This is a genomic window from Planktothrix sp. PCC 11201 (genome assembly GCF_900009135.1).
Lineage (GTDB): Bacteria > Cyanobacteriota > Cyanobacteriia > Cyanobacteriales > Microcoleaceae > Planktothrix.
On the sequence record NZ_LT797693.1, the window covers coordinates 221443 to 278297 of the forward strand.

At 42.8% G+C, this 56855-nt stretch carries 63 protein-coding genes; 20 read left to right on the forward strand and 43 right to left on the reverse strand.

The genetic code is table 11. The features are described 5' to 3' along the window. Positions 1-174: 174 nt before the first annotated feature. From PL11201_RS05775 to PL11201_RS05795, 4 genes are all read left to right on the forward strand, one after another. Positions 175-1194, forward strand: a complete 1020-nt coding sequence (locus PL11201_RS05775; RefSeq protein ID WP_079677642.1) for a DnaJ C-terminal domain-containing protein — start codon at positions 175-177, stop codon at positions 1192-1194. A gap of 528 nt (positions 1195-1722) precedes the next feature. Then, the gene (locus PL11201_RS05785) at positions 1723-2895 is read left to right on the forward strand and encodes an RNA-guided endonuclease InsQ/TnpB family protein (protein ID WP_079677643.1); all 1173 of its coding nucleotides are present in this window, start codon (positions 1723-1725) and stop codon (positions 2893-2895) included. A gap of 36 nt (positions 2896-2931) precedes the next feature. Beyond that, on the forward strand, positions 2932-4680 hold the full coding sequence (gene crtO, locus PL11201_RS05790; RefSeq protein ID WP_339394351.1) for a beta-carotene ketolase CrtO: 1749 nt from the start codon (positions 2932-2934) through the stop codon (positions 4678-4680). A 113-nt stretch (positions 4681-4793) separates the two neighbouring features. After that, positions 4794-5336 carry a pentapeptide repeat-containing protein gene (locus PL11201_RS05795; protein ID WP_079677645.1) on the forward strand — a complete coding sequence of 181 codons (543 nt, stop codon included), beginning with the start codon at positions 4794-4796 and terminating at the stop codon, positions 5334-5336. 24 nt (positions 5337-5360) lie between these two features. On the opposite strand, the gene PL11201_RS05800 is transcribed toward PL11201_RS05795, so the two are convergent. Continuing rightward, entirely contained in the window at positions 5361-6209 is an 849-nt protein-coding gene (locus PL11201_RS05800) for a hypothetical protein (protein WP_079677646.1), read from the reverse strand. Between the two features lie 139 nt (positions 6210-6348). Between PL11201_RS05800 and PL11201_RS05805 the strand changes: the two genes are divergently transcribed. Continuing rightward, a complete protein-coding gene (locus tag PL11201_RS05805) occupies positions 6349-8505 on the forward strand; it encodes an O-linked N-acetylglucosamine transferase, SPINDLY family protein (protein ID WP_234996621.1) in 2157 nt (718 codons plus the stop codon). Positions 8506-8622: 117 nt separating this feature from the next. Here the strand turns inward: PL11201_RS05805 and PL11201_RS05810 are convergent, their stop codons facing one another. Next, on the reverse strand, positions 8623-10296 hold the full coding sequence (locus tag PL11201_RS05810) for an L-lactate permease (protein ID WP_079677648.1): 1674 nt from the start codon (positions 10294-10296) through the stop codon (positions 8623-8625). 102 nt (positions 10297-10398) lie between these two features. On the opposite strand from PL11201_RS05810, the gene dprA reads away from it, so the two are divergent. Further along, positions 10399-11529 carry a DNA-processing protein DprA gene (dprA, locus tag PL11201_RS05815; protein ID WP_079677649.1) on the forward strand — a complete coding sequence of 377 codons (1131 nt, stop codon included), beginning with the start codon at positions 10399-10401 and terminating at the stop codon, positions 11527-11529. Between the two features lie 173 nt (positions 11530-11702). Here the strand turns inward: dprA and PL11201_RS05820 are convergent, their stop codons facing one another. The 35 genes from PL11201_RS05820 to rplC form a co-directional block, all read right to left on the reverse strand. After that, positions 11703-12350 carry a Uma2 family endonuclease gene (locus PL11201_RS05820; protein WP_079677650.1) on the reverse strand — a complete coding sequence of 216 codons (648 nt, stop codon included), beginning with the start codon at positions 12348-12350 and terminating at the stop codon, positions 11703-11705. 79 nt (positions 12351-12429) lie between these two features. Then, the gene (locus PL11201_RS05825; protein ID WP_079677651.1) at positions 12430-14130 is read right to left on the reverse strand and encodes an ABC-F family ATP-binding cassette domain-containing protein; all 1701 of its coding nucleotides are present in this window, start codon (positions 14128-14130) and stop codon (positions 12430-12432) included. Positions 14131-14276: 146 nt separating this feature from the next. Next, complete coding sequence (locus PL11201_RS05830; protein ID WP_079677652.1) at positions 14277-14678, reverse strand: response regulator; 402 nt, start codon at positions 14676-14678, stop codon at positions 14277-14279. 127 nt (positions 14679-14805) lie between these two features. Then, the gene (gene prfA / locus PL11201_RS05835) at positions 14806-15915 is read right to left on the reverse strand and encodes a peptide chain release factor 1 (RefSeq protein ID WP_079677653.1); all 1110 of its coding nucleotides are present in this window, start codon (positions 15913-15915) and stop codon (positions 14806-14808) included. 201 nt (positions 15916-16116) lie between these two features. Continuing rightward, on the reverse strand, positions 16117-16344 hold the full coding sequence (gene rpmE / locus PL11201_RS05840) for a 50S ribosomal protein L31 (protein ID WP_079677654.1): 228 nt from the start codon (positions 16342-16344) through the stop codon (positions 16117-16119). A 47-nt stretch (positions 16345-16391) separates the two neighbouring features. Further along, complete coding sequence (locus tag PL11201_RS05845; RefSeq protein ID WP_339394352.1) at positions 16392-16634, reverse strand: hypothetical protein; 243 nt, start codon at positions 16632-16634, stop codon at positions 16392-16394. A gap of 47 nt (positions 16635-16681) precedes the next feature. Then, positions 16682-17095 (reverse strand): 30S ribosomal protein S9, encoded by a 414-nt coding sequence (gene rpsI, locus PL11201_RS05850; RefSeq protein ID WP_079677655.1) that lies wholly within the window; start codon positions 17093-17095, stop codon positions 16682-16684. Beyond that, positions 17095-17553 (reverse strand): 50S ribosomal protein L13, encoded by a 459-nt coding sequence (gene rplM / locus PL11201_RS05855; RefSeq protein WP_079677656.1) that lies wholly within the window; start codon positions 17551-17553, stop codon positions 17095-17097. The genes rpsI and rplM overlap by 1 nt, the downstream gene beginning before the upstream one ends. Positions 17554-17627: 74 nt before the next feature. Continuing rightward, on the reverse strand, positions 17628-18431 hold the full coding sequence (gene truA, locus PL11201_RS05860; protein ID WP_200816709.1) for a tRNA pseudouridine(38-40) synthase TruA: 804 nt from the start codon (positions 18429-18431) through the stop codon (positions 17628-17630). A gap of 188 nt (positions 18432-18619) precedes the next feature. Further along, on the reverse strand, positions 18620-18970 hold the full coding sequence (gene rplQ, locus PL11201_RS05865; protein ID WP_079677658.1) for a 50S ribosomal protein L17: 351 nt from the start codon (positions 18968-18970) through the stop codon (positions 18620-18622). Positions 18971-19132: 162 nt separating this feature from the next. Next, positions 19133-20092 carry a DNA-directed RNA polymerase subunit alpha gene (locus tag PL11201_RS05870; RefSeq protein ID WP_200816717.1) on the reverse strand — a complete coding sequence of 320 codons (960 nt, stop codon included), beginning with the start codon at positions 20090-20092 and terminating at the stop codon, positions 19133-19135. Between the two features lie 135 nt (positions 20093-20227). Continuing rightward, positions 20228-20620 (reverse strand): 30S ribosomal protein S11, encoded by a 393-nt coding sequence (gene rpsK / locus PL11201_RS05875; RefSeq protein ID WP_026786884.1) that lies wholly within the window; start codon positions 20618-20620, stop codon positions 20228-20230. A gap of 92 nt (positions 20621-20712) precedes the next feature. Next, the gene (rpsM, locus tag PL11201_RS05880) at positions 20713-21093 is read right to left on the reverse strand and encodes a 30S ribosomal protein S13 (RefSeq protein WP_079677660.1); all 381 of its coding nucleotides are present in this window, start codon (positions 21091-21093) and stop codon (positions 20713-20715) included. 314 nt (positions 21094-21407) lie between these two features. Then, positions 21408-21521 carry a 50S ribosomal protein L36 gene (gene rpmJ, locus PL11201_RS05885; protein WP_071782548.1) on the reverse strand — a complete coding sequence of 38 codons (114 nt, stop codon included), beginning with the start codon at positions 21519-21521 and terminating at the stop codon, positions 21408-21410. A gap of 103 nt (positions 21522-21624) precedes the next feature. Beyond that, the gene (infA, locus tag PL11201_RS05890) at positions 21625-21849 is read right to left on the reverse strand and encodes a translation initiation factor IF-1 (protein WP_008191178.1); all 225 of its coding nucleotides are present in this window, start codon (positions 21847-21849) and stop codon (positions 21625-21627) included. Between the two features lie 314 nt (positions 21850-22163). After that, positions 22164-22736: an adenylate kinase gene (locus tag PL11201_RS05900; RefSeq protein ID WP_079677662.1), complete on the reverse strand. Its 573-nt coding sequence runs from the start codon at positions 22734-22736 to the stop codon at positions 22164-22166. Next, positions 22733-24040 (reverse strand): preprotein translocase subunit SecY, encoded by a 1308-nt coding sequence (gene secY / locus PL11201_RS05905; RefSeq protein WP_079677663.1) that lies wholly within the window; start codon positions 24038-24040, stop codon positions 22733-22735. Before secY ends, PL11201_RS05900 begins: the two co-directional genes overlap by 4 nt. A gap of 89 nt (positions 24041-24129) precedes the next feature. Continuing rightward, positions 24130-24600: a 50S ribosomal protein L15 gene (gene rplO, locus PL11201_RS05910; protein WP_079677664.1), complete on the reverse strand. Its 471-nt coding sequence runs from the start codon at positions 24598-24600 to the stop codon at positions 24130-24132. Positions 24601-24639: 39 nt separating this feature from the next. Continuing rightward, positions 24640-25182 (reverse strand): 30S ribosomal protein S5, encoded by a 543-nt coding sequence (rpsE, locus tag PL11201_RS05915; RefSeq protein WP_079677665.1) that lies wholly within the window; start codon positions 25180-25182, stop codon positions 24640-24642. A gap of 156 nt (positions 25183-25338) precedes the next feature. After that, positions 25339-25701 carry a 50S ribosomal protein L18 gene (gene rplR, locus PL11201_RS05920; RefSeq protein WP_079677666.1) on the reverse strand — a complete coding sequence of 121 codons (363 nt, stop codon included), beginning with the start codon at positions 25699-25701 and terminating at the stop codon, positions 25339-25341. Between the two features lie 3 nt (positions 25702-25704). Next, the gene (gene rplF, locus PL11201_RS05925) at positions 25705-26253 is read right to left on the reverse strand and encodes a 50S ribosomal protein L6 (protein ID WP_079677667.1); all 549 of its coding nucleotides are present in this window, start codon (positions 26251-26253) and stop codon (positions 25705-25707) included. A gap of 144 nt (positions 26254-26397) precedes the next feature. Further along, positions 26398-26799 carry a 30S ribosomal protein S8 gene (rpsH, locus tag PL11201_RS05930; protein ID WP_079677668.1) on the reverse strand — a complete coding sequence of 134 codons (402 nt, stop codon included), beginning with the start codon at positions 26797-26799 and terminating at the stop codon, positions 26398-26400. An 18-nt stretch (positions 26800-26817) separates the two neighbouring features. Continuing rightward, a complete protein-coding gene (rplE, locus tag PL11201_RS05935) occupies positions 26818-27369 on the reverse strand; it encodes a 50S ribosomal protein L5 (protein WP_079677669.1) in 552 nt (183 codons plus the stop codon). Between the two features lie 92 nt (positions 27370-27461). Continuing rightward, entirely contained in the window at positions 27462-27815 is a 354-nt protein-coding gene (gene rplX, locus PL11201_RS05940) for a 50S ribosomal protein L24 (RefSeq protein WP_079677670.1), read from the reverse strand. Further along, complete coding sequence (gene rplN, locus PL11201_RS05945; protein ID WP_026786895.1) at positions 27815-28183, reverse strand: 50S ribosomal protein L14; 369 nt, start codon at positions 28181-28183, stop codon at positions 27815-27817. The genes rplX and rplN overlap by 1 nt, the downstream gene beginning before the upstream one ends. Positions 28184-28221: 38 nt before the next feature. Next, entirely contained in the window at positions 28222-28479 is a 258-nt protein-coding gene (gene rpsQ, locus PL11201_RS05950; protein WP_079677671.1) for a 30S ribosomal protein S17, read from the reverse strand. Between the two features lie 118 nt (positions 28480-28597). Continuing rightward, a complete protein-coding gene (rpmC, locus tag PL11201_RS05955; protein ID WP_079677672.1) occupies positions 28598-28825 on the reverse strand; it encodes a 50S ribosomal protein L29 in 228 nt (75 codons plus the stop codon). Between the two features lie 58 nt (positions 28826-28883). After that, positions 28884-29309: a 50S ribosomal protein L16 gene (rplP, locus tag PL11201_RS05960; protein WP_026786898.1), complete on the reverse strand. Its 426-nt coding sequence runs from the start codon at positions 29307-29309 to the stop codon at positions 28884-28886. A gap of 75 nt (positions 29310-29384) precedes the next feature. Next, positions 29385-30113 (reverse strand): 30S ribosomal protein S3, encoded by a 729-nt coding sequence (gene rpsC / locus PL11201_RS05965; RefSeq protein ID WP_079677673.1) that lies wholly within the window; start codon positions 30111-30113, stop codon positions 29385-29387. A gap of 65 nt (positions 30114-30178) precedes the next feature. Then, on the reverse strand, positions 30179-30535 hold the full coding sequence (gene rplV / locus PL11201_RS05970; protein WP_026786900.1) for a 50S ribosomal protein L22: 357 nt from the start codon (positions 30533-30535) through the stop codon (positions 30179-30181). Between the two features lie 135 nt (positions 30536-30670). After that, complete coding sequence (gene rpsS, locus PL11201_RS05975) at positions 30671-30949, reverse strand: 30S ribosomal protein S19 (protein ID WP_026786901.1); 279 nt, start codon at positions 30947-30949, stop codon at positions 30671-30673. A gap of 80 nt (positions 30950-31029) precedes the next feature. After that, entirely contained in the window at positions 31030-31893 is an 864-nt protein-coding gene (gene rplB, locus PL11201_RS05980; protein WP_079677674.1) for a 50S ribosomal protein L2, read from the reverse strand. Positions 31894-32014: 121 nt separating this feature from the next. Then, on the reverse strand, positions 32015-32320 hold the full coding sequence (locus PL11201_RS05985; RefSeq protein WP_026786903.1) for a 50S ribosomal protein L23: 306 nt from the start codon (positions 32318-32320) through the stop codon (positions 32015-32017). Continuing rightward, positions 32310-32948 (reverse strand): 50S ribosomal protein L4, encoded by a 639-nt coding sequence (gene rplD / locus PL11201_RS05990; protein ID WP_079677675.1) that lies wholly within the window; start codon positions 32946-32948, stop codon positions 32310-32312. The genes PL11201_RS05985 and rplD overlap by 11 nt, the downstream gene beginning before the upstream one ends. Positions 32949-32962: 14 nt before the next feature. After that, on the reverse strand, positions 32963-33652 hold the full coding sequence (gene rplC / locus PL11201_RS05995) for a 50S ribosomal protein L3 (protein WP_079677676.1): 690 nt from the start codon (positions 33650-33652) through the stop codon (positions 32963-32965). Positions 33653-34268: 616 nt separating this feature from the next. Between rplC and PL11201_RS06000 the strand changes: the two genes are divergently transcribed. From PL11201_RS06000 to PL11201_RS06035, 8 genes are all read left to right on the forward strand, one after another. Then, positions 34269-34745, forward strand: a complete 477-nt coding sequence (locus PL11201_RS06000) for an NAD(P)H-quinone oxidoreductase subunit N (protein ID WP_079677677.1) — start codon at positions 34269-34271, stop codon at positions 34743-34745. A gap of 298 nt (positions 34746-35043) precedes the next feature. Beyond that, the gene (ldpA, locus tag PL11201_RS06005) at positions 35044-36309 is read left to right on the forward strand and encodes a circadian clock protein LdpA (RefSeq protein WP_079677678.1); all 1266 of its coding nucleotides are present in this window, start codon (positions 35044-35046) and stop codon (positions 36307-36309) included. 119 nt (positions 36310-36428) lie between these two features. Then, positions 36429-38168, forward strand: a complete 1740-nt coding sequence (locus tag PL11201_RS06010) for a R3H domain-containing nucleic acid-binding protein (protein ID WP_079677679.1) — start codon at positions 36429-36431, stop codon at positions 38166-38168. Between the two features lie 187 nt (positions 38169-38355). Next, complete coding sequence (locus PL11201_RS06015) at positions 38356-39912, forward strand: CheR family methyltransferase (RefSeq protein WP_079677680.1); 1557 nt, start codon at positions 38356-38358, stop codon at positions 39910-39912. A gap of 60 nt (positions 39913-39972) precedes the next feature. Beyond that, positions 39973-41055, forward strand: coding sequence for a chemotaxis protein CheW (locus PL11201_RS06020; RefSeq protein WP_079677681.1), 1083 nt, complete (start codon positions 39973-39975; stop codon positions 41053-41055). 62 nt (positions 41056-41117) lie between these two features. Beyond that, positions 41118-42563, forward strand: coding sequence for a methyl-accepting chemotaxis protein (locus tag PL11201_RS06025; RefSeq protein WP_079677977.1), 1446 nt, complete (start codon positions 41118-41120; stop codon positions 42561-42563). Between the two features lie 68 nt (positions 42564-42631). Further along, a complete protein-coding gene (locus tag PL11201_RS06030; protein ID WP_234996622.1) occupies positions 42632-43990 on the forward strand; it encodes a methyl-accepting chemotaxis protein in 1359 nt (452 codons plus the stop codon). 42 nt (positions 43991-44032) lie between these two features. Then, the gene (locus PL11201_RS06035) at positions 44033-46450 is read left to right on the forward strand and encodes a hybrid sensor histidine kinase/response regulator (RefSeq protein ID WP_079677978.1); all 2418 of its coding nucleotides are present in this window, start codon (positions 44033-44035) and stop codon (positions 46448-46450) included. Positions 46451-46507: 57 nt separating this feature from the next. Here PL11201_RS06035 and PL11201_RS06040 read toward each other — a convergent pair whose 3' ends face one another. From PL11201_RS06040 to PL11201_RS06055, 4 genes are all read right to left on the reverse strand, one after another. Continuing rightward, complete coding sequence (locus PL11201_RS06040; protein ID WP_144017677.1) at positions 46508-46771, reverse strand: hypothetical protein; 264 nt, start codon at positions 46769-46771, stop codon at positions 46508-46510. A gap of 111 nt (positions 46772-46882) precedes the next feature. Continuing rightward, the gene (locus PL11201_RS06045; RefSeq protein ID WP_079677684.1) at positions 46883-47311 is read right to left on the reverse strand and encodes an NUDIX hydrolase; all 429 of its coding nucleotides are present in this window, start codon (positions 47309-47311) and stop codon (positions 46883-46885) included. Positions 47312-47360: 49 nt separating this feature from the next. Next, positions 47361-47813: a DUF3531 family protein gene (locus tag PL11201_RS06050; protein WP_079677685.1), complete on the reverse strand. Its 453-nt coding sequence runs from the start codon at positions 47811-47813 to the stop codon at positions 47361-47363. 9 nt (positions 47814-47822) lie between these two features. Next, positions 47823-48851, reverse strand: a complete 1029-nt coding sequence (locus tag PL11201_RS06055) for a Sll0314/Alr1548 family TPR repeat-containing protein (RefSeq protein WP_234996623.1) — start codon at positions 48849-48851, stop codon at positions 47823-47825. Between the two features lie 213 nt (positions 48852-49064). On the opposite strand from PL11201_RS06055, the gene PL11201_RS06060 reads away from it, so the two are divergent. The 3 genes from PL11201_RS06060 to PL11201_RS06070 all read left to right on the forward strand — a co-directional run bounded on the left by PL11201_RS06060 (position 49065) and on the right by PL11201_RS06070 (position 51379). Beyond that, positions 49065-49748: an ABC transporter ATP-binding protein gene (locus tag PL11201_RS06060; RefSeq protein ID WP_079677687.1), complete on the forward strand. Its 684-nt coding sequence runs from the start codon at positions 49065-49067 to the stop codon at positions 49746-49748. A 13-nt stretch (positions 49749-49761) separates the two neighbouring features. Then, positions 49762-50511, forward strand: coding sequence for a 16S rRNA (guanine(527)-N(7))-methyltransferase RsmG (rsmG, locus tag PL11201_RS06065; RefSeq protein ID WP_079677688.1), 750 nt, complete (start codon positions 49762-49764; stop codon positions 50509-50511). Between the two features lie 319 nt (positions 50512-50830). Further along, positions 50831-51379, forward strand: coding sequence for a hypothetical protein (locus PL11201_RS06070; protein ID WP_079677689.1), 549 nt, complete (start codon positions 50831-50833; stop codon positions 51377-51379). 94 nt (positions 51380-51473) lie between these two features. Here the strand turns inward: PL11201_RS06070 and PL11201_RS06075 are convergent, their stop codons facing one another. Both PL11201_RS06075 and thrC read right to left on the reverse strand, forming a co-directional pair. Continuing rightward, on the reverse strand, positions 51474-51749 hold the full coding sequence (locus PL11201_RS06075; protein ID WP_079677690.1) for a MoaD/ThiS family protein: 276 nt from the start codon (positions 51747-51749) through the stop codon (positions 51474-51476). Between the two features lie 64 nt (positions 51750-51813). Continuing rightward, positions 51814-53118 (reverse strand): threonine synthase, encoded by a 1305-nt coding sequence (thrC, locus tag PL11201_RS06080; protein ID WP_079677691.1) that lies wholly within the window; start codon positions 53116-53118, stop codon positions 51814-51816. A gap of 361 nt (positions 53119-53479) precedes the next feature. Here thrC and murC point away from each other — a divergent pair, with 361 nt between their 5' ends. The 3 genes from murC to PL11201_RS06095 all read left to right on the forward strand — a co-directional run bounded on the left by murC (position 53480) and on the right by PL11201_RS06095 (position 56562). After that, complete coding sequence (murC, locus tag PL11201_RS06085; protein WP_079677692.1) at positions 53480-55075, forward strand: UDP-N-acetylmuramate--L-alanine ligase; 1596 nt, start codon at positions 53480-53482, stop codon at positions 55073-55075. A 51-nt stretch (positions 55076-55126) separates the two neighbouring features. After that, positions 55127-56089, forward strand: coding sequence for a UDP-N-acetylmuramate dehydrogenase (murB, locus tag PL11201_RS06090; protein WP_079677693.1), 963 nt, complete (start codon positions 55127-55129; stop codon positions 56087-56089). 125 nt (positions 56090-56214) lie between these two features. Continuing rightward, positions 56215-56562 (forward strand): YbaB/EbfC family nucleoid-associated protein, encoded by a 348-nt coding sequence (locus tag PL11201_RS06095; RefSeq protein ID WP_079677694.1) that lies wholly within the window; start codon positions 56215-56217, stop codon positions 56560-56562. Positions 56563-56855 lie beyond the last annotated feature (293 nt).

Genomic DNA, 56855 nt, shown 5'->3' on the forward strand with positions numbered 1-56855 from the left:
CCTACTTCCCCTGCTCCCCCTGCCTCCCCTGCTCCCCAGGTTCGGAAATTGCGATCGCAAAATCAGCAACAACCGAACGTAATCCTGTTAATAACTTTGATACCCTATAGGTTAGGGAGCATACTATCCAACAACGAGTAGCCTAGGGATCACTGTATTGAGGAGAGGGGAAGAATGTCTGCGACTGACTATAAAGACTACTACACGACTTTAGGACTCAATAAAACCGCGACGGCCGATGATATCAAAAAAGCCTATCGGAAACTAGCCCGCAAATATCACCCCGACATGAATCCGGGGAATAAACAAGCTGAGGCGAGTTTCAAGGATGTCAACGAAGCCTACGAGGTGTTATCCGACGCCGATAAACGCCGCAAATATGATCAGTTTGGTCAATATTGGAATCAAGCCGGGGCCACAGGTTGGCCAGGTGGTGCGGGTGCGGGTCAAGACGTTAGCGGATTTGATTTTAGTCAATTTAACAGTTTTGATGATTTTATTAATAGTCTTTTAGGTCGTGCCGCCACGGGTACAGGAGCTAGACCCGGAAGTAGTAGCAGTCGTAGTTATTCCTATCGGACTCAAACGGGAAACCCTTCGGGATTTGGGGGGAGTCCCTACGGTAATGATTTTGCCTCGGGATTTAACCCTCGCAATCCTCCGTCAGTTGCGGATACGGAAGCAATTATTACCCTAACTCTGGCTGAAGCCTTTCATGGGGTGCAGAAACGCTATTCCACCGGGGAGGTAACGATTCCGGCGGGAGTCAAGCCAGGAAGCCGGATTCGGGTTCGAGGCCAAGGTCAACTTGACCCCTACAGTCAACAACGGGGGGATTTATACCTGAAAGTGGAAATTCAACCCCATAGCTTTTTTCAATTTGACGGGGATAATCTAGTTTGTGAAGTCCCGGTTACGCCCGATGAAATGGTTTTAGGCACATCAATTGAAATTCCGACGCCCGATGGGATGGTCACAATGAATATTCCCGCCGGAATTCGTTCGGGACAGTCGCTACGATTACGGGGCAAAGGATGGCCAAAACCAAAAGGGGGCGGTCGCACGGATCAATTAGTTAAAATTATTGTGGTGCCACCCAAAGAAATGAGTCCCAGTGAACGGGAATATTATGAGAAAATTCGTGCCAGTCGCACGTTTAATCCCCGCAATAGTTTAAAAGACATTAAGCTCTGAAGGGGAATAGGCCATAGGGAGTAAATTTTTTGATTTTTATTGACATAAATACAAAAAATGCTTACTTTTGTATCTTGACAAAACACACAAAATGTGCATATTAAGCTCTGAAAGCCTCAAAGTCAGCAATTTTACTGATCAAACTTGTTAACTTTATAGATTTTCAAACTTTAGTAATATTGCCATAATAGGCGCACAGTAGCAGAGAGATGTATCCTGTAGCTCTGAGATTATATAAATCCTCTTTAGTAATTCAGGGGAACCGAATATAGACTCAATCTGGTGGCATCGCTCTTTGAAGATGTGGTAGCGGGTTCGTAAGTAGGGGTTAAAGTCAAACAAGGTCGGAATTCCCGTTTTTGTGAAATCCGATTCACCCCTACACTTTTTTTTCAGATAGCAGGGAATAGGAATCATCAGAAAATTGGGTTTGAAACCCCGTCATGCCGCGATAGCGGAGGACGGCTTTTAAATTTAATTTAAACACAATCTCCCCATTTTCACCAACTATGTGCTGGAATGTGAGATATGGAAAAAGCACACAGTTACCGATTTTACCCTACACCTGAACAAGAGTCGCTATTGCGACGCACGTTAGGCTGTGTAAGATTAGTTTACAATAAGGCACTCCATGAACGAACTCAAGCATGGTATGAAAAGCAAGAAAGAATAGGTTATAGTCAAACGTCTTCAATGTTAACTAATTGGAAAAAACAGGAAGATTTAGACTTTTTAAATCAGGTAAGTTGTGTCCCTTTACAACAAGGATTAAGACACTTACAAACAGCCTTTACTAACTTTTTTGCTGGTCGTACTCAATATCCTAATTTTAAGAAAAAACATCAAGGAGGTAGTGCGGAATTTACTAAGTCTGCTTTTAAGTTTAAAAACGGACAAATCTACTTAGCGAAATCCTTAGAACCCTTAGCGATTGGATGGTCAAGACAAATTCCAAAAGATTGTGAACCGAGTACCGTAACCGTCAGATTACATCCTTCGGGACGTTGGCATATTTCAATAAGATTTGATGACCCAACCATTAAGCCTTTACCTGTAACAGATAAAGCCATAGGAATTGACTTAGGAATTAGTAGGCTTGTAATTACGAGTGACGGGCAAAAAATAGCCAATCCTCAACATTTTAAAAAACATTATCAGAGATTACGTCAGGCACAAAAAAGTCTGTCTCGAAAACAGAAAGGGTCAAAGAATCGGGAAAAAGCGAGAATTAAAGTAGCTAGAATTCACGCAAAAATTACCGATACCAGAAAAGACCATTTACACAAGCTAACGACTCAATTAGTCCGTGAAAACCAAACGATTGTGGTTGAGAACTTAGCGGTCAAGAATATGGTCAAAAATCCCAAATTGGCACAGGCAATAGCCGATGTTAGTTGGGGAGAAATCACCCGACAATTAGCCTATAAATGCCGTTGGTATGGGAGAAACTACATCGAAATAGATAGGTGGTTTCCTAGTTCAAAACGGTGTAGTAGTTGTGGGCATATTGTGGAAAAAATGCCGTTAAATATTCGAGAATGGGACTGTCCCAACTGTGGGACTCACCATGACCGAGATCTTAACGCCAGTAAAAATATTTTGGCGGCCGGGCTGGCCGTGTCAGTCTGTGGAGCGAGTGTAAGACCTGAACAGAGTAAATCTGTGAAGGCAACTGCTAAGAAGCAGAAACCTAAATTGTGAAGTTTAGGAATCACCGTCCGTTTTACGGCGGTGAGGATGTCAAATAGAAAGTTCCAATCTGTTGATACACTCAACAAAGTGATCAATAATTGGTTTTTTATGTCTACTTATGATGTGATTATCATTGGTGCAGGCCATAATGGGTTAGTTTGTGCAGCCTATCTTCTCAAAGCCGGATATAGTGTTTTACTATTAGAAAAACGTTCCGTTCCCGGGGGTGCGGCCACAACGGAAGAAGTCATGGCAGAAGACGCTCCAGGATTTAAGTTTAACCTCTGTGCCATTGATCATGAATTTATCCATCTTGGCCCGGTGGTACAGGAATTAGAATTAACCAAATATGGCTTAGAGTATTTATATTGTGACCCGGTGGTGTTTTGTCCGCACCCCGATGGACGGTATTTTTTAGCCCATCGCTCTGTGGAAAAAACCTGTGCGGAAATTGCCCGATATAGCGAAAGAGATGCTCAAAAATATCAGGAATTTGTGGAATATTGGCAAAGGTTAATGAGTGCGGTTAGTCCTTTATTTAATGCCCCTCCGACGGCAATTATTGAGATTGCTAAAAACTTTGATCGAGATTCTTTGATGGATTTATTAGCCGTATTAGGAGGAACGGATAAAATCTTAGATTTTGTCAGAACTATGTTAATTAGTCCAGAGGATTTAATTAATGAATGGTTTGATACGGAAATTGTCAAAGCACCTTTGGCGAGATTAGCCTCTGAAATCGGTGCTCCTCCCTCTCAAAAAGGCATTTCTGTGGGGGCGAGTATGTTAGCCATGCGTCATGACCCTGGGATGTCTCGCCCTCGGGGTGGCACAGGGGCCTTAACTCAAGCGTTGGTCAATTTAGTTAAACATTTGGGAGGAGTTATCCTAACAGAAACTCCGGTAGAAAAAATATTAATTGATGACGGTCGTGCTGTTGGGGTTAGGGTGTCAGACCATCAAGAATATCGGGCTAAACGGGGTGTGATTTCTAATATTGATGCTCGACGTTTATTTTTACAATGTGTTGACCCGACGGATATTGATGCGGCTGATCCGAATTTAAGAGAAAGATTAGAACGGAAAATTATTAATAATAATGAAACTATTCTTAAAATTGATTGTGCTTTATCCGAACCCCTCCGATTTGAGGGTTATAATCATCAAGATAGCTATTTAATGGGCTCGGTTTTAATTGCTGATTCGGTGAATCATGTGGAAAAAGCCCATAATTTATGTACTGTGGGGGAAATTCCCGATCAAGATCCGTCGGTTTATTTAGTTGTGCCCACGGTTTTAGATCCCTCCATGGCTCCTGAAGGAAAACACACCTTATGGATTGAATTTTTTGCCCCCTATCAAATAGCAGGAGCCGAAGGAACGGGGTTAAATGGAACCGGATGGACGGATGAGTTAAAATATAAGGTAGCGGATCGGGTGCTCGATAAAATTGCTGAATACGCTCCAAATATCAAGCATTCAGTTTTAGCCCGTCGGGTAGAAAGTCCGGCAGAATTAGGAGAACGTTTAGGATCTTATAAAGGTAATTGCTATCATATTGATATGACCTTAGATCAAATGATTTTTTTCCGTCCCCTGCCCGAATTAGCTAATTATACAACCCCCATTCAAGGTTTATTTTTAACGGGTGCAGGGACTCATCCAGGCGGTTCAATTTCCGGGATGCCCGGTCGCAATTGCGCTCGGGTATTTCTCCAGGCTCAAAAACCTCTAAATCAGGTTTTAAAGCAGACTCAAAATACTCTCAAGTCTGTCTGGAGTCGATTAAGGTAAGGCCGTATTGGAAGAATTGAGGAGATCAACAAGATGGCTAGATTAATCTTTTTGATTGTTCCAATTCCCTGCTATAACAGAGGTACAGTTAGCAATTTATCACCCCAAATGTTATGAAGCCACCTGAAACCAGTGCTAATTCTATATTAATGAGTCCCCGGGAATTATTAGACCGTTATGCGGCTGGAAAACGAGGTTTTATTGGTGTGAATTTGCAAGGGGCTGATTTAAGGGGGGCTGTATTAAAAGGGATTTTACTGTGGCAAGCTAATCTCAAATCCGCGAATTTAAGTGGGGCAGATTTAACTAATGCTCATTTATTTGCTAACTTAATTCAAACGAATTTAAGTGGTGCTGATTTATCAGGTACTAAACTCATTTATGCGGATTTAAGGAAAGCAGATTTAACCTGTGCTAAGTTATTTAAAACCAATTTGAAAGGGGCGGATTTAAGGGGGGCGGATTTAAGGGGGGCTAAGTTAATTTATACTGATTTGGATGGTGCTAATTTAAAAGGTGCTAATTTAAAAGGGGTAATTTTATTTGCTGTTAATTTGAATCAAGCGAATTTGGTGGGAACTGATTTGAGCGAAACTACCCTGATTAAAAGTGATACTAAGTCGGCTATTTTATCAGAATCAGAGGAAAATAATTAAATTAAAACTTTAGGTAAAAAATTCTTATAATATTTTTAAACTAAAAATAGTTTCTAATGTTAATTGGAGATTGGTTTTAAGTTGGTTTTGTGAATAGCGATCGCTTAAATAATCCAGATGTTTATGTTCTCCGGTAGAAACTATCAATAAGCGTTTTTCTGCCTGTGCTTTTGTAAAAGCAGTTGGAATATTTCCTCGATTTAGTAATATTATTTTAGCTAATTTTGCCCAATAATCTTGATTTCCTAATAGATGAAAAAACTGATCAACATCATTTAACCCGGGAGATAATCCAAACACACCTCCGTAGGAAATAATCATCAATTTACAACGGGGAAGATATTGTTTTAAATAGGGTAGGGAGGCTAAAGCCATTCCTGTCCCGGTACTTCCAGATAAAAATATTAATTGACTATGGGTTGATTTGGGTAAACCGATGCGGTTTAATAGACAGTGAGCAATATCTTTTCCATAGTAATTTGTGAATCCTAAAATTAAAACGGTTTGCCAAAAGTTATGCAAAGACATCACCCAGAAAGGTAGGGTTTTGAGATATAAAATATTCCAAAGTTTAAAGATTATTAAGGTTTTATTAGAAAAATGTTTCCAGGGGAAAGGTTCTGCAATAATAGTATCAATAGCATAGACTTGGCTAATTTTATTAATCAATTCGATTTGCTCTGGATCTAAACTTTCTTGAGTATAGTTACTAATTCCAGTAATGAAAACTAACGCCGTTTCCCAGGGTTGGGTTGCGGTTGGGATGGTGGGGGATTGTTGCTGCCAAGTATACCACCATAACAGGGTTTCTAAGGCTGTGAATAATAGAATTAGGGCGATCGCAGTTAATACAATTGTGATGATTAATAACATGGGCAATAGAGAATAGATAAAATCTTCAATCAACAGGCTAAAATCATAAACTATTGATCCCGTTAGCCGTTAAAATTATAGGTGATACCTTCATCGCACCGTCCTAATGTCCGTGAATCCGAATCAATCCTCTGATCCGTTGACCGCAATACAGCCTGATAGTCCCCAAGGGTGGATACAATTGGCGGAAACCTATTATGCTCAGAAATTTTATGAACAAGCGATCGCAGCCTGTCAAAAAGCGATCGCGATCGAGCCGAATGAGTCACTAACCTATGTGACCATGGGGAATATTTATCAAGCCCAGGGTCAAATTCCAGAGGCGATTCGATCCTATCAACAAGCATTACAAATTAACCCTAATTTAGCCCAAGCTCATGTTAATTTGGGGAGTATGTTTTATCGACAAGGACAACTGGAATTAGCGATTAATAGTTATCGTCAGGCGGTCGATTTACAGCCGGATTTAGCCGCCGTCCATTGGAACTTAGCTCAAGTTTTAAAACATTTAGGACAGGACGAGGAGGCTCAACTTTCAGAGCAACGCGCCTTAGTCTTAAATCCTGAATTGGGAGGGGCTGATCTTCTATTTAATCAAGGGAATCAATTGGCGTTTCAGGGAAAAATTGAAGAAGCGATCGCCCTTTGGCAAAAAGCCGTTGAGTTGAGGCCAGATTTTGCTGAAGCCTATGGTCAAATGGGGATGGTTTTACGACATCAGGGGAAATATAAAGAGGCAATTCCTTTATTACAAAAAGCCCTGGAAATTAAACCTAATTTGCCCTTAGCTCATCAACATTTATGTGGCATTTATCGTGATAGTAGTAATTTAGCTGCCGCCCGTCAAGCGGTGGATCGGTATGTAGAATGTTGTCGTGAAATTGACCCGATTATGGCGGCAATTTATAGCATTAGCACCTATCAAGTCTCGGGGTTAAATCATATCGCTAAGGATAGGTTTTTGAAATTGGAATCCCAACTGTATTCTAAATTAGATCGAACGACTGTAGTAGAAATTAAATCGCTCTATTCTAATTTACTTTTTAGTATGCCTTATTTAAGGGATGATTTGGATAAAAATATTAAGCTCCATCATCGAATTACTAAAAAATATATTGAGAAAATTCTCAAACCCAAATATCAAAATATTTCTGATGCTATTCCAGCTACATTTCCCCATTCTCCGTTAAGAATTGGAATTTTATCCAGCCATTTTAATCGTCATTCGGTGGGTTGGTGTAGTTTGGATGTGTTGCGGGAGTTATCGAATTTACCAGTTAAACTCTATCTTTATTGTACGGATCGTCTCCAGGTGGATGATCGGACTCCGTTATTTGAAGCGATCGCCAATAAATTTTTCATCCCTAAATACTATCCGAATGGATTACCAACACCTGAAGAAATTATTCAAGAAATTACTAATGATCAAATTGATATTATTTTGGATTTAGATGCTTTGAGTTTACCAATTCATGGGGATATTTTTTATCAGAAACCCGCTCCTATTTGTATCTCTTGGTTGGGATTTGATGCGTTGCAAATCTCTAATCAAACTTATTTTTTAGGGGATGAATTTACCCATCCCAAAGGGACGGAAAAATATTACACCGAACAATTGTTAAAAATGCCGCATTCCTTTATGGCAGTTTCTGGGTTTAACCGAGTTGAAACTGATCCAATTAAATTTCGACAAACCCATCGAATTAGTTCGGATCAAATTGTTTATTTATGTGTGGCGTCGGGTCGGAAATTTAATTTTGAATTAGCTAAAGCTCAAGTCGAAATTCTCAAACAAGTTCCCGATAGTATTTTAATTTATAAGGGTTTGGCGGATCAAGAAGTGGTAATTTCCACCTATCGTCAAGTTTGTGATCAGTTGGGAGTGGGGAAACATCGGATTAAATTCTTGCCGCGTTTTCCCAAGGAAGAAGAACACCGTCAAGTTTATGCTATTGCGGATGTTTTCTTGGACTCCTATCCCTATAATGGCGGGACTCATAGTTTAGAAGCGCTTTGGTTTAATGTTCCTGTGGTGACTCGAAAAGGGGAACAATTTTTATCAAGGATGGGTTATTCTTTTTTACAAGGATTATCAATTGAAGAAGGCATTGCTGAGTCTTGGAAGGACTATATTAACTGGGGGGTGCGTTTCGGTCAGGATCGGGTTTTGAGAACATTAGTTCAAGAAAAGTTAATTCAATCTAAGCAATCTGAATCTTTGGCTGCTCTTTGGAATCCTCAACAATTTGCTCAGAATTTGTATGATGTTTTACAACAATTAATTGTTCAAAATTGATTGTACAAAAGGACTCGCGGTGATTATTAATCCCCAAAAATATCTATATTCCCCTGTAGGGGGACGGCGCGCCTTGCCCCTACGATGAATTGGATGTCAAATATAACACTGATCTATTTAAAACCCCAGAATAAACACAGCAACCAGACCAATCAATCCCGCAAATATTAAATAAAAAGTCACGGGTAGGAGTAACTGACGTAACAAAATCCCCTCGCGCCCAATCAATCCCACCGTAGCCACCGCAGCCACAATATTAGAGACAGCCAGCATATTACCCGCCGCCGCCCCCACACATTGTAGGGCTAGAATCACCGATGTCGAGAGGCCACTCTGTTCTGCCACCCCGAACTGAAACAAAGAAAACATCATGTTGCTGACGGTGGTACTTCCGGCGACAAAAGAACCGATCATCCCAATCACTGGGGCAAAGAATGGCCAGACTTGACCGACTAGCTGGGAAATCCCATCGGCTAAAGTTAGGGGCATACTGGCCAGTCCCGAACTATTCACACCGGAGTTAATAAATACTTTCGCCATCGGTACGGAAGCCCCAATCGCTAAAGCCGTTCCCAGTAACTTTTGTAGGGCTTGGGCGATCGCTCTTTGTATCTGCTCCCCCTTCATTTGATGTAAGAAGTAGGTGATGATCACCACCACAATAAATAGAGTGGCGGGAAGAAACAGGGGTTGAACCGAAATACTAATCTCCGTCCCCAAAATATTAGAAAATGGGATTTGGACAGATTGCAACCACCGACGCAAGGGCAGGACTCGCAACCGGGACAGCACCAGCAAAATCCCTAAAAGCAGGTATGGTGTCCAGGCTTGCAGGGCTTTCATCGGAACCGTGGTCTGGGAAATTTCTGGCGTGGACGTTCCCAGCCAAGCTGGTGACCACTGATCGCGTTCGGGAAAATCCCAGAGGGTTTTCGGCTTGAGAAATCCTTTCTTAGCAGCAGGAATCACGATCAACATTCCCACCAAACCGCCCATCAGGGAGGGAAATTCTGGCCCGATGAAGATGGCGGTCAGGGCATAGGGAATGGCAAAGGCGAGTCCGGCAAATAGGGCGAACCCCGCCGCAGGTAAGGCGTCTTTCCAGGATTTGGCATCTCCAAAATAGGCCGTCACCACCCCAATTAACAGCAGGGGCATGAAAACCCCAATCACTCCTTGAATCAGTCCGATCTGGGCTGCAATAATGCCGATATAATCGGAGAAATCTAACCCTAAACGGGCAATTTCCTGCTCTACGGCGGTGCTCCCTTCTAATCCATTGTTAATTCCGATTAAAACTGGTGTTCCGATGGCACCAAAGGCCGATGGTGTACTTTGAATAATCAGTGCAGCCATAACCGCGGCCATGGCGGGAAATCCAATCGCTACCAACAGGGGTACACAAATCACGGCGGGTGTTCCAAAACCGGAAGCTCCCTCGATAAAACTACCAAATAACCAGGCAATCAGAATTACTTGAATTCGGCGATCGCGGGAAATCCCTAATAATCCTTGGCGGATTTTGCTAATCGCCCCGGACTCTTGCAAGGTATTGAGTAATAGAATTGCACCAAATACAATGTAGAGAATTTCCAGGGTAACGATTAGTCCTTCCACCGTTGATGCTGCAACATGAACCAAGGGAACTTTCCAGATCACCATTGCCAGGGCGGCTGTTACAACATAAGCTACGGGCATCGCTTGAGTGGCGGGACGATTGGCAACAACTAATAGAAAAAAAGCGGTTAAAATTGGGGCAAAGGCGAGTAATGAGTAGAGAAATAATTCCATAGAATGACTAATATTTGTTTCACTAATTTAGGTTAAATATCTTGTAGCATTATTAGGTAAGAGAATCAAGCTATTGATCAAGAATAGAGGAGTCTATTTTTTGTGAAAGAACGAACATACTGGTTAGCATGGTCACAGATTAATGGGTTAGGTTCTATATTAATTCAGCGTCTTAAACAGCATTTTCAAGAATTAGAAATTGCCTGGAAAGCAACGGTTAATGAGTTAATAGAAGTTGAAGGTTTTGGCAAGCCAAAAGCCGAGAAAATTGTTCAACAGCGATCGCAAATTAATCCCCAAGAATTATTAGAACAACATACCGCTAAAAACCCCTGTTTTTGGACTCCTGCCGATGCCGAATATCCCCGATTATTATTAGAAATTCCCACCTTTCCTGCGGTTTTATATTATCGGGGAAGGGTTGAAACCCAGGAAAATCAGGGGATTACTCCGACGGTGGCGATCGTGGGAACCCGCACTCCCACGGAATATGGGTGTCGTTGGACTCGTCAAATTAGTACGACCCTAACCCGTCGAGGATTTACGATTGTTTCGGGGATGGCGGCGGGAATTGATACCCAAGCTCACCGCAGTTGTTTGGAGGTCGGAGGACGAACCATTGCAGCGTTAGGAACTGGGGTAGATATTGCCTATCCCAAGGAAAACCGTCAACTTTGTGAAGCGGTGATTAATCAAGGATTATTAGTCAGTGAATATCCCTCGGGAACTAAACCGAATCCCAGTCATTTTCCCCAACGAAATCGGATTATTGCGGGGTTAAGTCGAGCCGTTTTTGTGATGGAAGCTCCCCAAAAATCCGGGGCATTAATTACGGCTCATGTTGCTAATGAATTCTGTCGAGATGTTTATGTTTTACCCGGTCGTTTGGATGATCAAAATTCTCAGGGGTGTTTGAAATTAATTAATGGTGGGGCGAGTTTAATTCCGGTTGATTTAGACGAGTTACTGGAACAATTAGGAGCAATACCACCTTTAGATGAACCCCAACAATTATCTTTATTTGAAATTCCGGTTCAACCCTCAAAATCTATACCCGATTTAGACCCTGAATTATCTAAAGTATTGCAGGCTATTTCATCGGAACCTATGGCTTTTGATCAAATTATTGTTAATCTGAATTTAGATGCTGGCAATGTATCAGCAGCATTATTACAATTAGAATTATTAGAATTAGTGGAACAATTACCAGGGATGCGATATCGAAGATTATAGCGCTACGCATTACAGTTAGGATACTTCTAAATCCAGCAAACCTATTCCCTATTCCCTATTCCCTATTCCCTATTCCCTATTCCCTATTCCCTATTCCCTATTCCCTATTCCCTATTCCCTGTTCCCTATTCCCTGTTCCCTACCTATCTGTAACACTAATTTCAGGTAGTTTTTTACAACTGATGACTGATGACTGTTTCCGTTCTTAATTCTCGTAACATTTTGCTAGTTCCTGCATCAATTGCTTTTTGAACTAATTGGGGAATAAGTTCCGTGAGGGATAATTCAGGAAAGGTAGGACTATTAACAGTTTCAGTGTAACCTTGAGCAGAAAGTAAGTAAATTTTTAACTGTTGATTTCGATAAATCCAAACTTCAGGAACTCCGATGGCTTCGTAGACATCTAAAGTCGTTTTAGAGGTAACATCCGCTTCTATTGCTAAGTCTGGCGGTGGATACTGTTTTAAATCTAAGTTGGTACAACCTTGCACCCGTTGGGCATTTTCGATATAAAAGCAGGTATCAGGTTCTATTCCGCCAATGGGTGGACGTTTGAGGGTCGTTGAACCAAAATCCTCCCAGTCCCGCCCTTGAATATCAAGAATCGTTTTAAGGATATCGGCAATAATCCGATGGGGACGTTCATGTAGTGCCAAAGGGGACATAATTTCTAGGGTTCCCTGGTAGTAGGTAACGCGACTGTTGCGTTTTTCTCCTAAGTCAATCAAAATCTGCTCGAAATCTTGCCAGGACAGGTTAGAAATAGTAATCTGGCTACCCGGAGTGAGTTTAATAGCTTGAATAGGAAAAGTTACACTCATGTTTTTGCCTTGTGTTAATTCCTGGGCTGTTTGCTTAATATTAATCCTCGGAACCTATCCCACATCTTAGGTGAGGATATTATTTTCGTTTATTATTTGCTTTTTTCTTGGCATCCTTAGCCGCCTTTTTAGCAGCTTTCTCCGCTTCCAATTTGGCTAACTGTGCCTGTTCTTTCTCCTCCGCTAGTTTATCGAGATAATAGTGATAATCCCCTAAATAAACCCGAAACTCTCCGTCGCGAATTTCGACAATTTTATTAGCAACTTTAGAAATAAAATACCGATCATGGGAAACAATTAAAACTGTTCCATCGTAATGTTGGATTGCTTCCTCTAACATTTCTTTAGCGGGAATATCTAAATGGTTGGTGGGTTCATCTAAAATTAAACAGTTCACCGGTTGGAGTAATAATTTTGCTAAGGCTAACCGGGCTTTTTCCCCTCCACTTAACGCATTAACCTGTTTTAAAACCGTATCTCCACTAAATAAAAACCGTCCCAACAAAGTCCGAACTTCTTCATTTTTCCATTCGGGAACTTCATCATGGATGGTATCCATAACGGTTTTTTCTAAATCTAAGGCTTCCGCTTGATTCTGTTCAAAATATCCGGGAATAACGTTATGTTCTCCTAAACCAACCTTGCCTTCGGTGGCTTCTTCTAAACCCATAATTAAACGCAGGAGGGTAGATTTTCCGCAACCATTCGGCCCTAAAAAGGCAATGCGATCGCCCCGTTCCACTAATAAATCCGTCCCTAAAAACAAAACTTTGTTATCATAAAAATGGGTTAAATCTTGAATATTGACGACTTCTCGACCACTTCTCACCGCAGCCGGAAATCGAAATTTTAGGGTCGGAGAAGAAGAACTGGGGGCTTCAATTCGTTCTATTTTATCCAGTTGTTTCTCTCGGCTTTTAGCTTGGGTACTGCGGGTGGCACTAGCTCGAAATCGTTCTACAAAAGCCTGTTGTTTTTCTAACTCTTTTTGCTGACGGTCATAGGCACTTAATTGAGCTAATGCAGCTTCTTCTTTTTGTTGTAAATAAGCCGAATAATTCCCTAAATAGGTTTTAGAAACTCCTTGTTCTGTTTCCACAATTTGGGTACAGAGACGATCCAAAAACTCTCGGTCGTGGGAAACAATAACCATTGGCGTTGTTAAGCCTTTAAGATAAACTTCTAACCATTCAATGGTTTCTAAATCCAAATGGTTTGTCGGTTCATCTAATAATAATAAATCCGGTTCTTGGAGTAAAATTTTACCTAAACTCATACGCATTTGCCAACCGCCACTAAAGGCACTGACTAAGCGATCGCCATCTTCCGACTCAAACCCCATTTCCGGTAAGATTTTCTCAATTTGAGATTCTAAGGTATACCCCCCAATCGCTTCAAAGTCTCGATGTAAACGATCTAATTTTTTGATTAATTGATCTAACTCCTCTGGGGTAGCGGTTTGCATTTCATGTTGTACCTGGGTCAAGGATTCTTGAATTTGATTAGCGGCTTCAAATACTGTCCAAAACTCCTCCCGCACCGTATGGGTGGGGTTGACTTCAAATTCTTGGGTTAAATAGGCAATTTTCAAACTTGCTGGACGAATAATTTCCCCCGAAGTCGGTTCCATTTCTCCCGCAATAATTTTTAATTGCGTTGATTTTCCCGCCCCATTTACCCCGACCAAACCAACGCGATCGCCCGGTTTAACCTCCCAATTCACATCTTTAAGAACTAAACCTGTAGAATAAATTTTACTGATATGCTCAAGCCGTAACATTGCCAATCTCCTTGACTATAATAAGATGAATATTGTCTTAATAAATTGAAGTAAACTTAAATATTTTTAACCTTATTAACTCTATTTTTTAAGGCTAAATTTTAAGTCAAAAACTTTTTTAACCTCTGAAGTATTAGCTTTAATTTTTACCTCCCTTTACTGTTTTTATAGGTTTCTACCGCCTTCTGAATAATTTGTTTAAAATCTTCAGTATCCCAAGGCTTGGTAATACACTTGAAAATATCAGCCGCCGCCATGGTTACAGAATCGACATCTAAAGCATCTTCAGAATAACCCGTGAGCAGAATCCTAATGGTATCAGGAAAAAGCTGGGTGACTCGGCTAAAAAACTCAATCCCGGTCATTTCGGGCATACTTTGGTCAGAAATGATTACCGCCATTTCTCCTTCCTGATCAAGAATATCCATCGCCCCCGAAGGACTATCGGCTCTAAATACCTGAAATTCCCGCCGGAATGTCCGATAGAGCAGATCGAGATTATCTCGCTCATCATCAACCACCATGAGTTTCAGTTTGCTTCCAGGCATACTTTTATCTCTGATAAAAACTTATTTATAAAAAAGGCGAGACTCCAAAGAGTTCTCGCACTTTCCGCATCCAGGGCTTACTCAATTAGTGAATATAATCACAACATCAAAGCCAAAACTCTTTCAATTACACGGAAACTGGACTGGATGTGGAATTTGCTAATTCGGCTAATCTTTCCTCTTGATCCTTAACAATACAGGCACTGAGTACACTTTCCAAACTTCCTTCCAAAATCGTAGCTAGAGTGAAGTTTTCACCTAAGCGGTGATCCGTAACTCGACTATCTTTATAGTTATAAGTCCGAATTTTTTCAGAACGTGACCCGGTTCCCACCTGGGAACGTCGCATGGAAGTTACGGCCTCCTGTTGTTCCCGCAGTTTGGCTTCGTACAACTTGGCGCGTAAAATCTGCATTGCCCGTTCTCGGTTTTTTAGTTGACTCCGTTCTTCCGTACAGAAAATCCGAATCCCCGAAGGTTTATGGAACAGGTCAACGGCCGTTTCCACCTTGTTGACATTTTGGCCACCTGCCCCCCCGGAACGAGCCGTGGTCATCTCAATATCCTTGGGGTCAATAGCTATTTCCACTTCATCAACTTCAGGCATGATCGCCACCGTTGCAGTAGAAGTATGAACCCGACCGCCCGCTTCCGTTACCGGAACCCTCTGAACTCGATGAACTCCCGCCTCAAACTTGAGTTTGCTGTAAACACTGTCCCCTTGAATTTCTAAAATAGCCTCCTTAAAGCCCCCCATATCGGCGACGGACTCACTGACCATACTCACCCGCCAGCCCTGACTTTCGGCATATCGGGTGTACATTCGGACTAAATCTCCCGCCCAAATACTGGCTTCTTCCCCTCCAGTTCCCGCCCGAATTTCCAACATGATATTTTTATCATCGTTAGGGTCACGGGGCAGTAACAGGACTTTCAGAAGAATTTCCAGCCGACTAATTTTAGCTTCCAACTCCGCCACTTCCAAAGAAGCCATTTCCCGCATTTCCAGGTCATCCCCGGCTTCTTTCATGACCTGACGAGAGCCGAGAAGTTCTTCTTGAGCCGTTTTCCAGTCCTGATAAGCTAAAACAATTTCTTCCATCGAGGAACGAGCCATAGCCACCCGTTGAAATTCATCGGGGTCAGTGGCCACATCAGGGTCAGCTAAACGGAGGGTTAACTCATTAAAGGTTTGTTCAATCGATTTGAGTTTATCGACAAGATAAGCATCAGCCATAATCTCAGTTGTCCTTTGTCAGTTGTCAGTTGTCAGAAATTCAAGATTTATTTAGCCGCCCAGGTTATCTAAATCTGATTGAGAGCCTAGATGGGATGAATTCAACTTGAAATCAGCCCTGTTTGCTCTAATGATTTAAAGCAGTCAGTTGAAGGAGCGTTAACGCTACAGACAACTAACGACGGACAAACGACAACCTTGCTATTTCTGGGATTGCTTATCTTCGGTCATACCATATTTCCGCAGGAAGCGCTCAACTCGTCCCTCTGTGTCTAGGATTTTTTGATTCCCGGTGTAGAAAGGATGATTTCCTGACCACACATCAACATTAAGTCGAGGCTGGGTAGAACCAACGGTGGTGACTAATACACCGTTACAATAGACTTCGGCTTCTGGATACCATTCAGGGTGAATACCAGGTTTAGGCATGGTTTTGACGTTTTAATTTTTACGAGTTGTTAACTAACAATTGTGAACTACCCACACTGACTTGAAGTACCAAGTACAGTGTCGGCTTCTGTACTCACAGGAGAATGCCTCAAGACAGACTTGCGTCCCCCTTTTGGTCTAACATCCCCTCCTACAGCAGAAACGGCTGCACCATCCGTCTTTAGCATTCTAATGCCTTCTATTCTAATATTAATAGCTACGTTTCCATCTCGGTCGTGATCAGTACCACAACATCTCACTGACTTGATAGAAACAATCTCTGTTCCCACCACTAACCTGGGTAAAGGTAGAGCGGTGGACTTCCCGGCGGTGTAAGTTAACGTTTGGAGTATTGAGGAGCTTTACGCGCTTTGCGTAAACCATATTTTTTCCGCTCCGTAGCCCGGGGGTCACGGGTTAAGTACCCTTCGGTTTTCAGAGGTTTGCGGTTATCTGGGTTAAGTTCACACAGGGCACGAGCCACTCCTAAACGGATGGACTCGGCTTGACCAGTTAAACCACCACCACTGGCATTGACCAAAATATCATAGTCATTTTCCAAGCCCAGGGTTTCTAAGGGAGACTTGGCCGCGACTAAATAGCCCTGGTTGTATTGTAGGTACAAATCCCCATCTTTACCATTAATGGTTAATTTACCAGTACCCGGAACTAGGCGAACTCTTGCTACGGAAGACTTCCGACGGCCAGTTCCCCAGTAAACGGCGCGTGTTGCATTATCAGTTGCTTGCATTAATTACCTCCTGTTGGAATAGTATTGATGGTTAAGGTTTCAGGTTTTTGAGCCTGATGGGGATGATCAGGCCCCGCATAAACTTTGAGTTTAGTGAACAGGTTGCGTCCTAAAGCATTTTTGGGTAACATCCCCTTAATCGCCTGCTCAATAATTCGTTCTGGGATGCGGGCCTGTAATTTTTCAAAGGTTTCGGTCTTCATCCCACCCGGTCTACCGGAGTGACGACGATATAGTTTTTGACTGCGTTTTTTACCGGTGACCTCAATTTTTTCCGCATTTACAATAATTACAAAGTCACCCGTGTCCATGTGGGGGGTGTAAATGGGTTTATTTTTGCCCCGAATAATTCGGGCAACTTCAGTGGCTAAACGCCCCAAACGTTGGTCAGCCGCATCGATAACATACCATTTGGGTTCTAGGGAAGCTTCTGAAGGCAGGAAGGTTTTTGTGCTCATTCTTGATTGTCCTTAAATTTAAGAATAAATGGGGTGTTAGCCTTTGAGGGATTAAACTTTACTCCGCCAGTGCATCAACCAACGACAAGTTTAGGAAAGGTATCAAACCAAATGTCAGGCGGAAAGGGAAACTCTGGATAACCGACTCGCAATAAGCAAAGTCCCTGGGCGGGTGCTGCATATTTAACAACTTCTCGGCGTTCTTGAGTCCAGATGTCCCGAAATTCCTCTAGGGAGCGTTCCCCGTTTCCCACCTGTACCAGTAACCCGACTAACAATCTCATCATCCCGTATAGAAATCCACTGGCTTGTACTTCGATATGGATGAAGGAATTTTGGCGTTGACAACTGACAAACTGTACATCTACCCAAGCATGGGGGCGAGAGGTTCCACTCCGTTGAAACGCCGATAAGTGGTGATATCCCACTAACTGTTCTAGGGCGGCTTGGACTAACTGTTCATCCAAAGGATGATGATAGTAATGCCAACTGAAAGGCCGGACAAATAGGTTGGGTCGAGCATCTGTATAGAGGGTGTACCGATATCGACGCCATTTGGCTGAAAACCTAGCGTGCCAGGAGCTAGGAACAGAGGCAGATGCCCGAATCAACACATCCTCCGATAAACGGTTATTGAGAATGGTCGCCCAACGATAGTCAGGAATATAGCTAGGGGCATTAAAATGAGCCACTTGTGCCGCCGCATGAACTCCCGTATCGGTGCGACCCGCTGCGTGGAGTGTCACTGGAGCCTGAGTTACCGTTGCGATCGCGGTTTCAATTTCCTGCTGCACTGTCCGTTGATTCGGTTGTCGCTGCCAACCTTGAAAGTGAGTTCCCTGATACTGAATCACTAAGGCAATACGCTGTTGATCCATCACATAAATCAGTTATCAGTAAACAGTTATCAGTTGTAGGGGCGGGTTCATCGAGATTTAGGTAACTAACAAAGATATAAAAGAACCCGCCCCTACCAGTTATCAGTTAAGGAGTTATCAGGTAAGGAATTTAATTATTAACTCCTGCACTGATAACTGTTTACTATTAACTGTTAACTGATAACTGTTTACACCAATTCAATAATTGCCATTTCGGCATTATCTCCCCGACGGCTCACGGTTCTAACAATCCGGGTGTAACCCCCATTGCGAGAGCCATACCGTGATGGAGCCGCATCAAATAACGAGTGAACCAGTTGTTTGTCATAGATATACCCCATGGCTTGGCGACGGGCTGCCAAGGAGCCGTCTTTAGCCAGGGTAATCATTTTTTCTGCTTCCGATTGTACCGCTTTGGCTCTAACTTTAGTGGTGGTGATTCGGCCATGGCGAATCAGTTCTGTAGCCAGCGATCGCAGCAATGCTTTTCGCTGATCAGCAGGTTTGCCCAATTGGGGAACACGACAACGATGACGCATAATTACCTTCTGGTAGAAAATGATTGAGTGGTTTTATCAGTTATCAGTTAAAAGTAATCAGTTAAAAGTAATCAGTGCAAGAGTTAATGAGCTATCTTTAACTCTTTACCTGACGACTGGTACAGAAGACGTGCCATGGGGCGTCTCTACACTGATAACTGATCACTGATTACTGACGACTGATTTAGATGCCCTTTCTTGAGGCAGTGTAATTCCTAGGCGTTTTTGTAACGCCTCGATAACCTCCTCCGCAGACTTCTGACCGAAGTTTTTAATTTCTAATAGGTCTTCCTGAGTATAATCTCGTAAGTCTGCGACCGAGTTAATTTGAGCGCGTTTGAGACAGTTATAAGCCCGAACAGATAACTGTAGTTCTTCAATCGGGATTTGACTGGTTGGATCAACATCATTATTTTGGTCACTTTTGATTGATTCCAAGGTGATGTCTTTCAACGGAGTGAACAAGTCCACCAGAATGGTCGCGGATTGACTGATGGCTTCTTGGGGCGTTAAACTCCCATTTGTCCAAATCTCCATGATCAGGCGGTCTTTTTCTAAAGTTCCGCCGACCCGTGCATCCTCAACGGTGTAATTCACTTTCCGTACTGGCATGAACACGGCATCAATTTGGAGAAAATCCAAAGCAATTGCCTCGTCCCGATTGCGTTCAACGGCGCGATACCCAGTCCCCTTATCAACTTGGACTTCCATTTCCAAGGTTGATCCTGGGGATAGGGTAGCGATATATTGGTTTTTGTCTACGACCTCAACTTCTGAAGGCAGCTTAAAATGACCCGCCGTTACCGTCGCTGGACCTTGAACTTCTAAGCGACCAATTTGTTTTTGGTGGGTATAGCTTTTGAGTACAACTTCTTTCAGGTTCAGCAAAATCTCTAAAACATCTTCCCTAACCCCTCGAATCGTTGCAAACTCATGATTAACATTGGCAAACCTTGCTGATGTAATCGCCGTTCCTTCTAAGTTCGAGAGTAAAACCCGTCTTAGAGCATTACCAACCGTTGTCCCTTGACCCCGTTCTAACGGTTCTAAGACGAATTTTCCGTACTGACTCCGGTCTGTATCAGTGTTCGATTCAATACACTCAATCTTAAACTGCGCCACCGATGGACCTCCCTTCTCCATTGAACCCCAAAATGAATTGACAGTATAAGGCAAAGAATGAAACTAAACTTGAGTATTCATTCTTCCTCGACAAGACACTAACTTCCACGTCTGTAACGCTATCAAAAGCTTTAATTAAACGCGACGTCGTTTGGGAGGACGGCAACCATTATGGGGAATTGGAGTAATGTCTCGAATCAAGGTGATTTCTAAACCAGCCCCTTGCAAGGCTCGAATCGCAGTTTCTCTACCTGCACCTGGCCCGCTGACCATCACTTCAACCTGACGCATTCCTTGATCATTAGCTCGGCGTCCGGCGTTTTCTGCGGCGGTTTGAGCAGCAAAAGGAGTTCCTTTTTTCGCCCCTTTAAACCCCGTAGACCCCGCAGAAGCCCAGGAAATGACTTCCCCATTCGGATCGGTAATCGTTACAATCGTATTGTTGAAGGTGGATTGAATGTAGGCCAACCCATTCGGGACATTACGTTTTTGCTTTTTAGGCCCTGTTTTTTTCGTTTGTCGCGCCATAGTAATCTCGTTTACGATTTTCTTTGCGGTGAGTTGAGGAGATCTGCTTGGGTTTAACCAGCAGTTCTTGTAAGTTGAAACGCCTGGCTTAATTATTTCTTAGCTGCCGCTTTTTTCTTACCAGCAACGGTACGGCGAACACCCCGACGGGTTCTAGCGTTCGTCCGGGTGCGTTGACCCCGCACAGGTAAACCTAAACGATGGCGACGACCCCGATAGGTGCCGATATCCATGAGGCGCTTAATGTTCATCGCCTCCACCCGTCGCAGATCTCCCTCTACCTGATACAGTTGGATGGCTGCCCGTAGGGCTGCCACATCAGCATCATTTAGATCTTTAATCCGGGTATCAGGATTAACACCCGAGTCTTTAAGAATTTGTTGAGACCGCGAAAGTCCAATTCCATAAATGTAAGTCAGACCAATTTCAACACGCTTATCTCGTGGAAGGTCTACTCCGGCTATCCGTGCCACAATGAACGTCTCCCTTTAAAATGTAACTAACGACAATGCCTAAATCATGCAGTAAAATGATAGGCAATTAATGGATTCCCAATTTGCTGAATGGCCCGAGGCTACGCACGCAGGTTGAAGCTACTGTACTGATTTCAACTGCACATTCTTTCCTTTGATCTGGGAAGGAATGGGATTGTAGCTACTTTTGAGACTTAACAAGGGTTGAAGCTTGTTCAGGTAAGGGCTTGAATCACAGAATTTTAATTGGTAAGCGTCTGTTTTTCTAGTTTCAGCAAGACTCATAATCCGTCCCTAGTGGACGACCTAGGGTGTTAACCTTGGCGCTGCTTATGCTTGGGATTAGAACAAATCACCATTACCCGTCCGCGACGGCGGATAACACGACACTTTTCACAAATTTTGCGGACTGATGCTCGAACTTTCATGCCAATTAGAGCGACGCTACAACAAATTTATTATTATATCACTGAAAGCTGATTTTTATCTATTCTAACCCTTAACCTTTGGGATAAGGGGTAAGATTTCCGTCTATTTTTTGCGTAAACGATAGGTGATTCTGCCTTTGGTCAAGTCATAGGGGGTTAATTCCACTTTGACTCGATCTCCAGGTAAAATTTTAATGTAATTCCTGCGGATTTTTCCCGAGATGTGGGCCAAGACATTAAATCCATTATCTAGGTCTACGCGAAACATAGCATTGGGAAGGGATTCAGTGACTGTCCCTTCCATTTCAATCAGATCCTGTTTAGCCAAGTTGTTTTTACCTCAATTCAACAATCCGTCCCGTCGATCAACAAATGACCGAGATTTGCTCATCTGATGACATTCAGAAATCCGAGTTTAAACGTATTTCTTAACATATTTTATCAAAAATCGGAGCGTAATCTCTGTTTTTTGTCAATCTCTTAGCTTTAATTTTCATTAAAACCCAAGGTAAAACCATAGGTGAGGGGCGGACAATTGACTGTATTTGCAGTAATAACTTCAGCCCAATCACTTTCAACTTAGCACTTGTAGCTTTGTTGATTCCTAAAAGGGGTTGCAACTTGACCGACCCAGAATTTTTACTAAGCAGAAACAACCTGTTTCAACTCTTGAGTAATCTCATCCATGGAACGGTTGCCATTGATAGATTGGAGTTGATTGCGATCAAGATAGTAATTAATTAAGGGAGCCGTTTGTTCCCGATACACTTGTAAACGGTGACGAATAACTTCCTCGTGGTCATCCTTCCGTCCTCTGGCTAACAATCGTTCTACCAGAATCTGATCAGGAACATCCAGGTTAATCACCTTCAGATCTCCGATGCTGTTTTTAGCTTCCCTGTCAACCTTCAGAATAAGGGCTGCGACAAAATCAGCCTGAGAAATATTCCTCGGAAACCCATCCAAAATCCAACCGTTCTGAGCATCGGACTCCTCAAGACGATGTTCCACCATATCCAAAATCAATTGATCGGGGACTAATTCACCTTGAGCCATATAGTCCTTAGCTTTTTGACCCAGATCAGTTTCTTCACCGACATGGGTGCGTAAAATTTCACCCGTCGAGATGTGAGGAACCCCAAAACTCGCAGCTATAATGGCTGCTTGAGTCCCTTTGCCTGCCCCTGGGGGCCCGAGAAAAATCAAACGCACTATCGTTTCACCATCCCTTCATATCGTTGAGAAATCACATAGGTTTGCACCTGTTTCGCCGTATCAATGGCTACACCCACCAAAATCAGCAGAGATGTGGCACCAAAGCCCCGAAAAGTGGGAACCCGTGTGGCCCCCTCAACGATCGTGGGGATAATGGCAACCAAACCTAAAAAGATAGCTCCCAAAAACGTCAATCGATTTAAAACTCGCTCAATATACTCACTGGTGGTGCGACCCGGACGAATCCCCGGAACACTCGCCCCCATTTTCTTCAGGTTCTGTGCCATATCTACAGGATTCATAATTAATGAAGCGTAGAAATAGCTAAAGAACACAATCAGTACCAAATAGAAAGCTGCATACAGCCAGGGAGTCGATCCACTAGGAGTTAGGGCCGTTGCTATTTGAATCAGAACTGGATTGTTAGTAAATTGAGACAGAGAAGCGGGCAAAACTAAAACCGCCGAGGCAAAAATAATTGGCATCACACCCCCTTGATTTAATCGCAGAGGCAAATAGCTGGTTTTTTCTCGGTATAATTTTCTGCCAACTTGCCGACGGGCGGAAACAATCGGAATTCGACGAGTTCCCTCCTGAACAAAAACAATCCCAACGATCATCGCCAGGAAAACAATCAACAGAAGAATCACCCGACCGACAATTGCTTGATCTCCACTTTGGGCTAATTCTAGGGTCTGACCCAAAGAAGTGGGTAAAACCGCTACGATACCCAGAAAAATCAGTAAAGAAGCACCGTTACCAATCCCGCGTTCAGTAATTAGTTCCGAGAGCCACATCACAAACATTGATCCGGCGACAAGTGCCAGAACCACTTGAACTTGGAATAGGGGGCCAGGGTTATTGGCAAAGGGATTAATCCAAATCGAGATCCCCACGCTTTGTAACACTGCCCACCCTAAAGCCACATAGCGAGTAATTTGGGAAATCTTCCGGCGTCCGGCTTCTCCCTCATTTTTTTGTAGGTCTTCCAGACTGGGTAAAGCCGCCGTCATCAACTGCATGATGATGGAGGCATTAATATAGGGCAAAATCCCCAGGGCAAAAATTCCCAGAGCCGAAAGGCCACCTCCAGAAAATAAATCGAGGAATCCAATCACCGGGTTATTTTGAATTGCCGCTCGGAAACTGGCCGTATCAATACCGGGAATCGGTAGAAACACGCCCACACGCACCAGGAGCAGTAAGCCAATGGTGACTAGAATTCGACCTCTTAGACCAGCAGCTTGAGCCATCTGCAAGAAAGTTTCCTGTGCAGTTGGCGCTTTGTCTCGACTAACGACCATGAAGGACTACCTCAATCAGTTATCAGTAATCAGTTATCAGTCATCAGTTAAGAGTTAAGAGTTAAGAGTTAATAGCCAACAACTATTAACTATTCCACCGATAACTGTTTACTGTTGACTAATAACTGACAAGTCCCGCCTGCGGCTTCAATTTTGGTACGAGCACCTTGAGTAAATGCAGCCGCTTCTATGCTAAGGGCGACATTGAGTTCCCCATGCCCTAAAATTTTTAGAGGGCCACGACTTGCGGTTAGGAGTCCCGCTTCTAGTAGGTAAGCTAGAGTAACCTCTGTATTGGCAGACAGGGATGACAATTCACCTACATTAATCGTAGTGTAATGTTTCCGATTAACTTGAGGAAATCCCTTAAGTTTGGGAAGGCGTCGATACAGAGGGTTTTGACCGCCTTCAAAACCAGGGCGGGTGCTGTGACCGGAACGGGAATTTTGCCCCCGCATCCCTTTACCACAGCTTGCACCTTGACCAGCAGAGATCCCACGACCTAGGCGACGTCCGCGTTTGCGAGAGCCTGGTTTGGGTATAGCATCGTTGAGTCTCATGATTGCTTATACTTGAACAGTTTCAGATGGACAACGGAATTAAGCATAAAGATGCTCAATGGGAACTCCCCGCTCTTTAGCTACATCCGCGAGGGTGCGTAATGATTGCAAAGCGTCAATGGTGGCTCTGGCGTTATTCAGAGGATTACTAGAACCGAGTTGTTTAGCCAAGATATTCCGAACGCCAGCGAGTTCTAAAACGGTACGGACGGCTCCACCGGCAATTACCCCCGTCCCAGGAGAGGCTGGACGCATCATCACTTGAGCACCTCCCCCTGCCCCGTTGATCGGATGGGGAATAGAGTTGGATTTGGTTAAAGGAACCTCGATCACGTTTTTGCGGCCATCGGCAACGCCTTTTTTAACGGCTCCAATCACATCGGCGGCTTTACCCACACCTACGCCAACTTGACCCTTTTCATTCCCGACGATGACTACAGCCCGAAAGCTGAGTTTTTTACCGCCCTTCACCACCTTAGTGACACGACGGATTTGTACAACCCGTTCTTGCCACTCGACTTCTTTTTCTTTGGTGCGGCTACCTTTTTTGTTGTTGCGCCGCTGTTGCTGCTGCTCTGCCATAGTTTGAATATCCTGAACAACGTTGATTTCAGTAGGGGCAAGGTCTCCTAGCCCGATCAGTCATCAGTAATCAGTAATCATTTAGGTTGTTGTCGTCATTCATGGTTGATTAACAATAACTTCTATTTTATTTGATTGACTGTTTACTGTTTACTATTAGAAGTCTAATCCAGCTTCTCGGGCTGCATCAGCTAGAGCTTTAACGCGACCGTGATATATATATCCACCCCGATCAAATACCACCTTCTTAATGCCTTTAGCCACAGCCCGTTCAGCAATTAATTGCCCGATTTTGACAGAAGCATCACAGGTTGCCCCGGATGAATCTGCGGATTTAAAATCAGGTTCTACGGTAGAGGCTGCGACTAAGGTGTGATGTTTTGTATCATCAATCACCTGCACATAAATGTGATGGTTGGAGCGAAACACTGCTAATCTAGGCCGTTCAGCGGTTCCAAAGACCTTGACCCGAACTCTCCGATGACGACGATCCCGGGATTCTTGACGAGTTAGTTTCATAGTTTATTTTTTCCCACCCTTACCAGTTTTACCAGCTTTACGTCTGACCACTTCGCCTTGATAACGAATGCCTTTGCCTTTATAGGGTTCAGGGGGACGCACGGCACGAACCTTGGCGGCCATATTGCCGACAATTTCCTTGTCAATCCCGCTAATAATCACATTAGTGTTATTTTCAACAGCAACGCGAATACCTTCCGGGGGAATCATTTCCACGGGTTTGCTATAACCGACGTTTAACACCAGGTTTGTACCTTGCACCGCTGCCCGATAACCGACCCCTTGGATTTCTAAACGGCGTTCAAAGCCATTAGAAACCCCTTCAACCATATTAGATACCAGGGTTCGACAGAGGCCATGGCGTTGACGAGCCGTGCGAGACTCGGAGGCTCGTTTGACGTTAACGATTCCTCCGTCCTGTTCGACCACAACTTCAGGGGGAAGCACACGGGAGAGTTCACCCTTGGGGCCTTTAACTATAACCTGTTGACCATTAATGGTTAGGGTGACGGCGGGGGGTACAGAAATTGGACGTTTACCAATCCTAGACATAGTTATTTATTTCAATTCTCGAATAGAAAAGGGTTGGATTAGTTCTAATCGCGCTCGTTTGACTGTTCACCGAGACACCGAGACAAAATATATGGCTTTGAAACCAGTAAACCCGAAGTCTGACAAGCGAGATGCGCGAACTTTTTACCAGATGTAGCAAAGCACTTCACCACCAACACCTTGGCGTCGGGCTTCTCGGTCAGTCATGACCCCACAAGACGTAGAAATAATTGCTACACCGATGCCACCTAAGACGCGAGGGAGTTCTTTGCGGTTGCGATACACTCGCAAACCCGGTCGGCTGACTCGCTGTAATTTCTGGATGGTTGGAGCTTTGGTTTTGGAGTTGTACTTGAGGGAGACCACCAAGTATTTTTTAATGCCTTCGCCTGTTTCCTCAAAGTCTGCAATAAAGCCCTCTTGTTTGAGAACTTGGGCTATACTACGAGTCATTCTTGTAGAAGGAATTTGTGTAGTTTGATGCCGCGCCATGCAAGAATTGCGAATGCGCGTCAACATATCCGCAATGGTATCGTTTGCCGCCATAGTTTCCTCGTTACTTTACTACACACCGCTTTCCCGAAAAGGCATTCCCATTTCTTTGAGCAAGGCTCGCCCTTCTTCATCGGTTTTTGCCGTGGTGACAATTGAAATATCTAAGCCTCGAATTTGATCAATACTGTCATAGCTGATTTCAGGAAAGATCAGTTGTTCTCGGACACCCAAACTGTAGTTACCCCGACCATCAAAACTTTTTCCACTCACACCCCGAAAGTCACGAATCCGAGGCAGGGATAAATTTATCAGTCGGTCTAAGAAGGCATACATCCGTTCTGCACGCAGGGTCACCATCACACCAACGGGCATTCCTTTGCGAACTTTGAATCCAGCAATGGCTTTTGTGGCTCTTGTGACCACGGGTTTTTGTCCGGTAATCACCGCCAATTCATTCAGGGAGGACTCTAATGCTTTAGCATTTTGAGAGGCTTCACCTAAACCCCGATTGATTGTGACTTTAACAATCTTAGGAACCTGATGGATGTTCTCATATTGGAACTGCTCCATCATTTTTGGGACGATTTTGTCCAAGTAGACAGTCTTGAGTTTAGCTACCATAGTGAGTTGCTCTTTATAAATCCTGGGCTTTGTCAGGATGGTTGACAATTGAGGGTTGACCGTTAACGTTTAACAGTTAGCGGACAATGGGTTTAATCGATAATTTCACCCGTTTTTTTCAGCATTCTCACCTTACGTCCGTCTTCGGTAAAGGTGTAACACACCCGACTGGCAACGTTTTCTTTGGTGGAATACAGCATCACATTAGAACTGTGAACTGGGGCTTCAAAAGTCGTAATCTGACCGGATTCTCCCTCTTGACGAGGTTTAACGTGCTTGGTTCTCACGTTAACATCCTTAACAACGACTTTACTGGCTTTGGGAAGAACCCGAATAATCTCTCCGACTTTTCCTTTATCGCTACCCGTAATCACCTGCACGGTATCGCCTTTTTTTACGTGCATTTTATAGCGTGCGGGCTGATTAGATGTGGTTTTTTTGGACATTACAGAACCTCCGGTGCAAGGGAAACAATTTTCGTGAAATTCTTATCCCGTAGTTCCCGAGCTACAGGGCCGAATACACGAGTGCCTCTGGGATTACCGTCTGCGTTGATAATCACAGCCGCATTGTCATCAAACCGAATGCTCATGCCACTATCTCGACGTAAACTATGACGAGTACGGACGATTACAGCCCGAACTACATCGGATCTTTTCACCGCCATATTGGGAATAGCATCTTTGACCACCGCAATGATCACATCGCCGATTCCGCCATAGCGACAGTTACCCCCTTTTAAAACGCGAATACACATTAGTTTCCGCGCACCGCTATTGTCAGCAACATTGAGAATTGTTTGGACTTGAATCATGATCTCCCGTTTTTCTTTCTCAAGTAATACCCAAATCCCTACAGATTGGTTTTGTCATTACCGCCTAGAATTTCGACCACATTCCAGCGCTTTGTTTTGCTTAAAGGGCGAGTTTCAGAAATACGAACTCTATCCCCTTCTTGACATTGGTTGTTTTCGTCGTGGGCTTTATATCGTTTCGTTTTGACAACAATTTTGCCGTATTTAGGATGGGGAGAACGGTTTTCTACCGTTACAACCACCGTTTTATCCATTTTGTTACTCACGACCAAGCCAACTTTTTCTTTTACTGCCATAGTGCAAATCTCTCCAAAATCAGTTATCAGTCACCAGTCATCAATCATCAGTTATCAGTTTTTGGTTTTTGGTTTTTAGTTATCAGTTCTGTTCCCAGAGTTGATAACGATTAACTTTTCACTGATCACTAATTACTGATAACTGATTACTGATTTGGCGTTCCCGTTCCACCGTTTTTAATTGGGCTAAACGATGGCGCGTATGCTTGAACTCGTGGGGTTTTTCTAAACGCCCGGTTGCTTTGAGTAATCGCAGGTTAGCCAATTGTTTTTTGATGTCTAAGATTTGCTCAGACAGTTCTTCATCATTTAACTGTCTTGCTTCTTCGATTTTAGGAAAAGACATAACAGAGTCGGTGTGTGATTGACAGTTAGCCGTTAACGGTTAATGGTTAACAGCACCTTTATTGAGCTTCTTCGTCCACGGGGCGGGCAATAAATTTGGTTTTGATCGGTAATTTAAATGCCGCTAACCGCATTGCTTCTCGGGCAATTTCTTCGGTAACTCCGGCAATTTCAAATAATACGCGACCGGGTTTAACCACAGCCACCCAATACTCAGGAGCACCTTTACCAGAACCCATCCGGGTTTCTGCGGCTCTCATGGTCACGGGTTTATCAGGGAAAATCCGAATCCAAATTTTTCCACCCCGACGAATATAGCGAGTCATGGCTCGACGGGCTGCTTCGATTTGGCGAGAGGTAATCCAACAGGGTTCTAAAGCTTGCAGTGCGAAATCACCGAAATTTAGATCATTACCGCGGGTCGCTTGACCTCTCATGCGGCCACGCTGTTGTTTGCGGAATTTTGTTCTTCTTGGACTTAACATGATCGAATCCGATAATCAGTAATAACGTATCCGCATTATCAGTTATCAGTAAATAGATAACAGACAACAATCCTTTTATCCTTCGTTAGAACGGTCGTCATATTTTTGACGACGAGGTTGCCGATTCCGACGGGGTTGATTGGTCGGAGAATTCGCTAATTCCTCTTGTCCTGGGATAATTTCGCCCTTAAAGACCCAAACTTTAACGCCGAGAATGCCGTAAATAGTCAACGCTGTGCAGTAAGCGTAGTCAATATCAGCCCGTAGGGTATGTAAAGGTACTCTCCCTTCGCGAGTCCATTCAGTTCGAGCGATTTCTGCTCCGTTCAACCGACCGCTGACTTGAATTTTGATTCCTTCAATTCCGGCTTTCTGTGCCCGGGTAATGGCTTGACGCACGACTCGACGGAAGGAAACCCGTTTTTCCAGTTGTTGGGCGATATACTCGGCAATTAAGGTAGCATCCGCATCAACCTTGGCAACTTCCACCACGTTGATCCGAATTTGGCGATTATTGCCGAGTTTTTTCTGGAGACCCAGACGCAGGGTTTCAATTCCTGCTCCCCCACGACCCACCACCACACCCGGTCTGGCGGTATGAATTTCTAAGTCAACTTGATCGGCTTTGCGTTCAATTCGGATTTTAGAAATTCCGGCATTACTCAATTCCTTGCGAACATACTCCCGAATCGTATGGTCTTCTTGTAACAGTTCAGGATACTGTTTGGAATCCGCAAACCAACGAGATCGATGTTCTTGGGTAATTCCTAACCGGAACCCAATAGGATTAATTTTTTGTCCCATGTTTCAATTCTTTTTTAGAAAAGAGTTAGAATGTCCCACTCGCACTTGCTGCTGATTGCAATTCCCTACTCCGTGGCTGGAGCGACGGCAACCACAATATGACAAGTCGGCTTTCTAATTTGGTAGGCACGACCCTGGGCGCGAGGTCTAAACCGTTTAATGGTTGGCCCTTGATCCGCGTAAGCCTGGGAAATCACTAAACTGGCTGGATCTAAACCAGAATTGTGTTCTGCGTTGGCAACCGCAGAGCGTAAAACTTTGAGAATTGGCTCACAAGACCGATAAGGCATGAATTCCAAAATAATCAAAGCTTCCCGGTAGGATCGTCCTCGAATCTGATCCAAGACTCGTCTGACTTTATGAGGTGACATCCGAATGTAACGAGCGATCGCCTTCACCTCGGCGCTAGTATCTATAGCCATAGTTCACGTATCCGCATTATCAGTTATCAGTTATCAGTTCATCGGACGTGCTTCATAGCCAGCGATGCCCGTGGGCTATTAGCGCGTCTTCATCAGTTATCAGTGAATAAAATATTTACTGTTTACTGTTTACTGTTAACGGCGGGCTTTTTTGTCACTTTTAGCGTGACCTCGGAAGGTACGAGTTGGAGCGAATTCTCCCAATTTGTGACCCACCATTTGTTCCGTCAGAAACACAGGAACGTGTTGTCTGCCGTTGTGGACGGCGATCGTATGACCCACCATTTGAGGAATAATCGTTGATGCTCTTGACCAGGTTTTAATTACCTGTTTTTCTCCTTTAGCATTGAGTTTTTCAACTTTGCTCAGAAGATGATCAGCCACAAAGGGGCCTTTTTTAAGTGAACGAGACATAGTTAATTTATTAACCGTTAAGGTGTCAAGGTGTTGCAGTGTTGACTGTTGACCGAATGAACCGTCAACGGCCAACCCGATTAAGTTTGCCGTCCACCTTTACCCCGTTTCGAGGACTTCCGACGACGACGAACAATCAAAGCGGTACTGCGTTTTTTCTTGTTCCGAGTCTTCGCGCCTAGGGCGGGTTTACCCCAAGGAGTAACGGGGCCAGAACGACCGATAGGAGCGCGTCCTTCACCACCACCATGGGGGTGATCCACCGGGTTCATGACACTACCGCGAACTTCAGGACGACGACCTTTCCAGCGCTTACGACCGGCTTTCCCGATACTGATGTTCCGAGCATCAATATTTCCCACCTGTCCAATGGTGGCGTAGGATTTAGCTGGGATTTTGCGTTGTTCGCCTGAAGGTAATTTCAGGGTCACATAGTCCCCTTCTTTCGCCAGGACTTGGGCTGTAGTACCTGCGGCTCGAACGATTTGTCCCCCTTTACCTGGAATCAATTCCACGTTATGCACGTCCGTCCCTAACGGAATTTTCGATAAGGGCAGGGCATTCCCGACTTCGATCGGAGCTTCTGGGCCAGAAACAATCATGGTTCCGACTTTGAGTCCTAACGGATGCAGGATGTAACGCTTTTCCCCATCGGTGTAATACACCAGGGCAATTCGAGCATTGCGGTTGGGATCGTACTCAATCTCCGCGACTTTAGCGAGGATTTCGTGCTTATCGCGACGAAAATCAACGATTCGATACAGCTTTTTGTGTCCGCCACCCCGATGACGGCAGGTAATCACGCCCCGGTTGTTTCTTCCCTTATCCCGGTGTTTGGAAGTGGTTAAAGAACGTTCCGGTTCAGAACGGGTAATTTCTGCAAAATCAGAAACAGTATGTTGGCGAGTACCGGGAGTATAGGGTCGGTATGAACGAATTCCCATTATCTAATCCTTACTAATCAGTAATCAGTAATCAGTTATCAGTTATCAGTCAAGAAAAAATGCAAGATTTAATGTTTAATTCTTACAATATTTACTGTTTACTGATGACCAACAACTGACTCTACACCCCAGGGAACAATACTTTCCGCAGAGGCTCCCCATCCTCTAGGGTAATAATTGCCCGTTTGTAACCTGTTTTAAAGCCCACAAATTTACCGACCCGACGACGTTTACGAGGCGGAATATGGGTATTAACGGCTTTGACTTTCACGGGGAATAACAGTTCAATGGCTTGTTTGATCATCGGCTTAGTTGCGTGCCGATCAACATCAAAGGTGAACTGATTGATTTCCATTAACCTCGTGGCTTTTTCGGTCACAATCGGACGCTTCACCAAATCAATCAGATCGCCGGGATCATGTTGCATCTCCGTAAACCTCCTGAATTTTGGCTAGGGCAGCAGCGGTTGTTACAATTCTGTCAGCAGCTAGGACGTCATAAACGTTTAAGCTATCGGACAAGCACATTCTCAATCTGGGAATGTTACGACCGGACAGATAAATATTCGGTTGTTTCTCTGACAGTACCAAGAGGACTTTTGAGTCGGGTTCAATGCCCCAACGGGTCATCGCCGATACTAGGTCTTTGGTTTTCGGCCGAGAAAACTGATCCGCAAAGTCTTCCACCACAATCAGATCCTCAGCCCGGCTTTGAAAGGCGGTGCGTAGGGCTAACTGTCTTTCTTTGCGATTCATCTTCTGGGAATAGTCTCTGGGTTTGGGCCCAAAGATCACCCCGCCCCCTCGCCATAGGGGAGAACGAATAGAACCGGCTCTAGCACGACCCGTGCCTTTTTGACGCCAGGGTTTACGACCGCCCCCCCGAACTTCCGCCCGGGTTTTGGTGCAGGCTGTGCCTTGACGAGCATTGGCTAGTTGCCGGACTACGGCTCTATGAACAATATGACTGGCATTTTCGGGAGATGCGACTTTCAGATCAAGGGTCGCTTCTCCAACGCTTTCACCCTGCCAATTTCGGACTACACAATCAACCATAGTTATCTCCTTGACTACTTACCACCGACGATATTAGCGGGGGCGATGCTCAACAAACCACCGGGCTTGCCAGGAACCGCTCCTTTGACTAACAGGAGGTTACGTTCAGGATCGATACGCACAACGATTAATTTGCGTGTGGTCACTTGGCTGGCTCCATACTGTCCGGCCATGCGTTTTCCAGGATAAACACGGCCAGGAGTGGTTCCTGGGCCGATCGAACCGGGTTGACGATGGTTTTTAGAACCGTGGGCCATGGGGCCCCGTTTGAAGTTATGCCGTTTTTGATAACCGGAGAAGCCACGACCCATACTGGTTCCACTGACATCCACCAGTTGTCCCGGGGTGAAAATATCAGCTTTGAGTTGTTGGCCTAATTCAAAAGATTCGGGTTCGCTCACCCGGTATTCTTTCAGGTGACGTACACAGGTGCCGCCGGATTTGGCTAAATGTCCTTGTTCCGCATTGCTGAGATACTTATTGACCTCTTTGTCGGGAGTTTTTTTTGTATTAAGCTTGCGTTTGTTATCAGGAACTTCACCGTATCCCAGTTGGATAGCTGTGTAGCCGTCGGTTTGTTTGGTCTTAATCTGGGTCACAATGCAAGGCCCGGCTTGAATGACGGTGACAGGAATTGCTTTCCCGCTTTCCACTTCAAAGATTTGGGTCATGCCAACCTTTGTGCCGAGGATACCTACAGACACTTAAACTAGCCTCTCTTTTCTAAGTATTACAATAAAATTCGGATCGACTTTAAGGAAGAATCCGCTTGTAACAGATGAACAAGACATTTGCTAAAATGGCTTGTAGATGTTTAAACACACCAAAACCCTATCCCACCGTTTAAGGGGGATAAACCCTGGAGAGTTTAGAACAGTTTCAGGCTATTAACAAGTTCTAAGCTGTTGGCAAATTGAGGATTGCCCTCAATACTGCACTTATGTCGCCCGGACTTGAGCAGCAAGCTACTCAGTATCCTTTGCTGATATATCTCAAACCCCTTGCAGATTCCTTGGCTCGCGCCGAATTCGTTTAGAATTTAAGACTCAGTCGGTTGCTGTTTCCTTACGGATTCGGCTTAACTGCTCTACTCCTAATCACTAACTTCTTTGGGGTGAACACCGTTAACGTTATGTCCTCACAGCCTCTGAAATTTAGTATTTTAGAAGCTCACAGTATTTGACCGATTAGCGACAATTTTTAATTGTAGGGTAATTTTAACAAACTGTCAATAACCAATACGGATTCTGATCGCAATTGTGTCAAAATATCTCAAGCGAAGATTCAGCAAGATGCAGTTAAGAGGTTAATCACTAAGTTATGGCATTGATTACAACAGGAAGCAAGCTGATTAGAGATTTAGAAACATACAAGGCTTTAGGAATGTATGTTCCCCTCGAAGGTGGGTTTGAAGGACGGTATCGTCGTCGGTTACGCGCCCATGGATATACGACCTATAGCCTAACCGCCAGGGGTTTAGGAGATTTAGCGGCTTATTTAACCGGGGTGCATGGGGTTCGTCCTGCCCATTTAGGGAAAAAAAGTAGTGGGAATGAAGCGGCTGTTGGGGATGTTTATTATATCCCCCCGATTTTAAATACCCAGTTAGAGCAACTGCCACCTAAATCGAAAGGTTTAGTCCTGTGGATGATTGAAGGTCATATTTTGTCGAGTCAAGAGATTACGTTTCTGACTCAGTTACCCCAACAAGAACCCCGGGTCAAGTTGGTGGTAGAAATGGGTGGAGCGCGGGCGGTGCAGTGGACGCCGCTCAAGGATGTAAATGTTGCGGCTTGAACACTGTGATTAATTTTGGGGTTGATTTTAAGCTAAATAAGTTGGGTGAACACCCAACTTATTTTTCTAACAAAAACACCGTGATTAATCAATAAATATATTTAGGATTAAAATATTTATTAAATTTTTCTCCATCATGAACAATGGCAAAATCTTTAAGGAAATATATTGAAAACCAAAATCATCCTCAACCCAGTAGTCCCTAACCGCAATTCATCTCACACTGCCCTATCGGGTCAGACGTGAGGCTTCGGCGCGAAGATGCTAAAACGCCTATTCTTGTGTCACCATAGAAAGTGTGAACACTTATAATTCCCCTTTAACAGCTTTACAACGGGGTAACTGGTTCAAACTCATTTGCGGGGCCAGTTATCAACATTTGCCTGCCATCCGAAATTTAACCTTAGCCTACACCTTAGCTGGGGCCGACTGTATCGATGTGGCGGCTGACCCGGCGGTGATTACAGTAGCTCAGGAGGCTTTAAACCGGGCTGAATTTTTGGGTGTACAGGCTCAAAACCTGGGATTTGGCTATCGCTATCGCCCATGGTTAATGGTCAGCTTGAATGATGGTGAAGACCCGCATTTTCGGAAGGCACAGTTTGAGGCTACCGCTTGTCCTGAAAGTTGTTGGCGACCTTGTGAAACGGTTTGTCCTACGGGAGCGATCGCATTTTCCCCCCTAAAATCCGGTGTCATCGATGAACTGTGTTATGGCTGCGGACGCTGTATTTCCATCTGTCCAGTGGATTTGATTGATGCTCGGTCTTATGTTTTTCGCCCAGATGAAATTGCACCCCTGGTATTACAAACCGGGATAGATGCCTTAGAAATTCATACTCAAGTGGGACGGGAAAAAGATTTTCAACGACTCTGGAATAGTATCCAACCCTATTTAGAAAAACTCAAACTGGTAGCAATTAGCTGCCCGGATGGGGAGGGGGTCGTGAACTATCTGAAAACCTTATCTGAAATGATCCTACCCCTGAATTGTCCCTTAATCTGGCAAACCGATGGCCGACCGATGAGTGGCGATATTGGGGCGGGGACAACCTGGGCGAGTGTGAAGTTGTGCCAAAAAATTTTGGCGGCGAATTTACCTGGATATGTACAGCTTGCGGGTGGCACAAACGATTATACTGTAGCCAAGCTCAAATCCCTTGGGCTTTTACCGTCAACAGTTATCGATGATCCTGTGCTTAACTCCGTTTTTCCAAATCCTGATCAACAAACTCAGACCATCGGTGGAAAACAGTTACGGTCAGTTAATTCTGGTCATCAGGTGGCGGGTGTTGCCTATGGTAGCTATGCCCGTGTCCTGTTGTCACCCCTTTTAGAACAGTTAGAATCCCGATCCACGACCGAACCTCAAAGGGGTACTTTTCATCGGCAGGACACCCAAACCCAAAGACTTCAGCCTTTAAGTCAGGACAAGCCATTTCCCCCAGTAGAGATGCAACATTCTGTGTCTGTACTGGAAGCTCACCCTGAGTTGCTGTGGCAAGCGGTTGGTAAAGCCTCAACCCTTGTCTCCCAAATTAAATCAGTTATCAGTGATCAGTAATCAGTTATCAGTGAATACGATCACAAGTTTTGCTGATAAAAAGACTCATATATAACCACCAAAATATGACTGATTCATCACTGATAACTGATAACTGTTTACTGATAACTGATAAGAGTATGCAAATTACAGACGACCTGAACAAATTACTCTCCATTGTTCCTGATGAGATTCGGCAGAATTTGCAACGGCATCCACAACGCGACAGTCTGATTGAGATCGTGATGGATTTGGGACGTCTTCCAGAGGCTCGTTTTCCGTCCAAAGCAGAATATCTCTCGGCTATACCTGTCTCCTTGGACGATCTGGAACATTGTATTGTGCAGATTGGGGAATTTAGCGGGGATAACCGGGCAGGGATTGAGCAAACCTTACATCGAATTAGTGCGATTCGCAACCGGACGGGAAAGGTGATTGGTTTAACCTGTCGGGTGGGTCGAGCCGTCTTTGGCAAGATTGGCATGATCCGAGATTTGGTGGAAACGGGTCAATCTATTCTCTTGCTCGGTCGTCCAGGGGTGGGAAAAACCACAGCATTGCGAGAAATTACTCGTGTGTTAGCAGATGAACTGGAAAAACGAGTAGTTATTATTGATACCTCTAACGAAATTGCTGGAGATGGAGATATTCCCCATCCAGCTATTGGGCGGGCGCGTCGGATGCAGGTGGCTCGTCCTGAACTGCAACATCAAGTCATGATTGAGGCGGTGGAGAACCATATGCCGGAGGTGATCGTGATTGATGAAATTGGGACAGAACTAGAGGCTTTAGCGGCGCGAACCATCGCCGAACGTGGGGTACAGTTGATTGGTACGGCCCACGGAAACCGGATTGAGAATTTAATGAAAAACCCCACCCTTGCCGATTTGATTGGAGGAATTCAAGCGGTGACCCTAGGGGATGAGGAGGCTCGACGTCGGGGTTCCCAAAAGACGGTCTTGGAACGCAAAGCCCCTCCGACCTTTGATGTAGCGGTGGAAATGTTGGAACAGCAACGGTGGGTGGTGCATGAATCCGTGGCGACTACGATTGATCATCTGTTACGCGGAATGCAGCCGATCTTGCAGGTCAGAACTATGAATGATCAGGGTGAAGTCGAAATTTTTGAAGAACGATATACTCCCGTCAACCCCATTCCCAGCCCCGGACGCTCAACGATGAAATCCCGGGAACCTGTGGCTACAATGCCTGGTGTTCGAGGGTTGCGAGGTTCAGGGAAAATGATGCCTTTGCCTGTAGAAAACCCGGCATCGGAATCTCAATATTTTGAACAACTCCTGGAACAGTCTTTTTCTGGGGTGATTCCTTTACATCCTGATGAAGAATTCACCTTCATTAATAAATTAGGGGAGGGTTCACCGTTAAATATTTATCCCTATGGGGTTCCTCGTCATCAAATTGAACAAGTCATCCAAATGTTGTCTTTACCGGTGATTTTGACTAAGGATATTGATAGTGCGGATGTGGTGTTGGCGTTGCGATCGCATATTAGAAATCAATCCAAAATCCGCCATGTTGCTAAAACTCGCCAAGTTCCGATTCATACGATAAAATCACCGAACAACCATCAAATTGCCCGAGCCCTGCGACGTCTGTTACAAATGGAAGATCCCAGTACCCCAGAAATTGCGGATTTGAATTTGTTTGCGGCGAGTGGTTCTTCCGATGAAATTGAAGCCTTAGAAGAAGCCCGTTTGGCGGTGGAACAAATTGTGATTCCCAAAGGACAACCGGTAGAATTACTGCCTCGGTCTCCCCAAGTCAGAAAAATGCAGCATGAATTGGTGGAACATTATCGGTTGAAATCTAATAGTTTTGGGGAGGAACCCAACCGTCGTTTAAGAATTTATCCAGCCTAAGTCAGTAATCAGTCATCAGTTATCAGTTAAGAGTTATTAGTCATCAGTTAACAGTTAAAAGTTATTAGTCATCAGTTAACAGTTAATTAACTAATAACTCTTAAAATGATAACTCTTAAAATGATAACTGATGACTGATTACTGATGACTGTTAACTGATGACTAATAACTCTTAACTGATTATTGTATGGAACCTGAATTAATCAAACTTTTTATTAATCTTATTACAAGTCAAACCGGGTTATTTATTCGTTTGCAGGACTACGGTATACTGGCTGAAAAAATCAAGATCAGAGTTAAATTTTTAAAATTACCAAACCCTCAAGTTTACTTAAAGTTATTAAGTAACGATAGCCCCCAGAGTCGAGAGGAGTGGAAACAATTAATTCCTTTAATTACAACAATTGAAAGTTATTTTTTTAGAGATCAAGGTCAAGTTAATCTCTTGCGAACTGTCGTTTTACCAGAGTTAATTAAATTGCGGCAAGACACAAAAAGTTTAACCCTGTGGAGTGCCGGTTGTTCGACAGGAGAAGAACCCTACACCCTGTCTATTTTGCTTCAACAGTTGATTCCAGACTGGGGAAGTTGGAATCTTCAGATTCTAGGGACTGATGTGAATGAACAGGCCTTAACAAAAGCCAGTCAAGGCTTATATACAGCTTGGTCTTTTCGCCTGGTGGACTCAGCACTCAAAAATCGATATTTTATGCGACAAGGAGAAAATTGGAAAATTAATTCGTTGACTCAAAGTTCTGTTCAATTTTTTAATTTGAATTTAGTTAAAGATTCCTATTGTTATCCTAATTATACCCCGATTCAAGATGTGGATTTAATTATTTGTCGGAATGTTTTTGTTTATTTTGAAAAAGAATATATTAATCAAGTAATTTCTAAGTTTTTTAATGTTTTAAAACCAGGAGGTTATTTAATTACAGGACACGCTGAATTACAAGGCACAGAAAATATTGAAAAATTTCAAGCCAAAATTTATCCTGAATCCATGATTTATCAACGACCTATTGATTTATTTAAAGAACCCTTGACTATTCCCCCCAGATTAATTATTGATGTGGATAATCGCTGGAATAATCTATTATATTCTTCTCGGAAATATCAGGAGCCATACCCCAAAACCAGCCAGGGCGAGAATCATCCATCTGAAATTTTCAATTTACCCCAAAAAAGCTTAGAAGAAGCAAAAATATATTTCAAAAACAAACAGTATCCGGCTGCTATTCAAAAGGCTGAACAATTTATTCAAACTCCTGAATACGCTTTAAAAAATCGGAACTTCACAATTGGAGAACAAGAAAAAAATCATCACCTAAAATCCAAAACTAAATTTGATGCCTATTATTTATTAGCACAATCCTGGGCGAATTTAGGACAATATGAACAAGCCATATCCTACTGCAAAAAAGCTATTGAAATAGATTCTTTATCTATATTACCCTATTATTTACTCTTACATATAGCTCAGGAACAGGAGGATTTAGTCGGAGCAAAGTTATTGTCCAAACGAATTATTTATCTGCTTCCCTCCTCAATTCCAGCCTATCTGGAACTCGCATCAATTTATGAACGGGAAGCAGATCATACCCGAGCAGCTAAAATGTATAGTAACGCTTTAGCTCTCCTCAAATCCTTACCTCCGACCATGGGGATTGAACATTTAGACGGAGTTACAGCTCAAGATTTAATTGTTTTTTTAGAAAATAAACATTTGGCTATTGACCGTTGACTGTTGGCTATTTACTGATAACTATGTACTAATCTGATAACTATTTACTAATCACTGATTATGGCTTATTTAATTTTTGCACTGAAGTCAATGTGTTATGCGATCATGGCTTCCGTGGTTGAAGAAATTTTTTTCCTACCGGAATTAACTCCAATTCCCGCCGCTCCTGCTGATTTAGTGGGTTTAATTAATTTGCGTGGAGAGTTACTTCCCGTGATTGATTTAACCATTCGATTAGGTTATCCTGAACCGAATTATGCTTTATCTGATAGCGTGATCATTTTAAAATTTAATAATATTAGATTAGGGATTATTGTCACCCAAGTTTCTGAAGTCAAGATGATTGCTAACGATGAAATTAAAACTGAATTAGCCTATAATTTTCAACAGGAATTTGATCAGATTCACCCCTCTTATTATCTTCAAGGAGTGGCTCAAGTCGATGAGCATTTGGTCATGGTTTTAAATCCAGAAACCCTGATTCAATATATTAGTCACTCTCTCCCAGATTTTAATTTAGAGAAAATCAATCCCGAAGGAAACCAATCTCCTATCCATGGAGAATCCTCAAGAAAAAATAATTTTAGAAAACTACAAAACTATATTTTTTCGACCGATGCGACCCCAGAAGAACGTCAGATTTTTCAAGAGCGGGCTAAAAATTTAAGGCATCCTATTGACGACCAAGATTTTGCTGGGTTAGTTCCTTTAGCAGTGATCAGTTTAAATGGAGAATATTTTGGGGTTAACCTAGAGATTATCCGAGAGTTTACAGATATTCATCATATTACACCGATTCCTTGTACTCCCCCCCATATTGTGGGAAATATGAATTTACGCGGGGAAATATTAACCTTAGTGAATATTCGGGGTCTCGTGAATTTGCCTTTACAAACCTCTCAGGTATTATCCAAGGCTATGATTGTTAAAATTAATGATATTGTGGCTGGAATTATAGTAGAGGGAATTTTTGATGTCATATACTTAAAAGAATCCGAGATTAAAACCATTCCCACGGCAGTTCATCTCAAACAGGATGAATACCTACAAGGGACAGCTTTTTATCAAGACAAAATGATCAGCATTCTGAATGTGGCAAAAATTATGACTCAAGGAGAATTATTTGTTGATCAAGAGGTTTAATCCCGGATAAGATAGATTTGATGAATTTTATAGTCAACCATCAACCATCAAAAAAAAATTATATGTTTAACAATTTGAAATTAAGAGAAAAGTTGTTGTTAGGGTATAGTATCCCAGTGTTTTTATTTATGGGATTAACCACATTCGTTTATACCAATATTAGTCAAGTATCTAATACTTTCAAAGAGGCGGAAAGGGTTCAAGAGGTAATTTTAAAAGTCAACGTTATAGAACGTGGTGCTCAGGGGATGGTTCGCAGCTTAAGGGGATATTTAGCACTAAAAAATCAAGATTTTGTAGCGGAATATAATTCCGGTTTAGTCCTTTATCGAGAAGCGGCTAAAACATTAGAATCCTTAGTTTATCGTCCAGAGCAAAAACAACGGTTACAAAAACTTGATAACTTAGTGAATGAATATGATCAAATGGCACAACAAGCTTTTATCCTAGCCAATCAAGGAAAATTGTCTGAAGCCATTGAAAAAGCTCGGGGTGGAACTCAATATGTACTCAATTTTGATCGAATTAGCGATGAATTTTCGACAACAGAAGCTAGTCTTTTAAATCAGGAAAGAACGAAAACAAAAGAATCATTGGAAGGATTATTGACAATGCTCGTGTTTGGAGCCTTGCTAATTTTGGTTACGGTGATTGTTATTGCCCTATTAATTTCGGTTAATATTGGTGGAACTATTCATCAAGCCACACAAGTTATCGCCACTTCTTCCACCGAAATTGCTGCTACCCTCGCGGAACAAGAACGAACCGCCAATCAACAAGCAAGTTCTGTTCATGAAACTACAACAACGATGGATGAATTGAGTTCTTCCTCTCAATCAACGGCGGAACAAGCGGAGTCTGCGACCTATGGAGCTAGACAGGTTTTAGGATTAACAGAAGGAGGAAAACAAGCAGTTAATAGTACCTTAGAAGGGATGGAAAATCTGCAACAAAAAGTTGAAGCGATTGCCCAACAAATTATCCGTTTAAGTGAACAAACTAATCAAATTGGGAATATTTCTGAATTGGTGAGTGATTTAGCAAATCAAACCAATATGTTAGCCCTGAATGCTGCTGTAGAGGCGGTTAGAGCCGGAGAACATGGGAAAGGATTTGCGGTTGTTGCCACTGAAATCCGAAAACTAGCAGATGAAAGCAAAAAATCTGCCTTAAAAATTAATATCCTTGTTGCTGATATTTTAACTTCCATTAATTCAACGGTCATGGCAACGGAGGAAGGGACAAAAACTGTTTTATCTAATGCAGAACTTACCCGGGAAACCGCAGATGCTTTTGCTGGGGTTGCGGAAGCGGTGAATAATGTAGTATTGAATAATCAGCAAATTTCCCTTAATGTTAAGCAACAAGCGATCGCCATTGGACAGGTTTTAGACGCGATGAATGCTTTAAGTCAGGGCGTGGGTGAAACCGCTAATGGATTAAACCAAGCTAAAATTGGAATGCAAAAATTGAATGAAGTCGCGTTAAATTTGAACTCAATTGTTTAATATAGCAATAGCACCGGAATATGTTAAAATTCAAGGGTTTAAGGTACTGGATTATTGCCGGTTATTTAATGCCAATTTTGCTCTCTATATTAGTAGCTGGAGTTGTATCCTCCAATGTTGAAAAAGTTCGTAAAACCACCCTAGAAGTCCAAACATCTGGTGATGCCATGCAAGCGATTAATAACTTGGCTTTAGCCACAAAAGACTTAACGATTGCCGCCCGTGGATATATTTTAGTTAAAAATCCTCAATCCCATAAGTTGTATAAAACTGCTGAATCTCTTTATCAAAAAGCATTGGTAGATGTTAAAAGACTCATTCCCAATCCTGAAGTGATTCAAGATTTAGATAGTTTAACTGCATCGGTAGATGAATTAGAACAATACTATTCCTCATTATTTAAATTAATTAATGATAATCAAGTTGACCAAGCCTTAGAGATTTGGAAGCAAGGAAAAGGTACGGAACTATCAACAACGGTTTTGGAGAAAACTCAAAAATTTATCGCTTTAGAAACTCAACAAGTAGAGGTATACCATCAACGGCAAAATGATTCTTTAGATCACCTGATGAATGCAGTTTGGATCGGAACCGGAGCAACGGTATTTTGTTCGGTTTTCTTGGGAATTGGACTCATTACCCTCATCTTCAAACGGATTAATCAAGAAGCCTCTCAAATTTTGCAAGCCTCTCAAGAATTAGTCAGTATTATGGAATCTCAAGAACGAGTTACTGTTCAACAGGCAAGTTCAGTGAATGAAACCACAGCTAGTATGGATGAATTAGGGGCATCAAGTCGCCAATCTGCCGAACAAGCGTCAACGGCCTCCGCCGGAGCTAATCAAGTTTTACTCCTAGCGGGTGGTGAGCAAAAATCATCTTTTCAAACGGGTAATAACTTCAGTTTGAAAATAAAAATGGAACAATTACAACAGCAAATTATGCGTTTAAGTGAACATTTAGGAAAAATTTATAGTATTACCAATGCGGTCACGGATTTGGCAAGTCAAACTAATATGTTGGCTTTAAATGCTTCTGTAGAAGCTGTTAGAGCCGGAGAAAATGGTAAAGGATTTGGGGTTATAGCATCTGAAATTCGTAAACTAGCCGATCAAAGTCGCAAATCAGCCGAAAAAATTAGTTCAATTGTTACCGATATTCAAATAGCGACTAATTCAACCGTGAGGGTGACAGAGGAAGGCTCGAAATCCGTTGAAGATATTGTTCATGCGATTAATGATGTTGCGATTAATTTACAACAAATTTCCCTGAATACCAGACAGCAATCGATTGCGGTTGAACAAGTGGTTGATGCCATGAGTAACTTAAATTTTGTTTCAACAGAAATGGCAACCAGCATCAACCAAACCAAACAGGGAGTTCAAAAGTTAAATGAAACTGCCAAAAATCTGCAAACTCTGGTTTAATCAGTCAAAATTGAATTACACTGACAGGATCAAACACTTATGATGATTGAAGACGATGAGCTGCGGGAAGTTTTTAAAACCGCTAGTGAAGAACATTTACAGAATTTAGATGAAGGATTATTATATCTGGAAAAAAATCCCAATGATGCAGCTAAACTAGAAGAATTATTGCGAGAAGCCCATAGCCTGAAAGGGGATGCGGGGATGTTAGGGGTCAAAGATGTTGCCACTTTATCCCATCAAATCGAACACCTATTAGGGGGGTTAAAACGTCAAGAAACGACTCTCACAGTAGATTTAGTGGATCGAATTTCCTATGGAATTGATGCGATCCGTCAATTAGTTGATGCGGCGGTGACCGGAGAACCCTGTGGGATTAATGCCTTTCACAGTTTAGCCTATTTGATGGGGGCTAAACCCGAAACACCGACGGATGCAATTTCAGCCATACCGACGCTAACCCCCGAACCTGCTCCCCCTGCCACCCCTGCTCCCCCCGCTCCCCCCGCTCCCGATGAAACCCCAATTCCTGTAGCGACCGTGGCTGAAGCGATGAATCCTACGCCTCCGGTGACGGCCAGTCGCGACTCTGCTTATAAAATTGAAACCATTCGAGTCCCGACGCGTAATTTAGATGGGTTAATGACTCAAACGGGAGAATTAACAGTAACAAAAATTCGGATTGCCCACCGGTTAAATGAAATTGAAGACCTGGTGAGTTTATGGGAAGAATGGAGTCGAGATGCGTTTGTGAATCGGTTTGTAGTTCATGACCTAGAAAATAACCTCAATCGTCATATTTCCGAAAAGGGAACAATCGGGCAACTCCAGAATTATTATCATCGTAGTACGGAACGTTTAGAACAGTTAGGATCTTTAATTAATCAACTGAGAAATACCTTTTCTGAAGATATTGCCCGTTTAGATATTATTAGTGATGAACTTGAAGATGGGGTCAGAACCTTACGTTTATTACCCCTAGCAACTATTTTTAATTTGTTTCCTCGCATGGTACGCGATTTAGCGCGGCAACAAGGAAAAGAAATTGAATTAGTGATTTCTGGTGGAGAAACCCGTGCGGATAAACGGATTTTAGAAGAAATGAAAGATCCGTTGATGCACATTTTAAGAAATGCGATTGATCATGGGATTGAAACTCCAGAAGAACGGCAAACTTCAGGGAAAACGGCGATCGCTAAAATCGAGTTACGGGGGTACCAAACCGCGACCCACGTTGTCTTAGAAGTTTGTGATGATGGTCGGGGATTAGATATTGAAAAAATCAAACAAACTGCTTTAAAACGGGGAATTTGCCAACAGGAAGAATTATTGGGAATGACTCCACAACAAATCCATAGTTTAATTTTTGCCCCAGGTTTTACCACCCGAACGGTGGTCACCGAAGTATCGGGACGGGGAGTAGGAATGGATGTGGTGCGAACTAATGTGGAACATTTAAAAGGCATTATTCAAGTTGAATCTTCCCCAGGAAAGGGTTGTTTATTTCGGATTCAATTGGGAACTACCTTAGCAACGGCTCATGTTTTAATTGTATCGGTTCAGGGAATTTCCTATGCCATTCCTGTCGAATTTGTCCAAATGACGCGACTGGTTCTAGCTGATGAAATTTTTGCGATTGAAGGCCGAGAAACGATTATTTTTGAAGACCAACCAATTTCCGTAGCTCAACTAGCTGATTTATTAGAAATTCGTGGGATTCCCCCTCAGATTGAAGCGGAACCTACGGTTTCTAAAGAATCCAAATCTCGTTTTTCTATTTTCCCATCTTTTATTGACAAAAATCCCAGTTCTTCAACGATGGATATTGCTTCACCCTGCATTATTTTAAAAGTGGGAGAAGAAAAATTAGGATTATTTGTTGATGCTTTAATTGATGAGCAGGATGTGGTTTTAAAACCTCAAAGCCAACTATTAAAACGGGTCAGAAATGTGGCGGGAGCCACGATTTTAGGAACGGGAGAAGTCTGTATTATTTTAAGTCCTCAAGATTTAATTAAATCCATTCGCAAACAAGCGGGTGTGATCAGTTCCCCCATCGTCCGATCTCCTCTAATTATTCAGAATCATTCTGCTGTTAAACCGGTTATTTTATTAGTCGAAGATTCGATCGCCACTCGCACCCAAGAAAAACGAATTTTAGAAGCCGCTGGCTATGAAGTGGTGACGGCGGTGGATGGATTAGATGGGTTTAATAAACTGAGCACTCGTGCTTTTGATGCGGTGGTTTCTGATATTCAGATGCCTAATTTAGATGGGTTAAGTTTAGCCAAAAAAATTCGACAGCATCATGAATATAGAGAACTACCGATTATTTTGGTCACTTCCCTAGCTTCCGATGAAGATAAGCGCAAAGGTGCAGAAGCGGGGGCAAATGCTTATATTACTAAGGCATCTTTCAATCAAGAAGTTTTGATCGAGACCCTAAAAAGATTAGTTTGACATTTAGTTCATAAGCTGCGTAGCAGCTTAGTTCACCCAGGCTGTCATCCCCTGTTCCTACTTACTAGCCCTACCAACCATGTAGCTAAGAAGTCCGATCACAGTAGAAGAAAGAGCCGCGATCGCAAATCTGATTTCACCTTCAGAAGTGGTACCTTTTTGTAGAATGGTAAAGGAGTAAAAATCAATTAATAAAATTATAACCAGAGCAACTATAAATACAGTAATATCTTTTACCCAAAAAGATATCCGCTTCTGCTTTCGCTTGATTTCCTGATCTTTTTCGCGGTTTTTTAGTTCAAAATCTGCATCTTCTGTCATAACCATAAATATTTGATTATCGTCCTATTTAGATTAACACTTTCCCTGATCCTAGATTTTGATATAAGTTTACTATCGTTTGATTATTTTGTCAATTTGCGCTAATTTTTCCTAAAAATATTGTAAAAACTGTTCAGGAAATAGAATTAATTCTCCTGATTTAAACTGTTCTATGGGAACCCATAACGCTTTTTTCTTGCGTTTCTTTTCCATAAATTTCAGTTCTTCTAGTTCATATAATTTCAGATCGACAAAATCACATCTATATAGTTGAATTAATTCATGTTGGATGTTATTCTCGTAAACAAAAATATTTTCCAAACAGCCTAAATAATCAATATTGGTTAATTCTGCTTGAATTTCTTCTTGAAATTCTCGCTTTAAGGCATCCAGACTTGATTCTCCAAAATCAATTCCTCCTCCTAAAGCTCGATAGAAAGTTTGTTGTTTACTGGTATCATAGCCTTGGGAAACAAAAATGCGATCGCTATTTTGAATTAATCCTAATGCTAAAACTCGAATTTTACTGGATTTAGACATAAGATAAAAGCAGGAAAATATCGAGACGCGACTGAGCGCGCCCCTAGGATTAATTATAATCGCCTACACTAGATTGATAAATGTCTTTTTCAATTGGCCAATCTTCATTTTCACCGCCAATAATAATTTTTTCAATGGTGACATATTCTTGGCTGAGTTGACGAAAGGTGTTAATTAAAACATCAAGGGCAAAAGCATCACTGGTTCCCAAATCAAACCAACAACGCGCCCAGATACCTTGATATTCTATTTCCCCCATATTGTGCATCAGTGCCATCATACTATTATCCACAATGGCATCATCATAGGTCATATAATTTAGGTCAATTCCCGTGTCCTGAACCTGTAGATTTTCGGCGTTAAATCCTCCCATTTTTCCTAATAAAAACCAGGAATCAAATACTTCCTCAATATAATCCCGTTCACTGCGGGAAGGGACGGTTTGAAATTGTAGCCAAATCCAAATATCAAAAGGATTACATTCTCTAAACAAAACTTCCATAATTAAAAGCTATAATGGTGGTAATTGATTGGCAGTTGGCCCCCAAAGACCATTGGCATTTTTAATTGTATCTCGCAAGGGATCACAGGGACGGCTTTGATTATCAATTCGGTTTAAATTTTTGCATTGTTCATAAAATATTTGAGCCACTAATCGTTTAGGAAGTCGATCGGATTGACCCAAAGATTGAGTAAAATATTTTTGAGCTTCTTTTAGCTGGGCCGGGGTTGTGGTTTGATTTTCTGTTTTTAATTTTTTCCCCTGGTCAGCTAAGATTTGCGCCTTTAAATATAATACTTCTGGATGGTTAGGAGCTTCTGATAGGGCTTTGTCTGTATAAGCTAAGGCTTGATCCGGTTGACCTAAATTTTTGTAGCCAATGGCAATTCCTCGATAGACTAAATAACGAGGTTCCGCCTGTTTTTCTAATTTATTAATTGCTTTGTTAGAGTCAGAAAAGGGAAGATTTAAGGACAATAATAAATCCATATAACCTTGAATTAAATTGAGTTCGGGATCTTGAGAATCAATTTTTTGAGCGACATCTAAAAACTTTAACACCTCTTGTAATTTGTTGAGTGCTTTAGGAGCACCTTTGAGTGTACCTTCAGTGACTAAAGTATGGCCTCCCTGTAAAAATAAACCGACCGCCACATAGAGATTCCCGCGTAAAGGATCTTTTGTACTCAATAACTTGGCAGTTTCTAGGGTTTTATCACCATAGGTTTTTAAAGCCGTAAAATCCTGATCTTGGTAAGCTAAAGAAGCCAAAAGAGCATAAACTAAAGGTTCATTCGGTTCTTGAGATTGCGCTTGTTCCAAATATTCCTTGGCTTGTTTATAATTCCCCTGGGCAAACATGGATTTAAAAGCAGATTCCGTTTGATTTCCAATCGGACGAGGATCATTTTTACGGAAGGGATCAGCAGCAAAAACAAGATTTATCCCTAAACTAAATACAATTAAACCTGTATTAATTCCTAGGATAAATTTTTTCAGAAATAGTTTTGGGTTTTTAAAATAAGAATAAATCATCATTTTTAATCAATGAGTAAACAGCTAAGGAGTGATTGAATTGGAAAAACACAAAAAGTTAACTGTTAATCAATCAACTGATGACTGATAAATATGTTATAATCTAAGGTAATTAGTGATTTGACCATTGCCTTTGCCTCGCTTCTGGGTTGGACTATCATTTATTGACGTCTTATCCCCTGTTGCCCGTTGCCTGTTCCCTGCTATATTTTTCCGATGCTTTATATCAAAAACTTAGTTTATCATCCCGCCGCTAGTGACAACTCGATTTTAACCCAAGTTAACTTAGAATTGGCACCGCAGCAAATGGGACTGGTTATTGGGCCTAGTGGATCGGGGAAAAGCACACTACTAGAGATTTTATCGGGTTTGGCCACAAAAACCCAGGGAAATATTCGCTGGAGGGAGCAAGAATTAACCCCAGAACACCTACAACAACTGGTGGGTTTAGTGTTTCAATTTCCAGAACGACATTTTTGTGGCGGAACAATTTTAGAGGAATTGCGCCTGGGTCATCCCGAAATCGATGCAGAACAGGTTGATAAAGCCTTAGAGGAAGTGGGACTAAGCCATTTATCTTTACAGATTGCGCCCCATTCTCTTAGTGGGGGACAGCAACGACGTCTAGCTTTGGCAGTACAATTAATTCGTCAACCCCATATTCTGATGTTAGATGAACCCACCGCCGGGTTAGACTGGTCAATGCGACAACAATTGATTAGTTTATTAGGTAAATTAAAAAAACATTGGACGTTATTAGTCGTTACCCATGATGCCCGAGAATTATTAGGTTTGGCTGACCGATGTTGGTCATTAAAACATGGTCATTTAACCCCCTTAGATGTCAATGCCATGGCAATCGCAGAAAAACAAAAAATTGCCGCTTCTCCTCCCGTTTAATTTTGAGTCAATTATGAATGAAATTTCCTCTCCCCAATTACCTGATATGACTGCCGTTTGGCAAGAAACCTTAAATTGGCAACCCACTCCCCAACAACAGATTTTATTCCAACAATTATTTGAGTTAATTATTCAGTTTAATCAACAGCTTAACCTAACTCGCCTGACTGAACCCCAAGAATTTTGGGAAAAACATTTATGGGATTCCCTCCGAGGAATTTCTTTTTTATTATCAGAAAAAAATTCCCTATCCCCGGGGACAAAATTTATTGATATTGGCACAGGTGGGGGTTTTCCTGGCATCCCTTTGGCTGTAATTTTCCCGGAATCTTCCGTCACCCTTTTAGACTCAACTCGGAAAAAAATTACGGCATTAACCACCATTTTAGAAGAATTAAAGATCAATAATACCATTCCTTGGGTGGGTCGGGCGGAAGCTCTTGGTCAACATCCAAAACATCGAGAATCCTACGATTTTGCCCTATTAAGAGCCGTTGCTCCTCCCTCAGTTAGTGCTGAATATGCACTGCCTTTATTAAAGGTGGGAGGGACGGCAATTCTCTATCGCGGTCATTGGACACCGGAAGAAGAACAACAGTTAATCTCGGCGGTTAAACAGTTAGGGGGAGTGCTAGAATCTGTGGATGGGTTTACCACCCCTTTAACCCAAAGTATTCGCCATTGTTTATATTTAAAAAAAGTCAGACCCACAGCTAAACAATATCCTCGGGCTATTGGTATTCCCGGTCAAAAACCATTGTAATCGAGGGAATAGGCAATTGGGAATAGGCAATTGGGAAGATATAAAATTAAGCAATTAGGAAGATATAAAATATTGAACTCCTATTACCTATTACCCATTACCCATTATCCATCACCGATTGCCGAGGATAACTGAAAAAGCCTATTCCCCCTTCTGTGATTTGTGTCACAACATTAGCTCAATTTTAAACTATTATTTCAGATGTACCAACATCACAGAAGCTTGTGATCAAGCTCATCGAAGTTAGGAGATTAACTTCACTGGGTTTTTGGGGTCAATCCCCGATGATTAGATTGAGTAAATCAGGAGGAGTGAGCCAATGCCACCGCTAAATCTAGTCTTAAATTTAGAGCAAGACTTTACCACTGTTCAGGAGATGATCACCGAAATTCATCATTATTTAAGAACTCCTGTTTCTATTATTGCATCCTCATCTTATTTGCTTCAAGTTTCTCTGAGCCAACAGAAAAAATCGTCTCAGTCTCCCTCGAAATATATCGCTCTGATACAAGATGCGGCTCAATGTTTGGAAACCAGTTGTCATCGGATGGTCACCAGAATGAATCAAGCTAATTTTGATAGTTGGGCTTTAAATCGGATTCGTTTTTATTTGGATAAAATGATCTATTTTTGCCAAACCGTTTTGGGAAATTCAGAAACGATTTCCCATTCAAACTATCACCATAAACTCATGGATGAGACTGAAAAATATGAAATCATTAATTTAGTTGTGGGTTTAAATCAATGGGCAATGCAGATGACAGATGTGTTAAGTTCAGATTCTTTTCACAATTATGTTCAACAGTTTTCTGAAGGTCTATTTATCAAGTCTCGCTTTAATGATTTTGAGGAGTATCAATCGGCATGAATATAGAAATCTCTAATTTTAATTATAATATAAAAAATAAAGACATGGTTTAATACCATGTCTTCGGAAAATTTCTATTAATATTTCAACTGAATCAACCACCAGCAACCGCCGGAACAATACTAACTTCATCCCCAGACTTCAGTTCGGTTTTTGTTCCTTCTAAGAAGCGAATATCTTCACTATTCACATAGAAATTCAAGAATCTCCGTGGCTCTCCGCTATCATCACAGAGACTTTTTTTAATCCCTGGACAACTAACTTCTAAGGAATCAATTAATTCAGAAACGCTAGAACCTGTACATTCAATTGTTGCTTGATTATTAGTAAACTTTTGCAGGGGTGTGGGAATTAAAACTTTAACGGTCATAGGTTCAACAGGACGATAAATTAATGGTTTGGGTTGAGTAGAAACGTTTTAGACGATTTTAAACCTATACTAACACTTGTTGCCATTCCAGACGGTCTAAAGTGCGAGCGCGTTCAATTGCTCGTTCAAAACTTTCTAATTTTGGTTCGATGGTTAGGGGTTCACCGACATAACCTTGAATGGCTTCTTGAGTTTTTAAGCCATTCCCCGTAATATAAACAACGGTGGTTTCTTCAGGATCAATTTTACCCGCTTCCACCAATTTTTTCAAAACCGCAATAGTTGTTCCCCCGGCGGTTTCTGTAAAAATACCTTCGGTTTCAGCCAATAATTTCATTCCTTGAATCACTTCTTCATCATTAACCGATTCAATATTTCCGTTAGTTTTATTCGCTAATTCAACAGCATAAACTCCATCGGCGGGGTTGCCAATAGCAATGGATTTAGCAATAGTATTCGGTTTAACCGGAGTAATAAAATCCCGTCCTTCTTTAAACGCCGTAGCAACGGGAGAACAACCTTCCGCTTGAGCACCACTGAAACGCACGGGTTTGTCATCAACTAAACCCACTTTGACAAATTCTTGGAAGCCTTTATGAATTTTGGTAAACAGGGAACCCGAAGCAATGGGGGCCACAATATGGTCAGGTAATTTCCAGCCCAGTTGTTCGATGACTTCATAACCTAGGGTTTTGGAACCTTCAGAATAGTAGGGACGCAGGTTAATATTCACAAATCCCCAGCCGTGGGTATTCGCAACTTCTGAACAGAGGCGGTTGACCTGATCGTAATTGCCCTTAACAGCCATTAAAATCGGGTTGTAGATTAAAGTTCCCAGGATTTTACCCGCTTCTAAATCTGCTGGAATGAACACACAACAGTCCAGACCCGCTCGGGCGGCAATGGCGGCCGTGGAGTTGGCCAAATTTCCGGTACTGGCACAGGAAACCGTGGAAAATCCTAATTCTCTAGCGCGACTCAAGGCAACCGACACCACCCGATCTTTGAAGCTGAGGGTGGGCATATTCACAGCATCGTTTTTAATATACAGATTCTTTAAACCCAGACGACGGGCCAATCGTTCGGACTTAATCAGGGGAGTCATCCCAGTACCGACATCAATCACATTCTCAGTAGCGACAGGCAGAAACTTCCGATAACGCCAAATCGAGTTGGGGCCAGCTTCAATCGTAGCGCGAGTCACGGTTTGGCGGAGCAGGTCATAGTTGTACTGAACTTCTAAGGGGCCAAAACAGACTTCACAAACGTGCTTGGCTTCGGGGGCGTATTCTTCGCCACACTCTTTACATTTTAATTTGTCAAAGGTAGCGCCAGTGAGTGTTAAGTTGTTGGTTGTTGCCTGAGTCATGACCTGTTCTCCACTGTGAATCTGATACTGCGGTGTTGAAATTAAGGTATCACAACCCAGAAAATGTCGTCAACAATACCCGACCTTTTTTGTCGGGATTAAATGAGATGCAACGGTGCTAGGTTTAGGACTCACCGCTCCGCCTCCTGAATCCCTTGATCGATTTGGTGAGAATCCGGTGATTTACAAACCTAGGGGTATATAGTATACAACTACTGATAAGACTCAATTTGCCTAAAATTTAAAGATATTAGCGCAAAATGCCATCTGAAAAATGTGGCACAGGGAGTATCGGTAAAAAACAATTCTTGATATGATGTCGCGTGTTATTGGTGTGGTGTGGTGTGATGAGGAGTAATTGATGCCAATTTCTGTAGATTTCAGTGGCAGGCCTTTTCACTTTATCGGGATCGGCGGGATTGGAATGTCAGCCCTAGCCTATATCCTAGCGAAGCGAAAGCTACCTATTTATGGCTCGGATATTCAACGCAGCCATATTACTCAACGCCTGCAAGATTTAGGCGCCCAAATTTTTTGCCATCAACAGGCAAGCAATTTTGAGTATGTCAAACAATCCCCAAATCAAGGGAATCAAAAGCCAAGTTCTGCAACGGAACTAGAATTATCCGCCACTCAAAATGGCTTGAAAACTGCCCTAGCTAGGGTAAAAGTCGAAAGTTTAAATGGCAAGGGAAAGAACACCCCGGGGATGGAATTACCTCAAGTTATTTGTTCGACCGCCATTAGTGCTGAAAATTTAGAATATCAAGCCGCTCAGGAGTTAGGCTGTCCGATTTTTCATCGTTCCGATTTACTAGCTGCCTTAATTCAAGACTATCAAAGTATTGCTGTGGCTGGAACCCACGGCAAAACCACCACCAGCAGCATGATTGCCATGATGTTGCTGGGGGCAGGTCTTGATCCCACCATTTTAATTGGGGGAGAAGTCAATGCCTGGGAGGGCAATGCCCGCATGGGTCAAGGGCCCTATATGGTGGCGGAAGCCGATGAATCCGACGGTTCCCTCGTCAAAATCAAGGCTCAAATTGGTGTAATTACCAATATTGAGTTAGACCATCCCGATCACTACGAAAGCTTAGAACAGGTAATCAATACCTTCAAAATCTTTGAACACAACTGTAAAACCTTAGTAGCCTGCATTGATTGTGAAACGGTACGGGAGCAAATCCAACCCGGGATCACCTACAGTTTAAATCCTGACTCCGATGCCGATTACCAAGTCAGGGATGTGGAATATCGTGCCAATGGGATCTTAGCTCCGGTTTGGGAGCGAGGCAATTTCCTCGGAGAACTAGAGTTAAAGTTGCTCGGGCAACATAATCTCAGCAATGCCTTAGCTGCGATCGCGGTAGGACGGCAGTTAGGCCTAGAGTTTTCCGTCATAGCCAAGGCATTAGCAGACTTTGAAGGGGCAAAACGTCGTTTTGAGCATCGAGGCTGTTTTAATAACATCCTGTTTGTGGACGACTACGCCCATCATCCGAGTGAAATCCGCGCCACCCTCGCCGCTGCCCGTCTGCGGATGCAAGACAGTGCCTTAAACACCCAACCCCACCTTCAGCGTATTGTTGCTATTTTTCAGCCCCATCGGTATAGTCGAACTCATGCCTTTCTTCAAGACTTCGCTCAGTGTTTCACCGATGCCGATGTGGTAGTTCTGACCGAAATTTATAGTGCCGGAGAACCGAATATCTGGGACATTGATGGCCAGAAAGTCGCAGACTTGATTGGTGATTACCACCCTCAAGTATTGTACCAGCCCTCTATGAATGACGTTAAGGGCAGTTTGGCTCAACTCCTACAGCCCGGTGATTTAGCTATATTTCTCGGTGCGGGTAACCTCAATAAAATTATTCCAGAGGTGATGGAATTTTATCAGGGTTCCCAGAACACGGTTGGGACTGAGCCAGGGTGCTTCTCACGCTTAATGGACTGATTTATCTGCAATCGGTGATTTACATCCAAGTTCTAAGGTATTCATTTTGATATGGTCATGACACTCTCTTATGACTCCCCCAGTCAAACAAACTGCTCTGAGCCCCACGACCTAGCCCTACCTGAAACGGACTGTTTGATTCAATCTTTAGTTCCTTTAACCACCTTCACCTCCTTTCGGGTCGGAGGGCCAGCCGAGTGGTACATCGCGCCTAAGGGGGTAGAACAACTTCAAGAAGCTCTCTTATGGGCTGATACTCAAGGATTACCGATCACCCTCCTCGGGGCTGGATCAAATTTATTAATTAGTGACCAAGGGTTATCTGGATTAGTGATTGCGACTCGTCACCTGCGTCATGTTGACTTTGATTCAGAAACGGGGTTACTGACTGCCGGGGCGGGAACCTCCCTTCCCCGTTTAGCCTGGAAAGCCGCTCGTTTAGGATGGCGGGGACTAGAATGGGCCGTGGGCATCCCCGGAACCATGGGGGGGGCGGTGGTAATGAATGCAGGTGCCCACCGATCCTGCACCGCAGAAATTTTAGTCCATACCCATGTCCTATCCAAGTCTGGGGAATTACAAGTTTTAACCCCGGAAGATTTAGCCTATCGCTATCGCACCTCGATTTTGCAAGGGGGCGATCGGTTTGTGACTCAAGCCACTTTCCAGTTGGAACCCGGTCATGATCCGCAAAAGGTTCTCGCTGATACAACCGCCCATTTTAATCAACGTCGCAATAGCCAACCCTATCATCTACCCAGTTGTGGCAGTGTTTTCCGTAACCCTGGTCTGAAAACGGCGGGGTGGTTAATTGAACAAACGGGTTTAAAAGGTTACAGCATTGGTCAAGCTCAAGTAGCCGAGCGCCATGCTAATTTTATTCTCAATTGTGGGGGGGCAACGGCCAGTGATATTTTTTCGTTAATTCGTCATGTTCAAGAACAAGTTGAACGGCGTTGGTCGTTTTTATTGGAACCCGAGGTGAGAATTATGGGGGATTTCCACGGGTTTTGATTCCCAATGCGGATCGCAGCAGGGACGATCTCCTCCCCCAAAATGCAGTTGATCCGCCAAAAAATGCTACTATAGCTTACTTATCTTGACTATACAAAGCGTTTTCAGCGCTCGATGAACAAACTATGACACAAGAAAAGGGATTTGGTTTCGGTCTGGGCAAAATGAAGGAACTGGCTGAAGCGTTTAAAAAGGCGCAGCAAGTTCAAGAAGGGGCAAAAAAGCTCCAAGAAGACCTGGATCAGTTGGAAATTTTGGGGGAAGCGGGGGGGGGCTTAGTTAAGGTATATCTCAGTGGAAACCAAGAACCCCGTCGGGTGGAAATTTCACCGGATGTTTTAGGCGAGGGCGCTGAGGTGATCTCTGATCTGGTTCTGGTTGCCATGCAGGAAGCTTATGGTAACTCCACTGCCACCATGCGCGAACGGATGGAAGAACTGACCGGGGGTTTGAATTTACCCGGGTTAGGTTAGAGTGTACAGCAATAACCCATAAACCTCAAACAAGGCAGTGCCAGCGTCCTCGCTGGCTGTGTTTTTAGGTTAAAGGTAGAACAAATTATCGGAAAAATGGGTTTAAAACCCCTAAGTTCTACTTAGGCTTTTTATTGTAAACCTTTGTTAAAATATCAGCCAATCTTGTGCCCAAAGATATAGTATAAAAAATCAGGCGAGAGGTAAGGCAATGTTAGTATTTGAGTTCAAAACTTACGGAAAAGCCAGTCAGATTGAAGCAGTAAAGGAAGCAATTCGTACAGCACAATTTG

What these genes read in the sequence shown, in the direction of transcription:
- PL11201_RS05775 (WP_079677642.1), top strand. Translation starts at nt 175, where the DNA reads ATGTCTGCGACTGACTATAAAGACTACTACACGACTTTAGGACTCAAT.
- PL11201_RS05785 (WP_079677643.1), top strand. Translation starts at nt 1,723, where the DNA reads ATGGAAAAAGCACACAGTTACCGATTTTACCCTACACCTGAACAAGAG.
- crtO (WP_339394351.1), top strand. Translation starts at nt 2,932, where the DNA reads ATGTCAAATAGAAAGTTCCAATCTGTTGATACACTCAACAAAGTGATC.
- PL11201_RS05795 (WP_079677645.1), top strand. Translation starts at nt 4,794, where the DNA reads ATGAAGCCACCTGAAACCAGTGCTAATTCTATATTAATGAGTCCCCGG.
- PL11201_RS05800 (WP_079677646.1), bottom strand. Translation starts at nt 6,209, where the DNA reads ATGTTATTAATCATCACAATTGTATTAACTGCGATCGCCCTAATTCTA.
- PL11201_RS05810 (WP_079677648.1), bottom strand. Translation starts at nt 10,296, where the DNA reads ATGGAATTATTTCTCTACTCATTACTCGCCTTTGCCCCAATTTTAACC.
- PL11201_RS05820 (WP_079677650.1), bottom strand. Translation starts at nt 12,350, where the DNA reads ATGAGTGTAACTTTTCCTATTCAAGCTATTAAACTCACTCCGGGTAGC.
- PL11201_RS05825 (WP_079677651.1), bottom strand. Translation starts at nt 14,130, where the DNA reads ATGTTACGGCTTGAGCATATCAGTAAAATTTATTCTACAGGTTTAGTT.
- PL11201_RS05830 (WP_079677652.1), bottom strand. Translation starts at nt 14,678, where the DNA reads ATGCCTGGAAGCAAACTGAAACTCATGGTGGTTGATGATGAGCGAGAT.
- prfA (WP_079677653.1), bottom strand. Translation starts at nt 15,915, where the DNA reads ATGGCTGATGCTTATCTTGTCGATAAACTCAAATCGATTGAACAAACC.
- rpmE (WP_079677654.1), bottom strand. Translation starts at nt 16,344, where the DNA reads ATGCCTAAACCTGGTATTCACCCTGAATGGTATCCAGAAGCCGAAGTC.
- rpsI (WP_079677655.1), bottom strand. Translation starts at nt 17,095, where the DNA reads ATGCAAGCAACTGATAATGCAACACGCGCCGTTTACTGGGGAACTGGC.
- rplM (WP_079677656.1), bottom strand. Translation starts at nt 17,553, where the DNA reads ATGAGCACAAAAACCTTCCTGCCTTCAGAAGCTTCCCTAGAACCCAAA.
- truA (WP_200816709.1), bottom strand. Translation starts at nt 18,431, where the DNA reads ATGGATCAACAGCGTATTGCCTTAGTGATTCAGTATCAGGGAACTCAC.
- rplQ (WP_079677658.1), bottom strand. Translation starts at nt 18,970, where the DNA reads ATGCGTCATCGTTGTCGTGTTCCCCAATTGGGCAAACCTGCTGATCAG.
- rpsK (WP_026786884.1), bottom strand. Translation starts at nt 20,620, where the DNA reads ATGGCGCGACAAACGAAAAAAACAGGGCCTAAAAAGCAAAAACGTAAT.
- rpmJ (WP_071782548.1), bottom strand. Translation starts at nt 21,521, where the DNA reads ATGAAAGTTCGAGCATCAGTCCGCAAAATTTGTGAAAAGTGTCGTGTT.
- secY (WP_079677663.1), bottom strand. Translation starts at nt 24,040, where the DNA reads ATGGTCGTTAGTCGAGACAAAGCGCCAACTGCACAGGAAACTTTCTTG.
- rplO (WP_079677664.1), bottom strand. Translation starts at nt 24,600, where the DNA reads ATGAGACTCAACGATGCTATACCCAAACCAGGCTCTCGCAAACGCGGA.
- rpsE (WP_079677665.1), bottom strand. Translation starts at nt 25,182, where the DNA reads ATGGCAGAGCAGCAGCAACAGCGGCGCAACAACAAAAAAGGTAGCCGC.
- rplR (WP_079677666.1), bottom strand. Translation starts at nt 25,701, where the DNA reads ATGAAACTAACTCGTCAAGAATCCCGGGATCGTCGTCATCGGAGAGTT.
- rplF (WP_079677667.1), bottom strand. Translation starts at nt 26,253, where the DNA reads ATGTCTAGGATTGGTAAACGTCCAATTTCTGTACCCCCCGCCGTCACC.
- rpsH (WP_079677668.1), bottom strand. Translation starts at nt 26,799, where the DNA reads ATGGCGGCAAACGATACCATTGCGGATATGTTGACGCGCATTCGCAAT.
- rplE (WP_079677669.1), bottom strand. Translation starts at nt 27,369, where the DNA reads ATGGTAGCTAAACTCAAGACTGTCTACTTGGACAAAATCGTCCCAAAA.
- rplX (WP_079677670.1), bottom strand. Translation starts at nt 27,815, where the DNA reads ATGTCCAAAAAAACCACATCTAATCAGCCCGCACGCTATAAAATGCAC.
- rplN (WP_026786895.1), bottom strand. Translation starts at nt 28,183, where the DNA reads ATGATTCAAGTCCAAACAATTCTCAATGTTGCTGACAATAGCGGTGCG.
- rpsQ (WP_079677671.1), bottom strand. Translation starts at nt 28,479, where the DNA reads ATGGCAGTAAAAGAAAAAGTTGGCTTGGTCGTGAGTAACAAAATGGAT.
- rpmC (WP_079677672.1), bottom strand. Translation starts at nt 28,825, where the DNA reads ATGTCTTTTCCTAAAATCGAAGAAGCAAGACAGTTAAATGATGAAGAA.
- rplP (WP_026786898.1), bottom strand. Translation starts at nt 29,309, where the DNA reads ATGTTAAGTCCAAGAAGAACAAAATTCCGCAAACAACAGCGTGGCCGC.
- rpsC (WP_079677673.1), bottom strand. Translation starts at nt 30,113, where the DNA reads ATGGGACAAAAAATTAATCCTATTGGGTTCCGGTTAGGAATTACCCAA.
- rplV (WP_026786900.1), bottom strand. Translation starts at nt 30,535, where the DNA reads ATGGCTATAGATACTAGCGCCGAGGTGAAGGCGATCGCTCGTTACATT.
- rpsS (WP_026786901.1), bottom strand. Translation starts at nt 30,949, where the DNA reads ATGTCTCGTTCACTTAAAAAAGGCCCCTTTGTGGCTGATCATCTTCTG.
- rplB (WP_079677674.1), bottom strand. Translation starts at nt 31,893, where the DNA reads ATGGGAATTCGTTCATACCGACCCTATACTCCCGGTACTCGCCAACAT.
- PL11201_RS05985 (WP_026786903.1), bottom strand. Translation starts at nt 32,320, where the DNA reads ATGCAACATGATCCCGGCGATCTGATTGATTTGGTGAAGCGTCCGATT.
- rplD (WP_079677675.1), bottom strand. Translation starts at nt 32,948, where the DNA reads ATGGTTGATTGTGTAGTCCGAAATTGGCAGGGTGAAAGCGTTGGAGAA.
- PL11201_RS06000 (WP_079677677.1), top strand. Translation starts at nt 34,269, where the DNA reads ATGGCATTGATTACAACAGGAAGCAAGCTGATTAGAGATTTAGAAACA.
- PL11201_RS06010 (WP_079677679.1), top strand. Translation starts at nt 36,429, where the DNA reads ATGCAAATTACAGACGACCTGAACAAATTACTCTCCATTGTTCCTGAT.
- PL11201_RS06015 (WP_079677680.1), top strand. Translation starts at nt 38,356, where the DNA reads ATGGAACCTGAATTAATCAAACTTTTTATTAATCTTATTACAAGTCAA.
- PL11201_RS06020 (WP_079677681.1), top strand. Translation starts at nt 39,973, where the DNA reads ATGGCTTATTTAATTTTTGCACTGAAGTCAATGTGTTATGCGATCATG.
- PL11201_RS06025 (WP_079677977.1), top strand. Translation starts at nt 41,118, where the DNA reads ATGTTTAACAATTTGAAATTAAGAGAAAAGTTGTTGTTAGGGTATAGT.
- PL11201_RS06030 (WP_234996622.1), top strand. Translation starts at nt 42,632, where the DNA reads ATGCCAATTTTGCTCTCTATATTAGTAGCTGGAGTTGTATCCTCCAAT.
- PL11201_RS06035 (WP_079677978.1), top strand. Translation starts at nt 44,033, where the DNA reads ATGATTGAAGACGATGAGCTGCGGGAAGTTTTTAAAACCGCTAGTGAA.
- PL11201_RS06040 (WP_144017677.1), bottom strand. Translation starts at nt 46,771, where the DNA reads ATGACAGAAGATGCAGATTTTGAACTAAAAAACCGCGAAAAAGATCAG.
- PL11201_RS06045 (WP_079677684.1), bottom strand. Translation starts at nt 47,311, where the DNA reads ATGTCTAAATCCAGTAAAATTCGAGTTTTAGCATTAGGATTAATTCAA.
- PL11201_RS06050 (WP_079677685.1), bottom strand. Translation starts at nt 47,813, where the DNA reads ATGGAAGTTTTGTTTAGAGAATGTAATCCTTTTGATATTTGGATTTGG.
- PL11201_RS06055 (WP_234996623.1), bottom strand. Translation starts at nt 48,851, where the DNA reads ATGATGATTTATTCTTATTTTAAAAACCCAAAACTATTTCTGAAAAAA.
- PL11201_RS06060 (WP_079677687.1), top strand. Translation starts at nt 49,065, where the DNA reads ATGCTTTATATCAAAAACTTAGTTTATCATCCCGCCGCTAGTGACAAC.
- rsmG (WP_079677688.1), top strand. Translation starts at nt 49,762, where the DNA reads ATGAATGAAATTTCCTCTCCCCAATTACCTGATATGACTGCCGTTTGG.
- PL11201_RS06070 (WP_079677689.1), top strand. Translation starts at nt 50,831, where the DNA reads ATGCCACCGCTAAATCTAGTCTTAAATTTAGAGCAAGACTTTACCACT.
- PL11201_RS06075 (WP_079677690.1), bottom strand. Translation starts at nt 51,749, where the DNA reads ATGACCGTTAAAGTTTTAATTCCCACACCCCTGCAAAAGTTTACTAAT.
- thrC (WP_079677691.1), bottom strand. Translation starts at nt 53,118, where the DNA reads ATGACTCAGGCAACAACCAACAACTTAACACTCACTGGCGCTACCTTT.
- murC (WP_079677692.1), top strand. Translation starts at nt 53,480, where the DNA reads ATGCCAATTTCTGTAGATTTCAGTGGCAGGCCTTTTCACTTTATCGGG.
- murB (WP_079677693.1), top strand. Translation starts at nt 55,127, where the DNA reads ATGGTCATGACACTCTCTTATGACTCCCCCAGTCAAACAAACTGCTCT.
- PL11201_RS06095 (WP_079677694.1), top strand. Translation starts at nt 56,215, where the DNA reads ATGACACAAGAAAAGGGATTTGGTTTCGGTCTGGGCAAAATGAAGGAA.